The following is a 53,547-nucleotide window of genomic DNA, read 5'->3' as shown; positions in this document are numbered from 1 at the left end:
TCCCGACCGGCCCGAACGCCTCATGGTCCGCCCGACAGCCGAGGGCGTCGCGGCGCTGTTCGCGCGGCTCACTGGGCGCAACGTCAGTCCCGAGGACATGGCGCACTTCGCCGACTGGCTGGCGTCGCTATCGAATTGACTTTTGGTCCGTGCGCCTGCGCAACTCGGCTAGCAGCGCCGTCATCTTCTGAGGCAGCGGCTGTCCGACAACGCCGGCAAGCTTAACCCGCAGATGCTCGCCAATCGATTCCGACGCTACAGCAAAACGATCTTCGGCTTCGCGGGGGATCACGGTCCGCCGCGCATCGTCCGGCATGACGTTTCCTTCCCTGAAGGATAGGCAACCGCGTCACTGTCGGATTGTTCCGAAGGAAAACGTCGAAAAATGAAAGCGTTAGCAGGGGTTTAGAGCTTCGGCGTTTTCTTTGATTTCTTTTGCTTATTTTTCTTGAGCACGACGGTCAGCTTATCGCCGTCCTTCGATACCTCGACGAATTTTAACGTGCTTCTCCAAGGGAAATGTTGCCCCCGACGGCGTCAACCCACCGATGCAAAAGCTCTATCTCACTCATCTCTTCAGGCTTCATGTCCGCCATATCCTCCTCCTAAAACTTCGCTTGCCGAACGGGAAATCATCGTCGCAAGCGTGCCTCCCGTTGCAAGGGTCAAGTCTCATTGTTGTGAGCCTTGCGAAGCAGAAGCGCAACGTCATAAATGATTGGAACCGTCGCTTGGTCGGCGTCGCGTCGAGTGACCGCCAGAAATGCGGCGCACATCAGGTCTTGCCATGTCGCGTCAGAGCGTTCGTCCCTCACGTGCGCGATCAATCCCGCACCGCGAAGCCCTTGGCCTGCATACTTCGCAAAAAGCGTTGCGATTGCGCGACGCTCGGCGCTGAACATTATTCAAACCTTCATGGCGCTCCGCTATTGGAGAGATTTGTCGTTTTTTCTCGCGCGGACAAGGGCGTTTTTTTTGGGCAGGCTTATCCTCGCTGCGCCGCGAGGATTCGAGCCTAATCTCGCGATGGATGAGGCGAATTAAGGAAAAAGGCGAACTTAGAGGCGCTGTCGATCGGGTCGAACGTTACGGACAAAAAGGTAAACTATGCGCTTGGATGAGCTAACTCGGGAGCAGAAACGCGCAACTCTCAACGAGCTTCGACAGGCGCTATTTCAGCACGACCTTTGGTATGAAAACTTCAACCGAACTATGATTTGCAACCAAGCTCCAGACGATCGCGACCTCGCAGAAGATGCTCATCGCAGATGGCCTTTTGGAAAGTGGCTTTATACGATCGGCGCTGATCGCCTTGGCGCGCATCCGAGTTATTCCCACATCCTAACCGGTAATGAACTCATTCATCGCTATGCGGGAATGATGCTGAGAGCTTCTTCGGTGCGAGGCTCGATTTCGATTGACGACTATGAACTTTTTTTGGCCACTATGAAGCAGATGCGCGCGCATTTGGTGACGATCAAACACGAAATACAAGATGCGCTCCGTGAAGCGGACCCTTTAACGGGCGCGGGGAATCATCACCGTATGCTAAGTTGGTTGCGTGAGCGGCAGGCTTCCACGCAGCAATCCACCTGCCTTGTGATGTTGGACCTTGATCACTTTAAGGAGGTTAATGAAAGTTATGGCCACACGCTGGGCGACGAATTTTTAGTTCAGTTCGCGGAGTATGTGATGTCGCAGCTACGGCCATACGACGAGTTTTTCCGTTTTGGGGGAGGAAAATTTCTCTACTGCGCGCCTAATACCGACCTTGAACAAGGGCGAGCGATTGCCGAGGGGTTGCACGAAGGATTGGCGAGAAGGGAGTTTGCCGTCGATGGTTATTTGCCTCTAACGGTGACCGCCTCTTTCGGCCTTACGCTGCTCGACTTCGCCATCCCGGTCGAGGCATCGATCGATCGCGCCGACAAGGCCTTACGCGCCGCGAAGGTTGCCGGTCGCGACAGGATTGCGGTTTGGTCGGCGTCGATGATCTGATCTAGAAATTGAACAACTCTTGCAAGCAGATTTTGGAGGCCTTGAGCGAACTCTTCCACCACAACGGCACGAGTCCCCAGCGCATCGGCGCAAGCTCCTTGCCTGTTTGGGCAAGGCGGATAACTTCGATTTGCGTCATCGGCGCTATGTTGTAGCGCGGCGCGAGATTGCGCGGCTGGCCGATCAAATTGGCGAGCCGATGGAGTTCTTCCCATGAGAGATGCCGGGTGAAGCGTCCACACATAGGCGGAAGCATAACAGGCGCGAGCGCCGATGCGCCACGACCTTGCGCCTTCGTTGGTTCGAAACGAAAAAGCCCGGCACAAGGCCGGGCTAGTTTTTTACGGGAGGAATGTTGTCGGCACGTATGTAAATAGCGCTGCTTCCGGCGCCAATGCGACACCTTGCCCCGCGCGCCGGCGTCGACCCCTCCGGGCGGCGGCGCGCCTCGGGGCGAAGATCGGCAATCGTCGGGCGGGCCGGGGCACACTGGTTTTCTATTGAAGCCAAACCGAAGCCGCGTTAAGCGGATCGGCGCAGAGTGTCGGCATTGCGGGAGGGGAGCCGATGCTGATGGGGAGGGAACGCCACAAACCGGCCATAGAAGCTGAAAGCGGCTCATATTCCATTAAGCTCTGCCAGACGCCCGCACTCCTAACAGAGGCGGGCGTCTTTGTTTTTTGAGCGCAGCCCAAAAGCAAAAGACGGTCGCCAGTGCATCCGTGGTCGACCGACCCGACGCCGCTCGCGCCGAGATAGGAACGCGGCGGCTCTTTGAAAAGACACTTGGGGAAAGTCGCCAGCCGGCCTTGAACCTTGCGCGCCCAACACCTACGCTTCCGAATCACGAGCCCGCATTCCGCCCACAAACTCGCGGCTCGACATTCGACCCGGATCGAAGGAGTGATCCGGGTCTTTTTTCACCAAATCACTATCCGTAGGCTGCGCCCCAGATAGGCGCGGCGGCGCTGCGGCAAGGGACGAATTTCAAGCGTGAATTTTACGTTCCCACGGCCGCCACCCGACGACGTCGGCGCCAATAATCTCGTCGGTCTGTGAATTGCGCCACACGTCCGCGGCGCGATGGCAGGCGAACGGGATTGTGTAGGTCCCTCTGTGATCCCGGCACAAGAGCTCGACCGGCGCGTCGTCGTCAGGCAACCGATCGCTTGTGAATCCCGCGAGCCTGTCCTCGATCGCCGCCATGGCTGCGCCGCTCCGCTGGTTGTCGCTCCAGGAGCCGGCGCGCGAGAGCCACTTAGGGCTGGGGGGCTGGAGTCGGTCCCCGCGCGCCGACCGTCCACGGCTGGACGCCTAATCATGGCGCGGGGCGCGGGTGAGCGCAAATCCAGGGAATAGGGGTCAAGCTAATTGTCGCAGGCCGACTCTGCGGGGGGTCCGCTATGGGTCCGCTCAGCTCGGTTTGATCCGCTCCCTTTTCGTAAGTCTCTGATTTTTGGTGCCGGTTGCAGGATTCGAACCCGCGACCTACTGATTACAAATCAGTTGCTCTACCAGCTGAGCTAAACCGGCCCGTGGCGTCATCGAGGCGCATCGCGCGGCTTCTCTATGCGTCCAAGCCGGCGGAGAGGTCAATCCCGCGCCGGGCCGCTCACCCGAGCCTCATCCCCAGTCCCACGCTCACCCGAGCCGCGTCGTCACCACGCTCAACGCGGCGGCGCAGGCGTTCGACACATTCAGGCTCTTGATCGGCCCGGGAAGATCGAGCCGCGCCACGGCGTCGCAGCGTTCGCGCGTGAGGCGCCGCAATCCCTTGCCCTCGGCGCCGAGCGCGAGCACGAGCGGCTTCGACAGCGTAAGGGTCGAGAGCGATTCGGCCCCGTCCGAATCCAGTCCGACGCGCGCATAGCCGCGCTCGGCGAGCTCGTCGAGGGCGCGCGCGAGATTGACGACGGAGACGATCGTCGTGAATTCCAGCGCGCCCGAGGCCGCTTTGGCGAGGACGCCGGAAAACTCCGGACTATGCCGCTCCGTGACAATCACCGCGTCGACGTTAAAGGCGCAAGCCGTGCGCAGGATCGCGCCGACATTATGCGGATCGGTGATCTGGTCGAGCGCGAGCACGACGCCGCTGACGCTGACGATGTCGGAAATGTCCGCCTCCGGCAGCGGACGCGCTTCGAGCAACAAGCCCTGATGCACGGCCTCTGGACCGAGCCGCCGCTCGAGATCGCGTGAGTCGACGAGGCGCGGCTCGAGTCCCGCCGCTTGCGCAAGCTCGTTGATGCGCGGCAGCGCGGTTTCGGTCGCGTAAAGCGACAGTAGCTTGCGCTTGCGCGCCGTCAGTGCGGCGCGCACGGCATGAGCGCCGTAAAGCGTCACGAGGTCGGGCGAGGCGGCCCGGAACGGGCTGCGCGTCTCGGAGGTTGCGGCCGTCGCGCGGCGGCCCCGCTCATGCGCGTTGCGGTCCTTTTGCGGCGGCCGGCGAGTCATCTCAGCACCGCCGTCTTGACCCACCATCGCGGATGCTGGGCGCGAATGACGCTGGCGGCGCGCACCGCCTCGCGCCGCGTCGAAAACAGCGCGAAGCACGTCGCGCCCGAGCCGGACATGCGCGCGAGCCTGCAGCCGCGGGCGCTGCGCAACATGGCGAGCGCGTCGACGATCACGGACGCCTGCAGACAGGCGGCGTCTTCGAGGTCGTTGCGCCCCTTCGCCAGCGCCGCAAGGAGTTCGTCCGCGCCCGGCCGCGCGGCGATGTCGGCATGCCCGGCGCCTTCCCGCGACGCGCCCGGTCGCAGTCCCAGCGCGGCGAAGACCGGTCCCGTTGCGACCGGCGCCCCGGGGTTGATCAGCACGGCCGGCAGGAGCGGCAGGCGAATCGGTTCGCCGAGCGTTTCGCCGGCGCCGCGCATCATCCGCGCGCGCGGGTCGAGGCAGACCGGCACGTCCGAGCCAATAGCGCGCGCGACCGCGATGATGCGCGGGTCGTCCGGCGCGAGATGATTCGCCTTGGCCAGAAGGCGCAGCGCCGCAGCCGCATCGGACGAGCCGCCGCCAATGCCGGCCGCGACGGGCAGGCGCTTCTTAAGTCGAAATCGGCCGAGCCGCAGGCCCCTGATCTCTTCGGCGAGCCGTCTTGCGGCGCGCAGCACGAGATTGTCGTCGCCGGCGCCGGCGGCAGAGGAGGTGGGGCCCGAAATATCGAGCGACAGCGCGTCGCCCGGCGTGAGGGACAATGTGTCTCCCGCGCCTGAAAACGCCACGAGGCTTTCGAGCGCGTGGTAGCCGTCTTCCCGACGGCCGAGCACGTGAAGCGTAAGATTGATTTTCGCGGGGGCGCGCGTCGTCAGCATCTAACCCCGGTCTCCGCAAGTGGGGGCGAATTCGCGGAGCGTTGAATTGGAGCGGGCGAAGGGATTCGAACCCTCGACCCCAACCTTGGCAAGGTTGTGCTCTACCCCTGAGCTACACCCGCATCCGTCGCGCCGGTCATGCGTAACGCCGAACCGTCGCGGGCGTCGTTATGCCGGAAACAAATTTGCTTTGCAACTGGCGTGACGCGCCTGCGTCGACGCTCCGGAAGGGACGGCTCCCGGAGCGTCGCGACGTCACTCGATCATGCGCGCCGTGTTGCCGGTGTTTCCGGTGATGTTGGCGCTGTCAGGCGAGATCCAGTGCGGAACCCAGGTAAGAGCGACGATGACGAAAGCGGTGAAGCCGATCAGATACACGAGGATCTTGCCGACCTCGCCGTCGTGAACATTAACGGCCATTTGCCTCTCCCATTTTAGGTTGTTCGGCTTTCGCCGGAAGGACAGGGACGGCGACGGATGATGCAGCGATGAAAACCGCCGCCGTCCGCCAGGACAGCTACAGGGGGACTGCCATGGCTGGGCGTAGTCTGCGGAAACGGTCCACCGAAACAAGGACCACAGACAGTATTTCCGTTGGTCAAATACTTGGTATCATGAAATTTATACTTGGTGGACCCAGGCGTTCGATGGGCCGGAGGGCCTGCCGTCCGGCTTGTCCACGTGTTATCGAATCCTCCGCCGTCGTTGGCTTAAACTGAAGGGTCCGCCATGACCGAAGCTCTGAGCTATGAGGACATCGTCGATCTGCTCGCGCTCGAGCCCAACGCGACATGCGGCTTCGTCCGCATCACCTATACAAGCAAGCTGTCTTTCGGCGCGGACTCCTTGCCGGCGCCCTTCGCGCGCAGCGGGCCAGTGGGTTCAGCGCTCTACTTTCTGGTGACGCCGCAGGCGCCGGTTCGGCTGCACCGAATCCGCAACGATCAGCTCTATCATTATTATCTGGGCGATCCGCTGGAGCTGTTCATGCTGCATGGCGACGGCTCAACCGAGCGCGTGGTGGTCGGACCGGATCTGCGCGCCGGCCAGCGCGTTCAGCTGCTTATTCCCGGCGACACTTTTCACACGGCGCGGCTTTTGGGCGGCGGACGCTGGTTTCTTGGCGCCAGCACCGAATGGCCGGGCGTCACGCCGCAGGACGTTGAAATCGGCGATCTCGATCAACTGGCGTCGAAATATCCTGGCGTAGCGACGGAGATCCGCTCAATCGCGGCGGCGGTCAAGAACGTTCCGATGACGGCAGTCCGGCCGCGGTAGTATCTACTTGCATTCCTGCACGGCGCGGGCCAGCGCGTCCGACAATCCCTTGAGCGAATAGCTGTCGGTGGTGGTTGTCCCTTTAGACGAAGCGGCCTTGACGATGAGCTTGGCGCCGCCGCGCATCGCGCCGACGAATTCCTTCTCCCGCGACTGATCCTTCACCCAGGCGTTCGTGCCCTTCGTGATCAGTTCGTAGCTGTCGCCGTCGATGTCGGCGACCGCGGCGGAGCCGTCCTTGGTCGGATAGCCCAGATTGATCGCGACCTCGTTGTGGATATTTTCCGCCGGCCGCGTCGAGATAAAAATATAGGCGGAGGCGTCTTTGAGCTTCGCTTTTGGCGTCCGCTCCTTGGGCTGCCCGAGCGCATAGCAGGTCCTGCTGCGCCCGTTCTGGGCGGCGTAGGCGCCCCATTCCCCATAGCTGCCCAGCTGCTCCGGCTTGTCGGAGCCTTTGTCGGCCGGTTTCTCGGCCTTCTCGTTTTTGGCCGGCTTTCGCTTGTTGGCTTTGCCGCCTGCGTCCTCGGCCGGGGCGTCTTCGGCGCTCGGCTTTGGCTTCGCTTCGGCAGCGTTAAGAGCGAAGGCGATCGCCAGTCCGATGGCGGCGAGCGCGACGAGAAGACGGGAGCGCGTGCGAGAATCTCTAAGCATAGGCTCAGATTTTACCGAGGACAGCGGGCGCGAACAAGAGCTTCAGCGCATTCTCGCTACCCGGCCGACCGGAACCTAACCTTCCTTTCGAGCCGCCATCAAATAATTGACGTCCGTATCGTGGCTTTTTCGCCAGCTTCTGGTCAGTGGCTGGAAGCTCATCCCGACGCGATCGATTTCCCGCATGCCGCCCTGGCGCACCCATGACGAGAGTTCGTCCGGGCGGATGAATTTGTCATGGTTATGGGTGCCCTTCGGCACCCAGCCGAGCACATATTCGGCGGCGACGATGGCCAGCAGATAGCTTTTCGTCGTCCGGTCGATCGTCGCCAGAAAGAGCAGCCCGCCGGGCTTCAGCAGCCGCCCCAGCATGGCGACGAACTCCCGTGGCCCCTCCACATGCTCGATGACTTCGAGCGCCGCCACCGCGTCGAATTGCTCGCCAGCCGCGGCGAGGTCCTCGGCGGTGATATTGCGATAATCGATGTCCAGCCCGGACGTTTCGGCATGTCGTTTCGCGATGGCGATGTTGTTGGGCGCCGGATCGACGCCCGTCACGTGAGCGCCGAGCTGAGCTAGCGACTCGCTCAATATGCCGCCGCCGCAGCCGATATCGGCGATGCGCACGCCCTCCAGCGGTCGGTGTCCGGGCGCGTTTAATGCGCTGGCGTCATGTCGGATGAACCGGCGCACGTGATCGCGGATATAGGCGACACGAATGGGATTGATCTCGTGGAGAATCCCCATCTTGCCGTTCTTGTCCCACCACAGCTCGGCCAGGCGGTTGAAACGCGCGACGTCTTCGGGGTCGACGCTGGCGGAATGGGGAGCGGACTGGTGGGGCAAGAGGAACCTCGCGAAGATGCGGAGAATCATGCGCAAGATCCTCATCCTGAGGAGCGCGCAAAGCGCGCGCCTCGAAGGACAAGGAACTTGCGCATGATTCCCTTGGCGGCGACCGCCGTTGACAGGCCCGCCGAGGCGGACACATATAGCGCCGCTTCCCGCGGGACGCGAGCGCCTCGCCCATTTTCGGTCTCCATGTCACGCCTGGTTATGAAATTCGGCGGCACCTCGGTCGCCACTGTCGAACGCATCCACAATGTCGCGCGCCATGTGAAGCGCGAGGTGGATGCTGGGCGTGAGGTCGCTGTGGTGGTCTCGGCGATGGCCGGCAAGACCAATGAGCTTGTCGCCTGGTGCAAAGAGGCGGCGCCGCTTTGTGACCAGCGCGAATATGACGCCGTCGTCGCCTCGGGAGAACAGGTGACGGCCGGGCTTCTCGCAATGGCGCTGCAGAAGGCTGGGGTGCCCGCGCGCTCCTGGCTCGGCTGGCAGGCGCCGATCTACACCAATTCCACGCATGGCGCGGCGCGCATCGAATCGATCGACGGCTCGGGCATCATCGAAGGCTTCAGCCGTGGTGAAGTCGCCGTCATCGCGGGCTTTCAGGGCGTGCACCGTGAAACCGGGAGGATCACAACCCTCGGACGTGGCGGCTCGGACACGAGCGCCGTCGCCATCGCGGCGGCGATCAAGGCCAAGCGCTGCGATATCTATACGGACGTTGACGGCGTTTACACCACCGATCCGCGCGTCGTGCCGAAGGCGCGGCGCATGGACAAGATCGCTTTTGAAGAGATGCTGGAAATGGCGTCGCTTGGCGCCAAGGTCCTACAGGTGCGCTCGGTCGAGGTCGCGATGGTGCACGGCGTGCAGACCTATGTGCGCTCGTCCTTCGACGATCCGGAAAATCCGGGGCAGGGGACGCTGATCTGCAACGAGGAGGACATTGTGGAAGCCCAAGTCGTCACAGGCATCGCCTTCTCGCGCGACGAAGCGCAGATCACGCTTCGCGGCGTCGCCGACAAGCCGGGCGTCGCGGCGGCGGTGTTCATGCCCTTGGCCGAGGCGGGAATCAACGTCGACATGATTGTGCAGGTCGTCTCCGAGGAGGGCATGACCGACATGACCTTCACCGTAGGAACCGCTGATTACGAGCGCGCCTTTGCACTCATCGAAAAGGTCAAGGACGCGATCGGCTTCGCAAGCATAACCGGCGAAAAGGACGTCGCTAAGATTTCCGCGATCGGAATCGGCATGCGCAGCCACGCCGGCGTGGCCGCACAAGCGTTTCGCGCCCTGTCACAGAAGGGCGTCAATATCCGCGCCATCACCACGTCGGAGATCAAATTTTCGGTGCTGATCGATGAGGCGTATACCGAACTCGCCGTTCGCACGCTGCACTCGCTCTACGGCCTCGACGCCGCTTAGTTGGGCGGTATAGCCTCGCTTGAAGGCCAGCGTCGCCGCGACATCTACCGCAACCACAATGGTTCGCGTGGAGGATGTCCCATGGAAGAGCTTACCAGCAACGTCGTCTCCGAGACGAAACTTGATCCGACGGTCGCCAAGGCGGCGCTCGGCCTTGTCCTCGGTTTTCTTCGCGACAAGGACACGACCGGCAATATGCAGATCATGCTCGCCAAGATGCCGCGCGCGCAGCAAGACATCGAGGCGGCGCAGTCGGTTGGCGACGGCGGCGTCACACAAGTCATTGAAGGCATGACGAGCTTTATCGGACACGGCCGCGCCGATGTGAACATTCTTGCCGGACAGCTTGAAAAGCTCGGAATCAGCGAAGCTCAGACCGATGCTTTGGTGCGCGAAGTCGTGAAGCGCGCCGAAAATATCCTTGGCGCCGAGGGGGCCGAGAAGATCAGGAACATTCTGCCGGCCCTGCGTGAGCGCACCGACTCGCCGACGGATCTGCGCAAACGGGCGTAACGGTTGGGCTGACGCGCGTCGCGCGCGTCAGCCATCCGGCGGGCGCATAAGCGCAATCGGAACGCGCTTGATTTTCCTTCCTGTCGCGGCGACAGTCCGGCGTCTTTCGGTTTGCGAAGGGGGAGGCCTGCAATGGATGAACTGGTGGCGCGCGTCTCGGCGGCTCTTGGCGTTGACGCAGAGGTCGCCAGGACCGCGGTGGGTCTTGTTCTGGGCTTCCTTCAAAAGGAATCGCGTGACGGCGCCGTATCGGAGTTGCTCGAAAAGCTTCCCGGCGCCCCTGAGGCGATCCAGTCTGCAGAATCGGCGGGCGGCGGCGGCGGGCTTGGGGGCTTGATGGGGGGCATGGGCGGGCTGATGGGCCTTGCCGCCAAGCTCAACGGCGCCGGCGTCGATATGAGCCAGATTCCAAAACTGGGTCACGAGATTTTCGGCTATGCCGAAGAGAAAGTCGGGCCGGAAAAGCTGCGGGAAATCGTCGATTCGATCCCAGGCATTGCGCAGTTCGTTTGAACCCTATCGTCTGAGGCTTGCGATCGTCACGCCGCTCGCGCGCAGCGCGGCGAGAAGGACGCCCGCGTAGACGAGCGCGCCGACGACGGCGAGCGCGGTGAGCGCCACGAGATTGGCGAGAACGCCGAAATGCACGCCGAGCGCCAAGGCGGATGAACGCCCGAAAATGGCGACGGCGGCGAGAAAGGCGCAGGCGACAAATGTCGCGCCGAGCGTCTTCACGAAAATGGCGTCGAATCGCATTCCTTCCTGGGCGAGCGCGAGTCCGACGAGCGCGGCGAGGTTGATCCACAATCCGACGGACGTCGCCGTCGCGAGCCCGACCGCGCCGAGCGGTTGAAACAGCACGATCTTCAACGCGACATTCGCGGCGAGCGCCGCCAGCGCGATGAGCATCGGCGTTCGTGTGTCGCCTCGCGCCTGAAAACTCGCGCGCGCTGAGGCGATCAGCACAAGCGCCATCAGACCGGCGCCATAGGCGGCGAGCACATCGCCCGCAGCATAGGCGTCGGCCGCCGAGAATTTGCCGCGCTGGAAGAGCCCCGCGACGATGAGTTCGGGGATCGTGTCGAAGGCGATAAAAAAGGGCGCCGCCAGCGCGACGGTGAGCGCCATGGTTCGACTCTGCGCGTGAAGCGCGCCCGCCTCATCGCCGGCGGCGAGCCGGCGGCTCATCTCCGGCAGCAGCACCGTGCCGGCGGCGATGCCGATGACTCCGACGGGAAGCTGGTACAACCGCTCCGCGTAAGAAATCGACGACACGCCGCCATCGGGAAGCATCGATGAAAGAATTGTGTCGGCGAGCACGGCGATCTGCGGACTGGCCGAACCGATGATCGCCGGCCCCAGGCGAATGAAGAAATCGCGCACGCGCGCCCAATGCGGCCTGCGCAAGCGCTGAAGGACGCCGATGCGCCGCGCCTGCCACATCAATAGTCCGAGTTCCAGCACGCCCGAGACGGTGACGCCCCAACTCGCCGCATAGCCGGCGTTTGGAAAAAGGAACGCGACGGCGAGCGCCGCCATCACAGAAAAATTCATCAGATTTGGCGCGAAGGCCGGAAGCGCGAAGCGGCCGCGCGCGTTCAGCGCCCCCATGTGCAAGACGAAGAGGGTGATGAAGAGCAGATAGGGAAAGGTGATACGCGTCAGATTGACGGCCAGCGCGAATTTTTCGGGCCGGTTGTCGAGTCCCGGCGCGAGCAGGGAGACGAATTGCGGCGTGAGCGTCCAAACGATGGCGAGCAATATGATCTGCGAGGCGAGGAGCAGCGTGTAGACTTCGCCGGCGAATTGCTCGGCCGCTGCGTCGCCCTTCTGCTCGATCGCCATCGAATAAGATGGGACGAAAGCCGCATTGAACGCCCCTTCGCCAAAAATCGTGCGAAAGCTGTTGGGCAGGCGCTGGGCGATAAAGAAGGCGTCCGACACGGCCCCCGCGCCCATGATCGCCGACTGCACGGCGAGCGACAGAAATCCCGTCACGCGCGAGAGCAGGGTGAAGCCGCCGACCGAGAGCAGATTGCGAATCATCGCAATCGTCCTAGCAAGATTTGGTCAAGTCTGCGCTCCCGTCAGTGCTGCGGGCAGTGCAGGTAGTATCCGCCAGTGATTGTGGCGAGCTCGTCGCCTTCTCCCCGAGACCAGCGAATATTGGCGCTGCGTCGGCATTTGTCGGAAATGTCGGCTCGGCGTTCGTATGTGGCGACATCCTGATCCGCATCCACCGTGAATCCGTCGTCGCGCAGTTCATCGATGAGATCGTCGACTTCCGTGGAGCCGGGATGGAAGCGTTGCGTGAGCCGCGACTGGAAGAGCCGCTGGTCGGCCTCGGTTTTCGATTCGGGGAGGCCGTCGAGCAGGGTTGGCAGCGCGGGGGGCGCCACGAAGCGCCACATGCGGACGCCGAAGGCGGCGAACAGCGCGATCACCGCGGCGGCGATCAAGAGGTTTCTGCCGCTCAATGGCGAACGGCGGGCATCGGTGTTCATGAATTTGCGCCTCGTCCCCTATGTGCAGTCGCAGCGCGTGACGCATCTGCGAAAGCCCGCCCGCTTTCAGTTTGTCGACGCCCTAGCCGCCCGCTTCGCCGTTGGTTGCGTCGTTCTCGCCCAGTCTCTCGGCGACGAGATAGAGCGGCCTTCCCTTTACCTCATTAAAGATGCGCGCGACATACTCGCCGAGCACGCCGAGCGAAATCAGCTGAACGCCGGAGAAGAAGGCGATCGAGACCACCAGAGTGGGAAAGCCCGGCGTATCCACGCCAAAAACCATGGTGCGGGCCCAGTAGTAGCCGGCCATGGCGATCGCGAAGGCGGAGATCGCCAAACCGACATAGGTCCACACCTTGAGCGGAATCGACGAGAACGACATCAGCCCGTCGAGCGCAAATCGCGCAAGCCGAAAGAAATTGAATTTTGACGTGCCGCCGGCGCGGCCTTCCACGTCGAAGGGCACGCCGATCGATTTGAAGCCGATCCAGGCGAAGAGGCCCTTATTGAAGCGCGCGCGCTCGCGCATCGTCAGCAGCGCGTCGACCGCCTGCCGGTCGAGAAGGCGGAAGTCGCCGGCGCCCGGCGGCAGGCGCACGTCGCCAAAGTTCTCCAGCAAACGGTAAAAAACATGCGTGAACGCCGCGCGCAGCTTGGGATCGGTCGCTCGGTCGATGCGCTGGCCATAGACGTTCTTATAGCCTTCTCGCCACTTCTCGATGAATTGCGGGATGACTTCCGGCGGGTGCTGCAGATCGGCGTCCATGATGACGACCGCGCGCCCCTGCGTGTCGTCGAGGCCGGCGACGATCGCCACCTCCTTGCCGAAGTTGCGGGAAAGCGACAGGGCGCGAAAGCGCGGCTCCTCGGCGCAGAGGTCGCGTAATATCTCCAGACTCTCGTCGCTGGAGCCGTCGTCGACGAAGATCGCTTCATAGGAGACGTCGCATGCGTCAACAGCCGAGGCGAGTCTGGCCGCTAGAGCGCGAAGATTTTGCGCCTCGTTGAAGATGGGGATCACGAGCGATATATCGGGCCTGTTCATGGCGGCATTTAAACCAATATTTATAGGCGGAGCATAGGATTAACGGGCGCAGCATAGGCGAAGTCGCCTGGGCGGCGCAGAGGAGCGGGCGATGGTTGAAAACCAGATTGTTGCGGTATGCGCGGACGATTACAGCCTGTCTTATGGGGTTAGCGCCGGCATTTTGGAAGCGCTCGACGCGGGGAGGCTCACTGCGGTTTCGGCTTTGGTGAATGGTCCCCGCTGGCCCGCCATGGGGCTAGAGCTGTCTCGCCGCGGGCAAAAGGCGGACGTCGGCCTGCATTTCAATCTCACCCTGGGGCGGCCTCTCACGTCGATGCCGAAGTTCGCGCCCAATGGCGAGTTTCCGCCGCTTGCCAAAGTTGTCCAGATGGCTTTCGGCCGGCGTTTGCCAATGGACGAGATCCGCGCCGAGATCGATCGGCAATTCGACCGGTTCGAAGCGGTGATGGACCGTCCGCCGGACCATGTCGACGGCCATCAGCATGTTCATGTCCTTCCTGGGATCAGGACGGCGCTGCTCGACGCGATGGAGGCGCGAAAGCTCAGCGGCCGGGTCTGGGTTCGCGACGCCGGGGATGGCTTGCATCGCATTCTTTTGCGCGGCGTCAACGCCCGCAAGGCGCTCTCTGCGCTCTCGCTGGCCGGCGGCTTTCGCCGGGAGGTGCGCCAGCGCGGCTTCGGCGTCAACGACGGCTTCGCGGGATTCTCGGATTTTCACCCGAGCTTTGACTATGCGAGAATCTTTCAAAGCTATCTTCGAGCGCCTGGCCGCAGACACCTCATCATGTGCCATCCAGGCCATGTGGACGAAGAGCTGCGAAGGCTCGATCCGGTGACGATCACGCGCGAGCAGGAGCTTGCTTTCCTGCTGTCGACTCGACTGCCGGAGATGCTGGAGAAGCGCGGCCTGCGTTTGGGTCGTCTGTCGCAGGCGGAACGGAGCCTAAGCGCCGAGCAGACGGCGGCTCAGTAGATCCCTTCAAATGAGATCGGCGCCCGTTTCTTGCCGTCCTCCAAATAGATGTCTTTCAAGAACGATGCGCGTCGGCGGTTGAAGGCCTGCAGCCACCATCCGTCGCCCAGCGGATCGAAGACCGGCGCGTCGGTTCGGCGGAAGATCGCGGTCGAGCCCACAAACTCCACCTTTTCGAACATCTGATCTTCGCTCAGGAAGTCCGCGAGCCGGCTGATGGTCGGAATATGGATGTCGTCGACGACGAGCAGCCCGTCCGTCTTCAGGTGCGGGTAAAAGTAGTAATATTCGAGCTCGGGGAATGGAAAGCCGTGCGGACCGTCGATCAGGACGAGGTCGTAGCGATAATGGTCTTCGTGTCGCGGCAGCGTGAGCTGAGTTGGCCCAAAGACAAGGTCGAGGCGGTCCGGACGGGTCGCGGGACAGTTCATGAAATAGTCGACGCTAGACGCTTTCTGTCCGCGATCGTCAAAGCAGAAAACCTTGTGCCGTTCGGCGATGCGCGAAAGAAAGATCGTCGATTTTCCGCAGCCCGTTTCGGCCGAGAAGATCTCGGATCCGGTCAGCAACCGCTCGATGCGCAGCAAGGTGCGCAGGGGCATCGAGCCCGCGCTGTGGGCGAATCCGAAGGCGCGCTCATAGTCGCCGATTTCGGCGGCGATGCTTTTGTCGCGCGTCGCCTGGGCGCGCAGGGGCGACGGCATTGACGAGAGCGGAGAGCTCCACAGCCTTCGCCGCACTCGATTGATCAGCTTGCGGGCGAAGAGTGAGGGCATGGCTCCGGATGTTTCTCGAGAGTCCGCGAAACGCTTGACGGCTTATAGCAGCGCGAGCCTCGACAAGGAAGCGATCGGCCGTAGCCAGCTCGTTTAGTCCCGGCGCCGAATATTTTCAAATAAATTCAATATCTAAACCGAAGTCGAAGACCGGTGCGGAGTGCGTCAGCGCGCCAACTGAAATAAAGTCGACGCCGGTTTTCGCGATTTCCGTCACGCTCGCGAGCGTGACGCCGCCCGAGGCTTCACAGATCATCCGGCCGTCGATGAGCGCCACGGCGCTGCGCAGATCATCAAGCGTCATATTGTCGAGCAGCACGGCGTCCGCCCCCTCGTGGAGGACCTCGCGCAGCTGATCGAGCGTATCGACTTCGACCTCGATTTTGACGAGATGGCCAATATTCCGCTTGGCGGCTCTGAGCGCCGGGATGACGCCGCCAGCGACGGCGACGTGGTTATCCTTGATAAGCACGGCGTCGTCGAGGCCGAAGCGGTGATTGACGCCGCCGCCGCATCGCACGGCGTATTTCTCCAAGGCGCGCAGTAAGGGCGTCGTTTTGCGCGTATCGCAGATTCGCGCGGATGTGCCGGCGACGGCGCTGACGTAGCGCGCCGTGAGCGTGGCGACGCCGGACAGCCGGCCAAGAAAATTGAGCGCAACCCGTTCGGCCGAGAGAATGGGCCGGGCGGGGCCGGAAATGATGGCTACGAGCGTTCCCGGCTCGACGCGGTCGCCGTCGGCCGCCTGAGCTTCGAAGGTGATCTCACGATCCATCAGCGCGAAGGCGGCGCGCGCCGCCTGAAGTCCGGCGACCACGCCCGAATCGCGCGCGACAATCCCCGCCCGAGCCTGCGCGCGCTGGGGGATGGTCGCCTGCGTCGTGACGTCGCCGGCATGGCCCAAATCTTCGGCGAGCGCGGCGCGAACCGTCTCCTCGATCAGCATCGGGGGCAAGTCGGGGATCATGACTCAACCTCGTCGGCGACGCGCAGGACGGCGTCAAGCGTCGTGAGCGAGCGGCGCGCGAGCGCGGGATCCGGCTGCGGAAAGTCGGAGCGGAAATGCGCGCCGCGGCTCTCGCGTCGTTGGAGCGCGGCTGCCGCTATGAACAGACCCGTCGTCAACATATTGCGCGCCTCAATATCGCTCGTTCGCGAGATCATGCGCCGGATCGACCGCACCGCGACGGCGAGCCCGGCGCCGTTGCGGATGACGCCCACATTCGCCGACATCAGATCGCGCAGTTCTTCGATGACCGCGAAATCACGATCGCGCGGCGCTGGCTCCAGGCGCTCCGCCTGCGGGCGCCATTCGACCGGCGAAAGCGGCGTCGCAAGCACGTCCGCGGCGACGCGGGCGCCGAAGACGATCGCCTCGAGAAGAGAATTGGAGGCGAGCCGGTTTGCGCCGTGAACGCCGGTCGAAGCGACTTCGCCGACCGCCCAGAGGCCATCGAGCTTCGTGCGCCCGCGGTCGTCGGTCCAGATTCCGCCCATATGATAATGCGCCGCTGGCGCGATCGGGATAAGTTCGCGTGAAGGATCGATCCCGGCGCTCATGCAACTTGCGTAAACGGTCGGAAAGCGCGCTGGGAATTCGGCGCCGATGGCCGAACGGGCGTCGAGAAACGCGCCCTTTCCAGCCTTGACGCTGGCGAAAACGCCGCGGGCGACAATGTCGCGCGGCGCAAGCTCCCCATTGGGATCGATGTCGAGCATGAAGCGGCGGCCATCCCGATCCACGATCGTCGCGCCCTCGCCGCGCAGAGCCTCGGTCGCCAGCGGCGCCGGATCGGCGTCAATGTCGATCGCCGTCGGGTGAAACTGAACAAACTCCGCGTCAGCGATCAGCGCGCCCGCCCGCGCCGCCATAGCGACGCCGATGCCGCGCGCCTCCAACGGGTTGGTCGTGACCCGATACAGATGGCCAACTCCGCCCGTCGCGAGGATGAGCGCCGCACAGGGCGTCTCGTGTATCATGCCGGCGTTGTCGCGCGCGCGCACGCCAACCACGCGACCCCCGCGCACCACGATCTCCTGCGCGGAATAGCCTTCAATGATGTGGATCGATGGGGTTCTGGCGACTTCCTTGGCCAGAATGTCCATGATCGCCCGCCCGGCGACATCGCCCTGGACACGCACGATACGCCGACGCGAATGCGCCGCCTCCTGTGACGGGAGAAAGCCGCCGAGCGCGGACCGATCGAAGGGCGTTCCCATCGTCGCGAGGTCTTCGACGCGCGCGCGCGCTTCTTGCGCCATGCCGAGCGCGATGTCGCGTTCGACGAGGCCGCCGCCCGCCGCCACCGTGTCGTCGGCGTGGCTTTCCGGCGTGTCGCCTTCTTCGACAGCCGCGGCGATGCCGCCCTGCGCCCAAAAGGAGGAGCCGCTGTATCCGACGGGCGTCGGCGCGAAGATCGCCACGGGCGTTGGCGCAAGTTTCAGCGCGCAGAACACGCCTGCGAGCCCGCCGCCGACGATGAGGATGGGAGGTAAATTCTCGCGCATCGACCGCCTAGTCGACCGCGACTGCGGCGAGCCGCGCGAGCGCGGCGGCCTCACGGGCGATCGCGGCTTCGACCAGGCTGCGCGCGCGCGGCGGCAAGGGCAGGGCGAGGGCCGCCGCATGACCCTTGGGCGACATTTTGCACAATGTCTTGCCGAGAATGTCGACGAGCTTGTCGTCGGCATAATCCCGATGCTTTTCGAGAAATTCGTCGAAGTAATGCTCGAGAAAGACAATCGCGGCGATGTTTTCGAGCGCCTGCGACTCCCGGTCTTTCTTGAGCTGTTCCTTACGGATCAGCGCGCCGACATGCGCGACGGCCGCTTCGTCGTAGCCATGCGCCCGCATGATATCGGCAGCAAGATCGGCGTGGTGGATGCGGCAGGCGCGCCGCCAATCATTGTAGCCGCGACGGCCTTCCTCATAATCGCCGCGCGCGATCTCCCAGCGCCGCAGATGTTGCGCGCGCGTCGCGATCTTGAGGAGATCGGAGGCGTCGGGGTAGAGCGCGGCAAGCCGCGCGCTCATGCGCTCGGCGTAAACCAGCTCAAAGGCTCGGCCCTCGACGCGGCGCGGATCGTCGGCATTGGCGGCGTCGATGGCCGCAATCGTCGCATCGAGCGCCAGCATTGTCCGCCCTGTTCAAGTCAGGCCAAGCGGCCCACAGTCTAGCCTAGATCGATCATGCGTTGCACGCTGCGGCGCGCGCGCTCGGCCACTGCGGGATCAACGGTCACTTCTTCGCGGACGTAAAGCAGGCTGTCGAGGATTTTCGGCAGCGTGATGCGCTTCATATGCGGGCAGAAGTTGCACGGCCGCACGAATTCGACGTCCGGCGTTTCGGCGGCGACATTGTCGGCCATCGAGCATTCGGTGACGAGCAGCACCCGGGCCGGCTTCCTGTTGCGCACAAAATCGATCATCGCCGCCGTCGAGCCGGCGAAATCTGATACCTCGATCACCTCGCGCGGACATTCCGGATGCGCGAGCACCTGCACGCCGGGATGATCGGCGCGATAATTCTCGATCTCTTCGGCGGTGAAGCGCTCATGCACCTCGCAAGCGCCGCTCCAGGCGATGATTTCCACCTTCGTCTGCGCGGCGACGTTCTGCGCCAGATAGCGGTCGGGGACCATGATCACGCGCTCGGCGCCGAGGCTCTCGACGACCTTGACCGCGTTCGACGACGTGCAGCAGATGTCGACCTCGGCTTTCACGTCGGCTGAGGTATTCACATAGGCGACGATGGGAACGCCGGGATATTGTTTGCGCAGGGCGCGCACGTCGGCGCCGGTAATGGATTCGGCGAGCGAGCAGCCCGCCTTCAAGTCCGGGGTGAGCACCACCTTGTTCGGATTGAGCAGCTTCGAGGTTTCGGCCATGAAATGCACGCCGCCCTGAACGATGATGTCGGCGTCGGATTTCGCGGCAAGCTTGGCGAGCTGCAGGCTGTCGCCGATGTGATCGGCGACGCAGTGGTAGATCTCCGGGGTCATGTAGTTATGCGCAAGGATGGTGGCGTTGCGCACATGTTTAAGATCGTTGATCGCCTTTACGTAAGGGGCGTGGAATGGCCACTCGACGGGCGGAATGACTCTCGCCACGCGTTCGTAAAGATGCGCGGTAGCGGCCTGGACCTCCGGCGTCCAATCCAGAGCAGGGCGGGGAAGGGCCGGAAAGCGGCCGCGAGGGCCAACGCCAAGGGCGCTCGCCGGAGGCTCGCGCCTCGCGCTCGGCGCGCTTCGAACGTCGCTGGTCAGGAGTGTCATTGTTTGGCGTCTCTCGATTATACTCAAATTGAGTATAAGTAGCCCCCATAAAATCTCCGAGACGGAGACCGCTCGGAGCGCTCAAGCTTCCAAGACTAAGCCGCGGATGAGGATCTCGCAACCTCGTCACGCAAGACATGTGCTCGGCCCGAGTATATGTCAAGGCAAGATGAGCGAGGGGACCGTTCGGGCTTGCACGGATGGCGCTTTCGGTGCTGGTCAAAGCTGCTATAGACGGCGCATGCAATCAGGGGCGACGCCAGCTTATTTCCCGCACCGCCACCTTCTCGGCATTGAAGGTTTGAGCCGTCCTGACATCGTCACCCTCCTCGACATGGCCGAGGAGGCGATCGAAGTGTCGCGACGGGTCGACAAGAAGCGTTCGAGTTTGCGCGGGCGGACGCAAATCAATCTGTTTTACGAATCGTCAACGCGCACGCAGGCGTCCTTCGAGATCGCCGGCAAGCGTCTGGGCGCGGATGTGATGAACATGTCGGTCGCCCGCTCCTCGGAGTCGAAAGGCGAGACGCTGATCGACACGGCGGTGACGCTCAACGCAATGCGGCCGGATATCATCGTGGTTCGCCACGCGCATGCAGGCGCGGCGCATCTTCTGGCGCGCAAGGTCGACTGTTCCGTCGTCAACGCCGGCGACGGCGCGCATGAACATCCGACCCAGGCGCTGCTCGACGCGCTGACGATCAGGCGGAACAAGGGCCGCATCGAAGGGCTGACGATCGCGATTTGCGGCGACATTCTCCATTCGCGCGTCGCGCGCTCAAACATCCTGCTGCTTGGCGCGCTTGGCGCCCGGGTGCGCGTCGTCGGGCCTTCGACGCTTGCGCCGGACAGCCTTTCGCGGCTGGGCGTCGAGGTGTTTCACGACATGAGGCGCGGCCTTGACGGCGCTGACATCGTCATGATGCTGCGCCTTCAGCGTGAGCGCATGACCGGCGCGATGACGCCGAGCGCCCGCGAATATTTCCACTTCTTCGGGCTCGACGAAGAGAAGCTGGCCTATGCGGCGCCCGATGCGCTCGTCATGCATCCCGGGCCGATGAATCGCGGCGTGGAAATCGACACCGCCGTCGCCGACAGCGCGCGCTCGCTTATTCGCGAACAGGTCGAGATGGGCGTCGCGGTGCGTATGGCGGTGCTCGAAGCGCTCGCGCAGCATCTGCCAAATGTGTAAGCTTCTCCAAAAGCAATGATCGTAGGGGAGTAGAAATGATCAAGCTCATCCGCTTTGTTGGGCTCATCATCCAGTCAATCTTGATCGAGTTTATACACGTCTTCGGTCTCGTGGCGTTTCTTCTCGCCGCGGCGCTCGGATATTTCCGGCTGCCGTCCTGGCTCGTGCCAATCGTCGGCATTATTTGCGGAATCATCGCCGACAAATTTATTGACCAGACTGAAGTTGTCAGCCTCTTGGAAAAGGCGGCGTCCGCCAATCAGCGTGGCGGCTTCCTGGTGATCGTCTACATCATCATTGTCGCGGTCGGCTATGTCACAGGCGCTTATGCGCGTCATGCGCTGCACCGCCGCAAGATCGCGCAGGCGACGCCTCGTCAGGCCGCTCAGCAGCCGCAAGCGGCGAACCCGGCGGCCAAGCAGCCGCAAAAGCGCAAGCGCAGCTGATCGCCCAAGGCTTAAGGAACGCGCGCCGATTTTCGGCGCGTTTCCGTTACAGCCCTTCGAACAGCGCCGTGGAAAGATAGCGTTCGGCGAAGGACGGGATGATCAGGACGATATTCTTGCCCTCGGCCTCGGGGCGGCCGGCGATCTCCAATGCGGCGGCGACGGCGGCGCCTGACGAGATGCCCACCGGAATCCCCTCTGTCCGAGCGAGCAGACGCGCCGTCTCGAACGCCGTCTGATTGCCGATGGTGATGATCTCGTCGATGACGCTGCGATCGAGAATGGGCGGCACGAAGCCTGCGCCGATGCCCTGAATCTTGTGCGGACCGGGCGGTCGTCCCGAAAGCACGGCTGAATCTTCGGGCTCCACGGCCACGACGCGCAAGCCGGGCCGGCGCGCCTTCAGCGCCTGGCCGACGCCGGTGATCGTGCCGCCAGTGCCCACGCCCGAAACGAAATAGTCGACCTCGCCGTTCGTGTCGTTCCAGATTTCCTCGGCCGTCGTTGCGCGGTGAATCTCGGGGTTGGCTGGATTTTCGAACTGCTGGGGAATGACGGCCCCGGGATTCTCGGCGGCAAGTTCCGTGGCCTTGGCGAGCGCGCCCTTCATGCCCTGCGACGCGGGGGTGAGCACCAACTCGGCGCCGAGCAGGGCCAGCATCTTGCGTCGCTCGATCGACATGGATTCCGGCATGACGAGAATAAGTCGATAGCCGCGCGCGGCGGCGACGAAGGCGAGAGCAATGCCGGTATTGCCGGAGGTCGGCTCGATCAGAACCGATTTCCCAGGCGTTATCGTGCCGCTCTTTTCGAGCGACTCGATCATGCTCACGCCGATGCGGTCTTTGACGCTCGCGATCGGGTTGAAGAATTCGAGTTTGGCGAGGAGATTCGCCTTTACGCCGCGCTCCCGCGCAAACCGATCGAGCCGGACGAGCGGCGTATCGCCGATCGTCTGTGTGATGGAATCATAGATTCGGCCTCGGCCAGGTTTGGCCGGCGGCGTGAAACTCGGTGCTGCCTGCGACATGTTTCGCCCCCAGGAAAAAAGGATGAGGTCTAGATTGAGAGTTTGATTCCGACCACAGCCATGACGCTCGCAAGAGCCGGCCGCAGGTAGCGGTCGGGAACCCGAGAAGCGAAATGGGCGCCAATGGCGATGCCTGGAAGAGACCCGATGAGGAGCGAAAGAAGCATCAACCAGTCGACTCCGCCCATCAACCAGTGCCCGAAGCCGGCAATCAGAGTCAGCGGCACGGCGTGGGCGATATCGGAGCCGACAAGACGCGCCGTCGGCGTATGCGAATACAGCGCCAGCAGCACGGTCATGCCGATCGCCCCGGCGCCGACCGAGGAGATTGAGACCAGCACGCCGAGAAGAACGCCGAGAATCGCCGTCAGCCACAGCAAGCGCCGATCGCTCATGTCGTTCGTGTGTTTCGCAATGTGATCGAGAATCCACCGCCGGAAAAGAATCGAGAAGGCGGTCAGCAGCAGCGCGAATCCAAGCGCCGAGGTGATGAGCCCATTGGCCGCATGGCTGCCGGACTTGCCGAGCCAGGAGAGGACGAGAAGACTCGCGACGCTCGCGGGCACGCTGCCGTAGGCCAGCCGGCGGGTGATGCGCCAGTCGACGGCGCCGTGCAGGGCGTGAACGAGCGTGCCATTCGTCTTGGTTATGGCGGCGTAAAGGAGGTCGGTGCCAACGGCGGTCGTCGGGGGCACGCCGAAAACCAGCATCAGGATCGGCGTCATCAGCGAGCCGCCGCCGACGCCCGTGAATCCGACAAGCGCGCCTACGAAGAAGCCGGAAGCGGAGTAGAGAAGATTGATCGCGCTGAGCGCGTCCAACAAGGCGGGCATTTCTTTCTTTCGTCAGCGGTGCTAATTTTACTCTATAAATCTAGTCAACTTTGTCAATTCCGCCCCGCGCCAGATTTTTGGGAAAAGATGAACATGCCGGTCGACTGCAGTAGTATGCCGGCGCAAAGGGCGTCCGGTTCGGACCTAGGCCCTAAAGGTCGTCACGGGAATGCTGACAAAAAAAGCTAAGTATGGCCTCAAGGCCATGGTTCATCTGGCGGGGGTGCGGCCGGGAGAAACCGCATTGGTCGCGGATATCGCCGCATCGAACCAAATTCCGAAGAAATTCCTCGACGCAATTTTGGGCGAACTGCGCAACGCTGGCTTTGTCCATTCGAAAAAAGGCAAGGGTGGCGGCTATATGTTGGCGCGGCCGCCTTCAGACATAGGCGTCGGCAATATTGTGCGCGCGCTCGACGGACCGCTGGCGCCGATCCAATGCGCAAGCAAAACGGTCTACCGTCGTTGCGACGACTGCACGGACGAGACGCGATGCGCGGTTCGCCTTGTCATGCTGCGCGCGAGAGAGGCGATCGCCGAAGTGCTCGACAAGACGTCGCTTGAGCAGATGCGCGAATTGGGCGAGAGCGGCGACGGCGTCCGTTCGCTCGTCGGTGGGAAAGCTGCGCGCCAAGCGATGGACATGGCGTGAGCCGGCGCCTATAAAACGCCGGCGCGGTTCCGCGCCGCAGCATGACCTCCAAGGGGCCGGCCAAGGCCGGAAAGCGAATGTTGGACAAGGTGGCGCAAGTGACGAAGACGGGCGAGGCGACAGCGACTTTGCGCCACACCATGGTCGAGCGCCAGCTTCGTCCGTTCGATGTGACCGATGTGCCGCTGCTTGAGCGCTTCCTCGAGACGCCGCGCGAGATTTTCCTGCCGGATTCGCTCGCCTCGCTCGCCTATTCGGATATGGCGATCTCCGTGAAGGGCGCCAGCGGACGCAAACGCACCCTGCTGCCGCCGCTCGTGCTGGCCCGGATGCTTCAAAGCGCCGACGTCAAAGCGAAGGATAGAGTGCTCGATATTGGCGGCGTGGGATACTCGTCCGCACTGCTCTCCGGCCTCGCCGACGAGGTTGTCGCGCTGGAATGCGATTCCGGTCTTGCCGCCTGCGCAAAGGCTGGCCTCGCAGCATTGGGCTGCGACAACGTGCGATTCGAGCTGGGGCCTTTGGAAAAGGGCTTTGCAGGCGGCGCCCCTTACGATGTCATCATCGTTCACGGCCGCGTTCAGGCAGGACTCGAGGCGTTGTTCGAACAGCTGACGCCCGATGGTCGGCTGCTGGCGATCGTCACGCCGGAGCCGCGCGCCGGCCAGCAAGTCGTGCGCTTCGAGCGCCAGGAAGGCCGTTCGGCGGGCGAACTGCCGTTGTTCTCGGCGACGGCGCCGGTGCTCGATGGCTTCGAGCACGCGCCCGCCTTCAGCCTCTAGCGCCGCCATTTCGCCTTAATCGCGTTCCTAGCGTTGCATTCGGCGTGTCACCGTTGAGACTCATCGCGGCCGGAGAGTGGCGCGCGCAAGTCGACGCGCGAGGATAGGTTGAGCACAATGAGAATTGACGGGTTTGGCCTCGGGTGGCGGCGGTCGGCCAACGTCCTGTCGTGCGCGTTTGCCGCACTGGCGCCCGCACTGGTCGCTCTTTCGCCGGGTCACGCCTCTGCGGAGAGCCTTCGGTCGGCTCTGGCGCGGGCCTATTACGGCAATCCGGATCTCAACCAGAGCCGCGCCAATGTGCGGGTGCGCGACGAGGAGGCGCCGAAAGCGAAGGCGGGACTCCGGCCGAAGGCCAGCATCACGGCTCAGTACGGCGCGCAATACGCCGCGATCAAGATTCCCTTTGGCGGCAGCAGCAGCCAACAGTCCGGCGCCGCGTCGGGCGCCAGCGGCGATTTTCAAGACACCTACGTGGGCTATCCACGCGGCGCGACTCTGAACATGTCGCAGACGCTGTTCGACGGTTTCCGCACGGAAAATTCCGTGCGCCAGGCCGAGTCGGGCGTCTTCGCGGCGCGCTCGACGATGCGCCTGACCGAACAGGCGATTCTTCAGAACGGCGCAACCGCCTACATGAACGTGCTGCGCGACACGGCGGTGGTGTCGCTGCGCAAAAACAACATTTCGGTGCTTGAGGAACAGCTCAAGCAGAGCCGCGACCGCTTCCAGGTCGGCGAAGTGACTCGAACCGACGTCGCCCAGGCCGAAGCCTCGGTCGCCCTGGCGCGTTCGGAATTCTACGCCGCGCAGGCGCAGCTTAAGAATAGCATGGCGAACTACCGCCAGATCATCGGCGCTGAGCCAAAACACCTCGAGCCGGGGCGCAGCCTTGAGCCGCTGCTGCCCAAGTCGCTGGAGCAGGCGATCGCCATCGCTTTGGTGGAGCATCCCGGCGTGACCGCGGCCTTTCACCAGGTGGATGCGGCGGCGCTCGCGGTCAAGGTCGCGGAAGGCGCGCTTGCGCCGAATCTCTCCGTCAACGGCCAGGTTTCGAATCAATATGACTCTTTTCTCGGATTGCCGGGATCGAAGCAGTTCACTGCATCAGCGATAGCGCAGTTGAATGTCCCGCTCTATCAGGGCGGCGCCGAATATGCCTCAATTCGTCAAGCCAAGGAGCAACTCGGACAGGCCCGACTCAACGCCGATCTACAGCGCGACAGCGTGCGAGCCAGCGTCGTCTCGAGCTACGGACTCCTGGACACCGCGAAGGCGTCAATCATCTCGGGACAGGCGGCGGTGAAGGCGGCGGAGACCGCGCTCGCCGGGGTGCGCGAAGAGGCCAAAGTCGGGCAACGCACGACTCTTGATGTGCTGAATGCGCAGCAGTCTCTGCTCAACGCCAGGGTCAACCTCGTGACGTCGCAGCGCGATCGCGTCGTGGCCTCCTATGCGGCGCTGGGGTCGATCGGACGCTTGTCGGCGCAAGAACTCAACCTCGCGGTCGCGCTCTACGATCCGAGCGTCCATCTCAATCAGGTGCACGACCTGTGGTTCGGTATCGACACGCCCGACGGCCAATAAGAATTTCACGAATGCGGGTGACATCATAGCGCGAAAAGTGTGGAATTCATTCGGACCGAGTTGATTCGCGGGCCTAGCGCGGTCAGAGATCCGGTCCACCCTCATGCGCGTCCTTTGCGCGCAAAGCGGCAGAACTCCATGAGCGCAGCGAACGCATCCGCCCCGTCGCACTCGTTGCAGGACGAAGCGCGCGCGAACGAGCCGTCTATGGAGGAAATTCTCGCTTCCATCCGACGTATCATCGCCGATGACGACAGCCTGCCGGGCGCGCGTCGCGATGATCGCCGGCGTGCGCGCGACGTCGATACGGCGCGCAGCGCCTATCCGGCGCCGGTGCTTGGGCGACGCGAGGACGAACCGCCGTTGTCGCTCATTGACGACCTGCACGACGCGGAATCAGGGGACGTTCGGCTGGTGTATGTCGCCGATGCTCCTCAGGAGACGGAACCCGAACTGACGGAAGCCGGAGAGTCATCGGAGATTGAACGCGTGGTTGAGCGCCAGGAGCCGGGCATAGAGATCCGCGATATCGCGCCGGTCAGGGATAGGGCGTTGCTTTCGGACGAGTCCGCTGCGACGGTCGCGTCGAAATTTCAAGCGCTCGCCGCTGGCGTAGCGTTCAGCGAGAGCGACATTCTCGACAGATGCGCAAAAGAGATGCTGCAGCCGATACTGCAGCAATGGCTCGAGGCGAATCTGCCTGCGCTCGTGGAGCAGCTGGTGCGCGCCGAAATCGAGCGGATCGCGCGGCCTGCAAACCGCCTGGCGGCCTCGGCGCCCAAATCGAGTCAGCCTTAACGACGCTTTAAACGGGTCGAAGCTATCCTCGCGGTCATGCATCGGCTCCGAGTCCTGATTCATACGCTCGTGTTCCCGCTTAGCCTCTACACAGTGGCTGGCGTCATGGCCGCCTATTTCATCTGGCACGGCGTTAACGGCCAGCGCGGGCTCAAGATCGGTGAAGAATACGAGCAGAAGCTCGAGCAATTGCGTCTGGAGCGCAATCTGCTCAAGCTTCAACGCATGCACTGGGAAGGCCGCCTGGCGCTCATCAAGGGTGAAACCGTGGACGCCGACATCCTCGAGGAGGAGGCGCGCAAGCGCCTGGGGCGGGCGCACAAGAACGACGTTGTGATCTTTCTGCAGGCGCCGGGCGCGCCCTAACCTCGGCGCAGCGAGAAACGCGCCTGCAAGACCGGCTGTCCGGCGCAGTCGACAAGGCCGCGCGAGATCAGATCTTCGAGATGGGCGAGGGCGGTCATCGCCGCCGCGAGATGGAGACGTTTGTCGACGCTCTCGTAAATATGCGCGACGATCTCAGCGATCGTTTCGTCCCCCAATTCGAGACGCTGAAGAATGGCGGCCTCGCGCGCGCGCCGGTGATGAAGCAAGGCGCGCAGAAATCGCTGGGGATCAGGCACCGGTTCGCCGTGCCCTGGCCAGTAGATGCGGTCGTCGCGCCCGCGCAGCTGTTCGACCGACGCCATATAGGCGCCCATGGAGCCGTCCGGCGGCGCGATCACAGTGGTCGACCAGGCCATCACATGGTCGCCGGTGAAGAGCGCCTGCTCCTTGCCGAGCCCGAAGCAGAGATGATTCGCCGTATGACCCGGCGTCGCCAGGGCCACAAGAGAAGCGTCGCCGATTTCGAGCGCGTCGCCGTGCCTCAGCACGATATCCGGCGCGTAGATCGGATCATGGGCTGCGTCGAGGTTGGGGGCGCCGATGGCTTGCGACTCGCTTGGCAGGTAGGGCGCGCAGCCGGCGATGATTGCGCCCGTCGCCTCCTTCAAGGCGCGCGCCGCCGGCGAGTGATCGCGATGCGTATGGGTCACCAGCACGTAGCGCAGTCTCTCGCCGCTAATGCTTGCAAGCAGCGCCTCGACATGGCGCGGGTCGTCAGGGCCGGGGTCGATGATCGCCACATCGCCATTTCCGACGACATAGCTGCATGTTCCCGTGTAGGTGAACGGACCCGGATTTGGCGCGACCATGCGTCGCGTCAGTGGTGAGACGCGCACCGAAACGGCTGGGTGTGCTTCGGCTTGAATTACGGCGCCCTCACAGCGACCGAGGGGCCGCGCGTCATCATAAGGCGTCGGAGGCGCGCTCGAAAGAGCGGCGCGGCGGCGGGACATTCCAGCGCCACGCCGCGCAGATTACATCGGGAAAAGGGAGTTCTGACGCTGCAGCTCGGATTGCAGCGCGTAGCCCTTTTTGCCGCCGAAATTGACCTTGCACCACGTCGTCTCGCCCCAGCCATAAACGCAGGAGCCGATGTTGACCGTGGTGTTCTCGGGGATGCTGCCGATGATCTTGTAGTTGACCCCCGGGCCTTTGTAGATGGCGACGTCGTTGTTGGTGGTCACCGGCGCGACGATGACATTGTTGCCTTGCGTGCCGAGCACGCCCGCGGCCACGAAACCTTTCACGTTGCCTGACTGAATCTGGCACCAGTCGCGTTTCCAGCCACCGCCACAATCGAGCACTGTGACGTCGACGCCGGCGGGCAGCTGGCCGATGACGGGCCACTTCGGGCTGGGGCCGGACCGGACGTTCGCGGCGCTGGTCAGCGGGCTGGCGAAAGCGGAAGCGCCGAACAGGACGGCAGCCGCTGCAGCGAATCCAATAATTTTCTTCATCTCTATCCTCCCCAGATAAAACTGGGCCGACAGCAAGGCCCGGTTCCCAGGACTAACTAAACCGGAGCGAAACGGTTCCGCCCAAGGCCGTAGTCCTCAAAACCACTCATATTCTTACGCCTGGCTTTAGCAAAGCGAAAGGCCGCGCCGCCGCCGATCAACTTCCATTAGAGTTATCAAGAACGCTCGTGGCGGAGGAAAAAGCCGGCGAGCGAAAAAGAAGCGGCTTCGCCTGCCGGTTAAGGAAGGCTCAGCCGCCAAGTTTCTCACGCGCGAACTCGAAACGCACGCTTCCGTGCCGGTCGCGCGAGAGCGCAACGCCCGGCACGAAATTCTGCTCAGTCGAACACCGCGCCCAGCGCGACGCCAAGCAGGCCGATGACGACCGCCGCCGGCAGGATGGCGTAACCGCCCATCAGCAGCGCGCCGATCGTGCCGCCTATTGCCGCGGCGATGGCGCCGCCGACGATCTTGCCGGTGTTGCTCTCAGGTTTTTCCGTCGCCGAACCGCCGGCGTTCTGCATCGCCTCTTTCGACATGGCATCCTCGCGAGACATCACTGATCGCCGCATCGATGCGTCGGTAGCAAAATCATGTGAGAGCGTGATGAGAGTTTCGTGAAGGCCGCGTCACCGAGACGCCATTTTAGGTTCACATCGCGCGAGGCGTCGCCGCGGTCGCCGATGGCGACTCCGAACCAGTGCTGCGGAAGCTATAGAGGAGTTACGGCGTCGTGCCGCGCACCACCAGCACCGAGCATGGCGCGTGATTGACGATGGTCGTTGCGTTGGAGCCGATGAGAAATCGGTCCATGCCTGGCCGATGCGAGCACAGCACGATCAGATCGGCGCCCCATTCCTCGGCCTCGGCCAAGACTTTCTGATAGACCGGACCAAACAGCAGCGTCGTGGACACGCGTTCCGGCGCGCGGTCGATCTTGGCGGCGACCGCCGCTATTTCCTTCTCCAAGCCGCAACGAACCTGAACAGTGAAATTTTCAGGCACGTAGTCGAGAAAAGAGATGGGCAGGAGCGATTGCACGTTGACGACGCGCATATCGCTATCGAAGGCCTTCGCCAATTCTTGTGCGACCGAGATCGCCCGCTGGGTCATCTCAGGTTCGGTGATATCGATCGGCAGGAGAATTTTGCGATACATCGGCGCGCTCCGGGAGATTTTCTCACCGGATATGGCGCGGGACCCGCTCGAAACAATGAGGCGGCCGAGCACCGCGCGTCTCGCGGATTACGGCGGCCTTGCGCGGCAAGAGCGAGCCCTTTGCAGGGCTTTGAGCGGCTGGTGGAGCTGCGGGGAATCGAACCCCGGACCTCTGCAGTGCGATTGCAGCGCTCTCCCATCTGAGCTACAGCCCCGCTCCGGCGCGTGGGGTACACGGGGGGCGATATCCTGTCAATTGGCTTGGCGCGCGGGCGCGCCGCCAAGCGCTTGCCATCGCGGTTTCTTGTTGCATAATGTTTACATTGACTACTGAAGCTGCGTGCTCGGCAAAGGCTAAGCCTGCCTGCATCGGCGAAGTAGAAGATCGACGTCGGCTCACGATTTTTTAGAGCGTTACAGATTGCCGTAGCGCTTTTTAGACGCTTGAAGGAATTTTTGCTTGCGGAAGATTCCCGGCCGATGCGCCGGGCCAAGCGAGACCTGTTTTTTATATTGGCGCCGCACGGCGCAAAAGTGATTTCGGAGTAAGCTTATGTCTGAAGACGAGAAAAAGAGCCCTGCGGGGTTAGGCTCGAATGGCGCTATTGTCGTCGCCCTTTTCGCTACTGGCGCTTACTTTTATGCGCAGCAAGCGCCCCTCACAGTGTTACGCCCGCCGCCGATGGAATCGCGCATCGAGGAAAAGTTTCATTCGGAGGACGTTGAGGCGCGGCTGTGGCAGGATCCGTTTGACGCCGTCGCCCGGCAAATCAAGAAGGTAGATCCCGATGAAAGGAGGGAATGCGAGGACGCGTGGACAAAGAAGGCGTCGATAATTCCGCTGCATTGCCGGTCGCCGCTCGCCGATGACAGCGGAAATTTTCGTTCCGAACTCGAGAGCGCGCGCATCATCGCAGTGACCGCGCCAGGCGCCTCCTATTTCGAGGACAGCGAAACGCGTCGCCGATTGCGATATGCCGTACTTAGCGGCTTTCATCTTGAAGGTTACGAACCCCGCAACGAGCAGCATATTGGATATTTTCGGCCTCGCGACCATGAGATGAAAGGATTTCCGGTCGCCGTTCCGTATGAATGGTTTGAGCAGGACAAACAAAAATCGAAGCGGATACTTCTGCTGTGGATCGATGAGGATGTCCTGTCCGACACTCACGATCCGCTGAAAAGAATCTCGGCATTTAAGACAATGCTGTGCGCTTCAGCGTCCGCCGCCCAATGCGCTGCAATAAGCTATCAAGTGTTAGACCCATACTCTTCCGATATTCTTCGGCAGCTCGCCTTAGCAAAGGCTCGTAAGCCCGAAGTGGTGAGAGCGCCGCCGCCGAGCCGAAGCAGAACGAGAACCGCATCTCTGTCGCCAGTACCCAACCTGTCGGAAAGCGGTGGAATGCCCGAGGACGCTCAGTTCTACGTGTTCGGGGCGACAGTGAGCGACGAGCAGCTAGGAATCAGGAGCTATTATGAGCGGCTCTTCCGCGTGAACGGCCAGGACGATGCATTGGCGCGGGCTATTACAGCTGAATTGAACCAAAGAGGCGTAAATCCCGGTTCCGCCGGCGTTCAAAATGGTCGCAAAGAACAGCAGGTCGTCTTGATCTCAGACCGTGACAGTCTCTACGGACGCTCCATGATACACGCGCTCGCTCGAGAGCTGCAGTGTCCGGGGATTTTCGGGAGAGATACTCGAAAGTGCTTAGAAGATATTGCAAGAAACGGGGCGCCAGATTGGATTTACACCAAGACTTATCATCGGGGCCTCGATGGGATGCTGCCGACGACGAGCGCCGGCGGCAATTCGAAAGGCGAGGACGCGGAAAAGAGGAGCGGAAGCGAGAGTTCAAAGGCGAAAGAGGACACCAAGGCGCTTGAGCGTCCTTTCGGGCAAGACCAATTCGATTATCTGCGCAGGCTGGCGGCGAGCCTCAAAGAGAAGGACGATGACGTCCGAGCCCAGGAAAAGGAAGGAATCGTGGCGATCGGGGTGCTCGGCAACGACGTGTTCGACAAGCTCCTCGTTCTACGCGCGCTTAGACCACTTTTCCCCGAGGCGGTGTTTTTCACGACCGACTACGATGCTGCGCTCGCCGGGCAGGAAGAGCTGCAGTGGACTCGCAATCTCATTATCGCCTCGAGCTATGGACCCACCCTGTCCGAAGAACTCCAGCAGGATATCCCGCCATTCCGATCGACTTATCAGACGGCCGCTTTTCTTGCAGCCCGTGTGGCCGCGCAAGAAAAGGACGCCAAAGAGAATAGCGAACTGCGCAAGAAAATACGCGACGGCATTTCCCACCCACGAATGTTCGAAATTGACAGGCGTGGGGGAGTTGTCGCGTTGCCTACAAAAGTCGAGGTGAGCGGCGAGGCGCAGCGGGCAAGCGATGCAATCCATCCGACGATACCATCTTTGTACACTAAACTTTCGGCCAAAAGCACTGTTGGGATCGTCGGGATACTGGCGCTCCTTACAGTGGTAATATCGGCATTCTATTGGAACAAGATGGTCTTTCCATTTCTTCGTGCGACCTGCGTCGGCCTCGCAGCGATACTGGTGCTCGGAGCCGGGGTGATCGCGAGATGGGATTACTTCGCGGAGGCGGCCACAGAGCATGGCTTGGGGGAGCCGCTAGCCTGGACTCAGGGGATCAGCGTTTGGCCTTCGATCGCGTTACGGGTTATGGCCGCAATACTCGCATTTTGTTTGATCTTCGATGCTTGGCGGGAGCTTCAGGCCAATCTTACGCAGGTCAACGCGAGATTCTTCGGAGAAAGGGCCGCAGATGAAGCACACAAAAAGTCCGCTTCTAGCCGGCGGGGGCCGTTCTCGGTCACCTGGGATATGCTCTCCTATCATCTGCCAGAAATCGAGGATGGGAATGGGAGAGTTCACATCAGCCAAATCTGGAACGCCTACCTGGCGAAAAGCGGCCTCTGGCCAAGCGTTTATCGCATAGCCGTGTATGTAATTTTGATGCTGATGCTGTTCACGTTTCTGTCGTTCATCTTCGGCACGCCAAACGTGCCATGGCGCGGCGAACTGCGGAAAGTATATTACGACGTCACGACGCCTGTCGTGTTTCTCATGTTGATCCTGATTTTCTTGGTTGTCGATTCCACGCTGCTTTGCCTGCATTTCGTGAACGCTCTACGAAAACATAAGACTCTTTGGCCTCCGGAGACGCATCAGACTTTCGAGAGGAAGCTCGAACTCAAAGATCCCTTGCTCGACGAATGGATCGACCTTAATTTCATTGCGAGTCGCACGAATTGCATTAGCAAGCTGATCTATTTCCCCTTCGCGATTTTTGCGTTGATGATCATGTCCCGGAGCACCGCTTTCGCCGAATTCGCATTGAGCGTGCCAATTCTTGCAACGCAAATCGTCGGGTTCATCATCATTTTTGGGTGCGCCATGGCGCTTTGCTTCAGCGCCGAAAAGGCGCGAGAGACGGCAAAGTCGCGGCTGACAAAGCGGCTTGTCGCGATTAAGGCCGCGGACGATTCCGAAAAGAAGGTCTCCCAGCTCGAAACTCTCCTCAAACTCGTCGATGGATTACGCCAAGGCTCATTCGTGCCGCTTTCGCAGCAGCCGCCCATTCGCGCGCTGCTTCTGCCGATCGGCGGACTCGGCTGGACGGCGCTGCTCGATTACCGGCTGCTGCCGGGCCTGTAGCGGGGCCGGCGGAGGAAGGGCCGGCTAAGGATTGCCGCGACGGGGCAGGGAGGCTAGACAGGGCGGAACCTCATCCGCTGGAAGCCGGTCATGTCCTACGCTATGGTCAAACTTCTTCTCACGATCATCGATATTTACTGGTGGATTCTGCTTGCCACGGTGGTCGTGTCCTGGCTCACGGCCTTCGACGTCATCAATATGCGCTCGAATGTCGCCTATTCGATCTGGAAATGGCTGAACGCGATGACCGAGCCGCTGCTTGGTCCGATCCGCTCGGTGCTGCCCAGCGTCGGCGGCCTCGACATCTCTCCCCTCATTCTGCTGCTGCTCATGCAGTTCCTGCGCGATCTCATCGCCAACAGCGCCGGCGCGTACGCGCTTGGGTGAAGGAGGCGCGGAGAAAGCATCCTCCGCCTGGGCGATCGAATCGGGGGGCGTCGCGCTTTACGTGCGGCTGACGCCGAAGGGCGGACGCGACGCCGTCGAAGGCGTGGAGACTCTCGCCGACGGCCGCAGCGTCCTGAAGGCGCGGGTGCGCGCCGCGCCGGAGAACGGCCGGGCGAATGCGGCGCTGATCGCGCTGATCGCCGCGACGCTAAGAACTCCTAAAAGCGCGGTTTCGATCCGCGCCGGCGCGACAAGCCGCGTCAAGACAGTTTTCGTTGCGGGCGCGCCCGCGCTTTATCTCGACGCGCTGGGCAAGCTGGCGCCAACAAACGGTTAGGACATGAGCAAGTCGAAGATCAACGTCGGCAATTTCTTCGAGGACTTCAAAATCGGCCAGGTCATTCGCCACGCGGCGCCGCGGACGGTCACGGTCGGCGAGGTCGCACTTTATACGGCGCTGTATTTGCCGCGCTTCGCCGTGCAGTCCTCGACCGCCTTCGCGCAGGCGATCGGCTATGAGCGCGCGCCGATCGACGATCTGCTCGTATTTCATCTCGTGCTCGGCAAGACCGTGCCCGACGTCTCGCTCAACGCCATCGCCAATCTCGGCTACGCCGATTTCAAATTTCTGATCCCCGTCTATCCGGGCGACACGCTGTCGGCGACCTCAGAGGTGATCGGCCTTAAGGAGAATTCCAACAAGGAAACCGGCGTCGTCTATGTGCGCACGACAGGGGCCAATCAGCGCGGCGAGACCGTGCTGAGCTATGCGCGCTGGGTGATGGTGAAAAAGCGCGACAAGGACGCCCCTGTGGGACCCGAGGTCGTGCCCGATCTGCCGAAGTCCGTCGCCCCTTCCGAACTTGGCAAGGCGGCGCCGGCGATCAATGTCGGGGCCTATGACAAGGCGCTCGCCGGCTCCCGCTATTTTTGGGGGGATTACGAACAGGGCGAGAAAATCGACCATATCGACGGCATGACGGTCGAGGAGGCGGAGCACCAGCTCGCGACCCGGCTCTACCAGAACAACTCGAAAGTCCATTTTAATCAATATTATGAGGCGCAGGGCCGTTTCGGCAAGCGCATCATCTACGGCGGCCATGTGATTTCCCTCGCTAGGGCGCTGTCCTTCAACGGCCTGGAGAACGTCTTCCATATCTCGGCGGTGAACGGCGGACGCCACGTCAACCCGCTGTTCGCCGGGGGCACGGTCTTCGCCTGGTCGGAGGTTCTGGAGAAGGCGGAGATTCCGGGGCGCCAGGATATCGGCGCTTTGCGCCTGCGGCTCGTCGCGACCAAGGACAAGCCCTGCGCCGATTTTCCGCTCCACGGCGCCGACGGCAAGCCGGACCCGGCGGTGCTGCTTGATCTTGATTATTGGGGCGTGCTGCCGCGATGAATCAGCTATGATCGCAGTCGTATCAAGGATGTTGGGGAGATTGGTCGAATGAACAGAACCTTGCTTATTGCGCTCTCATTCTGCATGGCCATCGCGGTCGCCCATCCTGTCCGCGCGGAAACCGCCGCGCCGGACAGCAAGGTCGTCGTGCCTATGGAAGCGTTGCCGCGTTATGGCTCGCTGGTTTCCGCCTGGTACAAAAAGCCGGTCTACGACTTGAACGATAAAAAAGTCGGCGTGATCACCGACATGCTGTTTTCAGGCGGCGAGATCAACGCCGTCATGCTCGACGTCGGCGGCTTCCTTGGCATCGGCGCGAAGCACGTCGCCATTCCAGCCAACGACATCTCGGTCACAGAAAAGAACAACAAGACGTGGCTGACCATCAATACGACAAAGGACATCGTGAAGAAGGCGACCGGCTACAAATATGATGCGGCCGAACACGCCTGGAAGGTGAAGTAGCACGGGCGCTGCGTCGTGAGAGTTTCGCGCGGCGGCGCGCAGTCCGGCTGCCGCTCATTCCAAAAAGGATTTTTCTCATGCTGAAACGCGTCATCGTCGCAGCCTCGCTCGCTCTTGCCGTTTTCGCGCCGCTACCGGCCGGCGCGCAGGGGGCTCAAAACGAAACCGTTGTGGTCGTGCCGCTCGAGCGGCTGCCGGTCTATGGTTCGGTGGTCTCCGCCTGGTACAAGCAGCCGGTCTATGATCCCAATGAAAAGAAGCTCGGCTCGATTGCGGACATGCTGTTTTCCGCCGACGGCTCCATAAACGCCGTGATGCTGAACGTCGGCGGCTTCCTCGGCATCGGCGTGAAGCATATTGCGATTCCTGTATCCGCGATCACCATCACTCAGAAGAACAACAAGACCTGGCTCACGCTCAATACGACGAAGGACCTACTGAAGAAGGCCCTCGCGTATAAGTTCGACAAGGCCACCGGTCTGTGGGATCCGATTTGATCAGCTGAACCGTTCCAGACGCGCGCGGCCGGTCATCACTCGGATATCTGCCGCGAAGCTTGGAACATCGGTCTTCGATGCTTGTTCTAGGCGCACACGAACGGCCGTTCGTTGTGGCGCTAAAAACTTGTACGGAGACAGTCATGTTCAAGTCCTACATCTTCGCCGGCGCGCTTATCGCGACGCTGTCAGGCGCGGCTTTGGCCGAACAGATGATGAATCGCACGACGGATCGCCCGTCTGGCGCCATGGACCGCTCGACCACGGGAACGACTGGCGCGCAGCCGCAATTTCTGACGACGCTTCCGCAGAACGCGCTGCTCGTTTCGAACATCCACGAGCAGAACATTTACGATCCCAAGGAGAACAAGATCGGCGAAGTCAAGGATCTGGTGGTGGATCGCAGCGGTAAGATCAGCGCCGCCATCATTTCGGTGGGTGGTTTCCTTGGCATTGGCCAAAAGGACATTGCGGTCGCTTTCAGCGACATCAAGGCCACTGAGCGCAACAACAAATGGTGGCTGACCATAAACGCCACCAAGGACGAGCTGAAGAACGCGACAGGCTTCCGCTTCGATAAGAATAAGGGCCTTTGGACCCTCGGCAGCAAGTAAACGCTGTCTGACGCTAAAGCAGGTTCCGAAAAAGTTGACAGACTCTTTCGATGGGAACCTGCTGCGCCGGTAGGCCTCGTCGCATGGCGGCGAGGCCTTACATACGCGCCGGCAGCTTGTCCTCGTCTGCTAGATTGGAGAAGCGCGTGACCTCAGCCTCGAAGGCGAGCTGCACCGTTCCCGTCGGTCCGTGACGCTGCTTGCCGATGATCGCTTCGGCGCGGCCATGCGCGCGCTCCATCTCCGCCATCCATTGGATGTGTTCTTCGGTGCCTTCGCGCGGCTCGCGATTGCGCAGATAATATTCTTCGCGGTACACGAAGATGACGACGTCGGCGTCCTGCTCGATCGAGCCTGACTCGCGCAGATCGGAAAGCTGTGGCCGCTTGTCGTCGCGGTTCTCTACTTGGCGCGAGAGCTGCGACAGCGCGATGATCGGCACATTGAGTTCTTTGGAGAGCGCCTTGAGGCCGGTCGTAATCTCGGTGAGCTCCTGCACGCGATTGTCATTGCGAGAACGCGATCCGGCGAGCAATTGCAGATAATCCACGACAAGCAGGTCCAGGCCTCTCTGCCGTTTGAGGCGCCGCGCCCGCGCGGTGAGCTGCGCGATCGAGATGCCGCCGCTCTGATCGATGTAGAAGGGAATGCTTTGCATTTCCCGCGCAGCGTCGGCGATGCGGCGAAAATCATCCTCATTGATGTCGCCGCGGCGAATCTTATAGCTCGGCACGCCAGACTGCTCGGCGATGACGCGCGTCGCCAATTGTTCGGCCGACATTTCCAAAGAGAAGAAGCCGACGATGCCGCCGTTGATCGTCTTATGCGTTCCGTCGGGCTCAGCTTCGAACTGATAGGCGCGCGCGACATTGAAGGCGATGTTCGTGGCGAGAGCGGTCTTGCCCATGCCCGGTCGCCCGGCGACGATGATGAGGTCGGATTTTTGCAGACCGCCCATCTTTTCGTCGAGATCGAGTAGGCCCGTGGCGACGCCGGACAGATGCCCGTCGCGCATGTAGGCGCTGCTCGCCATGTCGAGCGCAGTGGTGAGCGCTTCGGCAAATCGCTGAAAGCCGCCGTCGTAGCGACCCGTCTCGGCGATCGAATAGAGCTGCCGTTCGGCTTCTTCGATCTGCGCGCGCGGCGGCGAATCGATCGGCGAATCATATGCCGTGTTGACGATATCCTGGCCGATAACGATGAGATCGCGTCGGACAGCGAGATCATGAACGGTGCGGCCATAGTCTTCGGCGTTGATGATCGTCGTCGCCTCGGCGGCGAGTCTGGCCAGATAGGCCTGGATCGTCACGCCCGCCGGAAGCTCGATATCGGCAAGAAACGTCTTCAGCGTCACGACGGTCGCGAGCTTGCCGGCGCGAATGAGCTGCGCCGCAATTTCATAGATGCGCCGGTGCAAATCCTCGGAAAAATGCTCGGGCTTCAGGAAGTCCGAGACTCTGTCGAAAGCGTCATTGTTGACGAGAATCGCGCCGAGCAGCGCTTGCTCGGCCTCGATATTGTGCGGCGGCGCGCGATAGGCAGGCGCGTCCGGCTGCGCGACCTGAAATGCGCGCCGGCCCGCCAATTGTTCAATTGGTGGCATCGGTCTTTGTTGACTTTGCGAGACAGCCCTTGGTCGCGAACGCGACGCGCGACTCGTCGGGGGGAAGTTAACGATACATTAACGCGCTGGCGTCGCCACATCCTTTTGCGCGCGACTCTCCAAAGCGCGGCGTTACGAGTCATATCCACACGAGAAAAATAATCTTCGACTATGCGAAGCATCGCGCTTGCGCTGACGCGCGAATCGGGAGTGAGGCCAGCTGAAAGAAAAGCGGCGGCCGAAAGGGCCGCCGATTGACAGTTGCAATTTGCGAAAGCTTACATCTCGACGTCGCCGGCTTCCGCTAGAGCTGCGCCGACCTCCAGGCCAAGATCGTCCATCGACGTCTCTTCCCGGATCGTAGCGCTTTCGCCGCGCGCCTGCCGCTCGGCCTCTTCTTCCGAACGGGCGACGTTTATCGTGATCGTCACATCGACTTCCGGGTGCAAATGCACGGGCGTCTGATGAAGGCCGAGCGTTTTGATGGGGTGCACCAGGACGATCTGATCGCGATTGACCGAGAAGCCGCCCGCGGTCGCCGCCTCGGCGATATCTCGCGCCGAAACCGAGCCATAGAGTTGGCCGCTCTCGCCCGCCTGGCGAATGATGTTGAAGCTTTGTCCGTTGAGCTTTTCGGCGACGGCTTCGGCTTCTTTCTTGGCCTCGAGATTGCGCGCCTCGATCTGCGCCCGCTGCGTCTCGAAATGCTTCTTGTTGTTTTCGGTCGCGCGCAGCGCCTTGCCGCGCGCCAGCAGGAAATTGCGGGCGTAGCCGTCGCGCACGCGCACGGTCTCGCCCATCTGGCCGAGCTTGGCCACGCGTTCAAGCAGAATGACGTCCATTTTTGCTACTTCTCCGAGATTGCGGGCTATGTCGAGAAAAACCGGGCGAAAGTCAATCCGGTTTTTGCATCGCGGTGGGCCCGGCGTCCGTCTTTCGGGCGCGATAGTTGAAGATCAGGTCGGCGACGCCGAGGGCGGCGAAAAACAAGAGGGGCCACCCCAAAAGTCCGAGCGTGAAATAGATGATCGACAGCACCAGGGCGCTCGAGCGCGAACCGCGCAGGTAGATATGCGCCACGGCGAGTCCTTGAAACGCAAGCAGCAGCCCCATGGTCGTCGCCAGCACCAGTCCAATCGCGCCGGCGAGTCCCTGGAAGAAGGCCAGCGCGATTCCGCTGAGGAACAGGCCGCCCACCGGCTTTGGCAGGCGGAATTCATTGGCGATGTCCGGCCAGGGCCGGCCGAGCAGCTTGGACGCTTCCGCGATTCTGGCGGCGAGCCACAAATTGATGACGTGGATCAGCAGGCCATAGCCGGCGAGAAAGGCGGGGACCGCGCGCGCGACGGACCCGGAAAGCGTCGTCGGATCGATCTTATCGCCAAGCTCGCGCTCTTTGACCATAAGGTCGAGCAGGATGAAGGCGCGCGCCCGGATCGGATTCAGCGCTTCGTCGAGCGATCCGAAGGCGAGGGTGGCGATGATCAGCCAGAGAATGATCGCCGCCGCCAGAAAGGTCGCAGGCGCGAGCGCCGCCCAGCCCGGCAGATTACGCGTCAGCCTGTTCCGGCCGCCGCGGGGGGCGCCGAGCGCCGCATAGACAGCGGACCAGGCCGGGGCTGCGATCAGCAGAGCATAGCCCATGCCGATCACCGGATGCGGCCAGAAGGTCAGGATGATCGATGCCAGTATCGCCGACGTCGCCCCGTGGATCAGGCCAAAGGCGAAGGCGACGATCATGATCGGCAGCGGCGCAAGATGCGCGATGAGGAGCCCGCCGAAGCCGCCGCGCGCGACGACGGCGAAGATCACGGCCGCCGCGACCCCGCCGAGAATCGACACGGCGAAATTCGGCCAGGAGAGCGCGTTCTTGTCGGACAAGGTTGGGTTCCGCTGACGGCGCGTCGCGCATTTTGGCGCATGACGCAAAAGGCGCCGCCCGGCGGGCCCGTCGACGCTCAAGGGTTTTAGGAGGTCGCAGCCCAAAGGGCAAGGCAGCGCAGCCCAAACGGCAAACCGGCGTAGCCGTTGGCGAATTTCGCGCAAATTTCCCGTCGCCGCGCCGCGCGCCTTTTGCGTGCGCTCACGCTCGAACAAATCGCGTGAGGGAAAGTTATTTCTCCAGACATCTGGGCGGGCGTCGGTTCGCCGGCCAGGAGAAAGACACATGAAGCTTATCAGTTACGCTTGGGCTGCGGCGCTCGCTGCGGCGCTGGTCCTTGGCGCTGAGACGGCGGCGCTGGCTCATCATCAGTTCCTGGTCGAGTCATTCCCTGCGTCGAAACAGCGGGTCGTCAAGCCTGTGCGTCAGATTAGGCTGGTTTTTGAGGGGAAGGCTGACGCCGTCATCTCAACGATAACGCTCAAGAGCAGAAACGGCCAGGTGATCGCCACAGCGACGCAGAAACAAGCGTCCAAAGAGATGATCCTCGACACGCCGGTTCTGCAGCCCGGACTTTATGAGGTCGACTACCGTGTGCTCGCGACGGATGGCGCGATCGTCGAGGGCGCGTTTCCCTTTATCGTCGAGCCTTCCCTCTCCGCCTGAGAAGCGCCCTATGGCTGGCGCAACTCCGGTCCTGGACGTCTGGAGAGCGCTCGCCAGGCGCCGGCGAGGCCGAGGGCGATAGTGACGGCGAGAGTGGCGAGCGAGACCAGCGCCGTGCTCCAGGGCAGGAAGGCGAAATCGATCTTCATGAGGATCGTGGTCATGGCGTAGGCGGCGCCGGATCCGGCCGCGACCGCGATCAGGGAGGCGGCGAGGCCGACCAGCCCAAATTCCAGGGCATAGGCTGTGGCCAGCCACGGGCGGGTCGCGCCGAGAGTCTTCAACACCACCGAATCATGCAGCCTTGCGCGCTGGCCGCTCGCAAGCGCGCTCGCAAGCGCCAGCACCGCCGTGACAATGGCGAGACCCGCCGCGGCGCGCGCGGCCAGCGCCAACTGTCCGGCGATCTTGTCAATCGCCGCCAGGGCGTCCTTGACCCGCACGGAAACGATGCTCGGAAAGCGCTTCGCCGTCTCGCGCGCGAGCCGTGCGTCCTTGGCGTCGCGCGCCGCGACCGATGGCGCGCCATAAGCCACGGTGAAGAGCTCGGTGTAGGGCGCGCCGGCAAAAACATTGGGCGAAAACACCATGATGAAGTTGATGGCGTAACTGCGCCAATCCACCCGGCGCAGATTGGCGACCTTCGCCGTCACCTCCCTGCCGAGCACATTGACTAGGATCGAGTCGCCGATGGTCACGCCCAGTCCTTCGGCGACCTTCTGCTCCAGCGATACGAGCGGCGGACCGACGTAATCCGCCGGCCACCATTCGCCTTCAGCGAGCATGGAGTTCGCCGGAATTGTCGGGGAAAACGTCACGCCGCGGTCGCCCTCGAGCGCCCATTTGGCGTCGTCGGCCACGGCGGTCTTTTCGACCGGCGCGTCTTTCAGGGCGACGATGCGCCCCCGCATCATCGGCACGTGTTCGACGCGCGCGCCGGGCGCCTCGGCAGAGAGAAAACCGACAAACGCCTCAGTTTGCGCCTTCGGCACGTCGATGAAGAAGAAGTTGGGAATTTCGCCGGCGTCCGCCCGCGCCAACTCGTTGTGAATCGCGCCTTCAACCAGCACGAGCGCAATGAGCAGAGTTTGCGTCAGGCCTATGGAGATCATCAGCGCCGGCGTCAGGCTTTTCGGCCGCCAGATATTGGCGAGCGCGAACCGCAGCCGCGCGTTGCGCAAACGCGGAAGGCCGCGGGCCAGCCGCATGGCGACCCATGCCGCGCCGCGCAGCAGGGCAAAGGCCGCGACAGCGGCGCCGACATAGGCCGCGCCGAGCTTCACGTCGAAAGACGTGGCCATGACGAGGGCGGCGAGCGCAATCGCCGCGGCTGATGCGCCTGCGCGGTAGCGGGCGAGAGTGGCGCCCCGCGGGTCGTCGCGCAGCAGCGCCGCTACGGGAACTTCATGCGCGCGGCCCAAAGGAACGAGTGCAAAGATCAGGACGACGAGCAGGCCGTACAGAGCGCCATAGAGCGCGCCTTGCGCGTCGAGCGACGCCGATACGGGAAGATCGGCGAGATCGCGCAGCGCTTGCGCCGCGCCCCAGGGAATCGCCGCGCCGGCGACGAGCCCCAGCAGGATGGCGAAAGACGCCGCCGCCAGAACCTGGGCAAGGGCGATCCTGAAGACCCGAGAGCCCTCGGCGCCGAGCGCCTTGAGAATGGCGAATTGCGCGCGCTTGCGCTCGACAAAGCCCTGTACGGCGTTCGCGACGCCGGCGCCGCCGGCGACAAGGGCGGTGAGCGCAACGAGGGTGAGCAGCTGGGCGAACCGGTCGAGATTGCGCGAGAACTGCGGCGAGACGGCGTCCCGCGTGCGCGACTCCCATCCGGCTTGCGGAAAGGCGTTCGCGGCGTCGGCGGCGAACGCCTTGAGGTCGGCGTCCGCGCCCTCGCGCAGCGTGACGCGGACGACATGCCGCACGATCGAGCCTGGCGTCGCCAGTTCCGCGCCTGAGAGCGCGGCGCGCGTCATCATGACGCGCGGCCCGAAGCCGATTCCGCCCGCGAGCTTGTCAGGTTCGCTGCGCAGCACTGCGCGCAGCGTGAAGCGCGAAACGCCGATCATGACGGCGTCCCCGAGCTTGGCGTCGAGGCGCGCGAGCAGCATCGGATCGACTGCGACGCCCGGCAGCCCGTTTCGTTCCTCCAGCGCCTCGGCCAAGGGCATGTCGGGATCGAGCGCGACCGCGCCGAAAGTGGGATAAGTCGCCGGATCGACGGCTTTGATCTCCACCAGCGCGGCCTCGCCGTCGTCGCGCCGGGCCATCGCCCGCATCAGCGAAATTTCGGAAAGCCGGCCGCGCGCCTCGAAGAAGGCGCGTTGCTCCGGCGAAAACTCCCGCGAGACGAGGCTGAAGGAGGCGTCGCCGCCCAATATTGTTCGGCCCTCCCGCGCGAGTCCTTGCGCCAGCGAGCGTGAAAGGCCGGAGACGCCGGAGATTGCGGCGACGCCGATGACGATGCAGGCGATGAAGACGCCAAAGCCGCGCGGGTCGCCGAGCAGGTCGCGCAGGGCGAAGCGCAATGCGAAGGGCAGGGCGACGTAGCGCATTGGCTTCATGACGCCGCCCGCTCGCTCGCCTCGATGCGGCCCGAGCGCAGCAGAACGCGTCGGTTGCAGCGTGCGGCGAGCGCGGGATCATGGGTGACGAGAACAAGCGTCGCCCCGCGGCGCCGTTGTTGCGCAAAAATGAGTTCGATTACGGCGGCTCCCGTTTCCGAATCGAGATTGCCCGTGGGCTCGTCCGCGGCGAGGATCAGCGGGTCGGGCGCGAGCGCCCGGGCGAGCGCCACCCTCTGCTGCTCGCCTCCCGAAAGCTGAGCTGGATAGTGGGCCAGGCGCTCAGCGAGCCCGACAGCCGCAAGCTCGGCCTCGGCTCGTGCCAAAGCGTCTGATTTACCGGCGAGTTCCAGTGGAATGGCGACGTTCTCCAGCGCCGTCATGGTCGGGATCAGCTGGAAAGACTGGAAGACGATCCCTATGTTTTCTCCGCGGAAACGCGCGAGCGCGTCTTCCGAAAGGGCGCCAAGGTCGCGCCCGTCAATCCTGACGCTTCCGGCGTCAGGTCGCTCCAATCCGGCGAGGGTCATGAGCAAAGTCGATTTGCCCGAGCCGGAGGGTCCCAGAAGAGCGACAGTCTCGCCCCGCGCTACGCTCAGGCTGACAGTCTTGAGCACATGCACGCGGGCGGCGCCTTCGCCGAGCGTGAGATCAACGCCTTCCACTTCGATGACTTGTCGCCGCACGGAGCAAAACCTTGATTGATGCGCCGCATTCGACGCCCGCAGTCCTGTCGCCTTATTGCGCTTTCCGCCGCCCTCTCCAAGCCGCGGCTCTCGCGTCCCTAGCCCTGTTGACCATCGCGCTGACCTCCGCGCACGCCGAACCAGTGCGAATCCTGGCGTTTGGCGACAGCCTGACGGCGGGGCCCGGCATCGACGCCGGAGATTCGCTTCCGGCGCAGCTCAAAAGACGCCTGAGCGAGGACGGATATAATGTCGAGGTCGTCCAAGGGGGAGTTTCCGGCGACACGACGACGACCGGGCTCGCACGCCTCGACTATACCCTTGGCGCCGGGCCATTCGACATCGCCGTCGTCGAGCTCGGCGCGAATGACATGCTGAACGGGCATGATCCGAAGATAACGCGCGCCAATCTCGATCGGATTCTTGCGGCGCTAAAGCAGAAAGGCGTCCGCCCGGTGCTGACGGCGATGGTCTCGAGCGCGAATCACGGGCAAGCTTACAAGAAGGAATTCGATTCGATTTATCCGGATCTTGCCGCCAAACATGAGGCGCCGCTTGTGCCCTTTATCTTGGAAGGCGTTTGGGGCTCGCCCGCGCTCCTCATTTCGGACGGCGTTCATCCCAACGCCGCCGGCGTGGCGAAGATCGTCAAAAAAATCACGCCCTTTGTTGAAAGAACGCTCGTTTCCATGGGGGCGAGTAGGAACTCGCGCGCGCAATGAGGCTGCGCGATCCCGCTTGGGGAGGATGTCATGCCCAGACTGTTTACGGCCCTGGAGATTCCCCGCTCAATCGCCGAAAGCCTCGCGCGCCTGCGCGGCGGAATCCCCGGCGCCCGCTGGATCGACGTTGAGAATTATCATGTCACCTTGCGCTTCATCGGCGACGTCGACGACGCTTTCGCGCGCGACGCGGCGAATGCGCTCTCATTCATCCGCCGTCCGGAAGTCACCGTCACCTTCGACCAGCTGACGTCGTTTGGCGGTGACAAGCCCCGCGCCATCGTGGCGCGCGCGCGGCCGGAGCCGACCCTCATGGACATGCAGGCGGAACAGGAGCGGCTGTTGCGCCGGCTCGGCGCGCCGCCCGAGCCGCGCAAATTCATCCCGCATGTGACGCTCGCGCGTCTGCGCGGCGCCAGCGCCGGCGCTGTCGCCGCCTATCTCGGCGCGCGCGGCTATTTCCCGCCGTTGCGCTTCACCGCCGAGCGCTTCGTGCTCTATTCGTCGCGCGATTCCGTGGGGGGCGGCCCCTACATCGTCGAGGCGGAATATCCGCTGCTGGTGGCGCCGCAAGCGCTGACGGGAACGGCGGCAGGTTAGGCGCACGCAAAAACGGGTAAACAATTGCAGGGAGATTAAGAGCGCGTCTTCGGCGGGTCGAGCAGCGGCTCAACCTTGAACAGGACACTCTTTAGATTCGGCCGGAGGATGCGGCATCCTTCAGTCCTGCGCCGGCGCCATACGTTGGGCGTTTGCGCGGCCCTTCTCGACGATTTGCGCCAAGGAAGGGTCTTTCGCCAACGCTTCGGCGATCAATCGGTCGGACGCGGCTTCGATCTCCGTCGAGAGCTTGTCGAAAAAAGCGCGCGACTCCATCCCCGGGGGAATCAGCGGCAGGAACTCGATCACGACGGTTCCCGGCCGGACGAGGAACGAGCGGCGCGGCCAAAACAGCCCGGAATTCACGGCGACGGGAAGCACCGGCGTTTCGGTCGCCGCGTAAAGATGCGCGATGCCGGGTTTATATTGCGGCGGGGCGCCGGCCGGGCGGCGCGTGCCTTCGGGAAATATGAAGAGCTGCCGTCCCTGGGCGAAAATCTTCTTCGATTTGGCGATCAGCTGCGGCAGCAGCTTGCCGCCCTTGGCGCGATCGATGGCGATCTGCTCGGCGGCCAGTAGGTACCAGCCGAAAAAAGGCAGCCAGATCAGTTCGTGCTTCAGAATATAGCTGAAGTCGGGAAACCTGATCGGCAGAACGAAGGTCTCCCAAATGGACTGATGTTTGCAGGCGACGATCACTGCGCCTTTGGGAATATTCTCGAGACCTCGCCAGTCGATCTTCGTCCCGCAGATTTTGTCGAGCAGCCAGAGCGTCGTGCGCCCCCATGTGCGTCCAAGCTCCTGGTTGATCTGGCGCCGCATCATCAGGCCCGGCAGCCAGATGATCATGAGCGTGAACATGTTCAGGAAGAACACGATCTGGAAAATAAAGGAGCGCAGGAGGAGCATTGGCGAGATCTGGGCGAAGGGGCGTGGCGCGCTTTTACGACGCCAAGAGGCGTCGAAACAAGATTTCACTCAGATGCGACGCTGTGGCGGAGCTGCGGGGGAGGCTCCGACTCCTCATATTCCTTGAAAAGCTTGGTGCGCAGCAGAGATCCCAGGTATTTCACATATTCCTTTCCGACAAAGCGGGCGACGCGCAGATCACTGATCCAGTCGGAGACATCTATATGCTCGCTGACCACTGGAAAGGGATAGAGCTCGACCTTCGGCAAGGCGGCTGAGATTTCGACCAGCGCACGCGGCATGTGGTAGTTCGACGTGACGATAATCAGCGTGCGGGTGATATTGTGCTCGCGCGCCCAATCGCGCGTCTCTTTGGCGTTGCCGGCGGTGTCAAGCGCTTGGTAGCCGAGGTCGACGCAGCATTCGAAGAGTTCGCGGGACACGGGCAGTATTTTCGCGAGCAAGGAGCTGCGGGTAGAGGGATTGACGCCGGTGATCAGCATGCGGCGCGCCTGCCCGCCCGCGAGAAGGGTCGCCGCGTCGAGCACGCGATCCGAGCCGCCGGTCAGCGCGACGACGCCTTCCGCCTGCACCGGAATGGAGAACTCCTCTCGCGGCAGCGACAGCGCGAAGCCGACAAAACCCAACAGGAGCGCCGCGGCGAGAAAAGCGCCGCCAGCGAGGATCGCGCAGGCGGCCTTGCGGACGGCGCTACCCATTCTTCACTCCCTGGCGGCGTGCGGGGGTCGTCAATCGAGGAGTCCTTCGCCCATGCTTCCTGACCAGAACGCGCGAGGCGCGATTCTGACACGACTATAGGGGTATTTCTGCGCCGATGTTATCGGCGCGGCCGATCTGGGTGAATGACTTAACCGAGCCGCTGCAGGTGGCGTAGCACAATGAACTGCGAGAGATAGCCGGTCAGCGTGGCGACTCCGCCAGCGAGCAGAAAGATGACGACGAAGCCGCTCGGGCCAATTGTGAAATCGCCGAACATGGCCTCCATCTGATCGCCGCCGCCGGTCGCGCGCCACCGCTGCGCGAAGAACTGCGCCAGGGCGAAAAAGCCGATGGCGCCGCCGCCGCCGATCAGCGCGCCGCGAAATCCCAACGCCATGAAGCGACGCTGAAATTCGCGCGCGATGAACGAGTCGGCCGCGCCGACGATATGGAGCACTTCCACGATTTCGCGGTTTGTCGCGACGGCGGCGCGGGTGGCCGAGGCCACGGCGACGGCCATGGCCGCGAGGATAAGAACGAAGATGAGGGCGGCTATGGCCACGGCTGTGCGCGCCATATCGCCGAGACGCTCGATGAAGACGTGATGATCGTCGAGCACGGCGTTGGGAACCGCGCGCTCGAGCTCCATGCGCAGCTTGTCGAGATCCGCCCGATTTTCGGCGTCGAGCTTCAGCACGATCATCCGGGGGGTGGGCAGTTCAGAGAGATTCAGGCCCTCGCCGAGCCATGGCGCCAGCAGCGCCTCGGATTCCGACTTGGCGTAGACTCGCGCTTCCCGCACGCCTGGCGTTCGCCGCATCGCTTCCGCCGCGTCCTTAACATCGGCCTCGATGTTGCGGCCGGGGACCGGACGCACTTGCACGGTCGCTTCGCGCGCGACGTCGCTGCGCCATTCGACGCTGGCGTCGGCGACGAGAATGGCGACGTTAGCGGCGAGCGCGGCGAGAAACGTCATGATCGCGATGACGATGACCAGCGAGCGGCCGGCGACGGAATCGGCGGGCACGAGCGCGCTTTGCGACGGAATCTCTTCGGCGTCTTCATCGACGTCAGACGCGGCCGGGCGACTCGAGGACCAAAATCTCAGGGCCATCGTCTGCTCATTCGAAGATGTGAAGCCGGCCGTCGGCAAGCACAAGACGCCGCGCATCTTCATACTGGTCCATGAGGCTCAAGTCATGGGTGGCGATAATGACGGCGGTTCCGGATCGGTGGAGCTCGATGAAGAGGCGCAGGATCCGGCGCGCGAGAGTCGGGTCGACATTGCCCGTCGGTTCGTCGGCCAGCAGCAGTTTGGGTTGCGAAATCAGCGCGCGGGCGATCGCTGCGCGCTGCTTCTCGCCGCCAGAAAGGATGGTTGGGACCGCATGCGCGCGCTCGCCGAGGCCCACCCAGCGCAACAGTTCGATCACCTCGGCGCGATAGGTCGATTCTTCGCGCCCAAGCACGCGCAAGGGCAGGGCGACGTTTTCGTAGAGCGTCAGATGATCCAGAAGCCGGAAGTCCTGAAAGACGACGCCAATTTTGCGGCGCGTCGCGGCGACGTCTTCATTGCTGAGCGCGGCCGTGTCCTTGCCGAAGATGTTGATCAACCCGCGCGTCGGCCGCAGCGCCATGATGATCAATCGCATCAAGGTGGTCTTGCCCGCGCCTGACGGGCCGGTCAGGAACTGGAACGAACGCGGCTCGATCTGGAAATTTACGTCTCGGAGCGTTTCGGCGCCGACGCCATAGCGCAAGCCGACATTCTCAAAGGTCAACACGACGCCGTCTCTCCCCGAAGCTGGCCCCCACGGCTGGGTTCGAATGACGCTCTGGACGGATGCGCGACTCGCGACAATAGCAGTTCATCCCTGCTTAACCATAATGACTCCTAACGATCTCTTGTTTTTTTGAGAACGGCTCTGGAGCTTTTTCGCGCGGCTCGGCTGGCGCAAGCGCGCGATTGCCTCAGCGCTGGCTCCGCCTGACCGACCGGTCAGCGATTTTCCAGAGGCAATACGAAGCTGAAGATGGTCCCGCCCCCGGGGTTGGGCTCCGCCCAGATCCTCCCGTTATGGGCTTCGACGATCGAGCGCGAAATGGAGAGACCGACGCCCAAACCGTGGGGCTTCGTCGTCGTGAACTGCTCGAAGAGCCTGTCTTTGATCTCCTCGGGCAATCCAGGACCGGTGTCCGCGACATCGGTGCGAATGAGGTTGCCTCCAACGAGGCGAGTCGACACCCTCATCTCGCGTCGCTCGGAGTTCTGCATGGCCTCGACGGCGTTACGCTTAAGATTGACGACGACCTGCTGAATCTGAACTTTGTTGATCACCACCGTGTCCGGCGACGCTTCGAGGTCGATTGAGGTTTTGACATGATGTTCCTTGGCGAGCGCATCGGTGAACTCGCAGGCGGTTCGGATGACGGCGTTCAGATTATGGGGAGCCTTCGACGTCTCTCCACGCGCGATGAACTGGCGAAGATTGTCCATGATTTCCGCGACGCGGAAGACTTGCGCATCGGCGTTGTCCAACATCTCCTCGACTTTCTCGATCGAGAGGACTTTTTCGTTTAGACGCCGACGCGCGAAATTGAGATAGGCGCCGATCGCCGCCAAAGGCTGCTTGAGCTCATGCGCCAATCCGGTCGCCATATTCTCGATCAACTCAAGGCGATTGGTCTGAAGTTCCTGAACCCCCTGCTCAAAGCGGCGCCTGGAGCTGAGATCGCGGATCAAAGCGATAAAAAGCCGTCCTCCGTCGCAGGCGACTTCGCTGACGACAAGCTCCACGGGAAAGACGGAGCCGTCCTCGCGCAGGCCTTCGATCCGTCGGCGAATGCTTGGCGTTCCCCGCCGCAGATAGTCGCGGTGGCGTTGGTTCGCCTCCGCCGTCAGCATGCCAAAATCCCGTCCGATGACATCCCTCGGCGCATAGCCGAAGAGCGACGCCGCCTCCGCGTTGATCGACCGCACCACGCCGTGCTCGTCGAGCGCAATGATTCCGTCGAAGGCGGCGTTCATCATCGCCGGCAGATCAGGGCGTCCTTTGCCCTCCGCCAGGCTTGGCGCGAGTGGAGATTCTGAAAGGTTGAGGGAACGCATACGTTTTCCCCCGGGGCGCCCGGCGCGCGCCGCTCGCAGCCCCAACTCGCGGTAGCTAGGCGCTTGCGAGACGAGTTCAACCCCAATATCCCCGACCCACGCGCATTTTCAACGCCTCAGAAATGGCCTAAGCAGACGCCATGTCGCCGCCACAAGCTCCAGCGCCGCTGTTCCTTCTCAACGCACGGCTGATCGATCCGGGCTCTGGTCGCGAAATGCGCGGCGGTCTGGCGACGATGGACGGCGTCATCGCTGAGCTCGGCGACTCCGTTCGAGGGGGCGACGCTCCCGAAGGCGCGCGCGTCATCGATTGCGCTGGCGACGTCGTCGCGCCGGGCCTCATCGACATGCAGGCTTTCGTCGGCGAGCCGGGGGCGGAACATCGCGAAACCATCGCCAGCGCGACTTTCGCGGCCGCGGCGGGCGGCGTGACGACAATCGTATCGACCGCGGCGACGGCGCCGCCCGTCGATGATCCTGCGGTCGTCGATTTCGTTCTGCGCCGTGCGCGCGACACCGGGCGCGTCCGCGTCGCCCCGATGGCGGCGCTCACCAGAGGCCGCGAGGGCAGGGAGATCGCCGAGCTGGGGCTTCTGCAGCAGGCCGGCGCGGTGGCGTTCTGCGACGGCGCGCGCTCCGTGCGAAGCGCGCTCGTTATGCGACGCGCGCTCACCTATGCGCGCGATTTCGATGCGCTTGTCATTCATTTCGCCGAAGACCCCGATCTTTCCGTCGGCGTCATGAATGAAGGCGAATTTGCGCATCGGCTCGGCCTATCCGGCGCGCCGCGTGAAGCAGAGGCGATCATGCTCGATCGCGACTTGCGGCTCGTTGCATTGACCGGCGCGCGCTACCACTCGGCGATCGTGACGACGACGCTCGCATTGGACGCGCTGCGCAGAGCCAAGGACGAGGGCTTGGCCGTCACCTGCGGGACCTCGATCAATCATCTGACGCTGAATGAGAACGACATCGGCGACTATCGCACCTTTCTCAAGCTGAGACCGCCGTTGCGACATGAGGATGAACGTCGGGCGCTTGTTGGCGCGCTCAGCGAAGGACTGATCGACGTCATCGTCTCCGACCATGATCCTCAGGACGTCGAAACCAAACGGCTGCCCTTCGCCGAAGCCGAATATGGGGCGATCGGCGTCGAGACGATGCTCGCGGCGGGGCTTCGGCTCGTGCATTCGGGCGACGTTACGCTGACGCGCCTGCTCGCGGCGATGACGTCGCGTCCGGCTGAAATTCTGGGACTGCCGCAGGGCAGGCTGCAAAAAGGCGCCCCGGCGGACGTCATCCGCTTCGATCCTGACGCGCCTTTCGTCGTCGATCCCGCCGCGCTTCACTCGCGCTCCAAGAACACCCCCTTCGATGGGGCGCTGCTGCAGGGCGTGGTCAAGACGACCATCGTCGGCGGAGCGGTCGTCTACGAAGAATAGGGCTCTGGGCGGGGCGAAGCGGCCGCAGCTCTTCGGACACTCTCCTTCGTCTAACGCCAATGAAATTAGTGAGAAACGAGTTAAAGTTCGTCATTAAGATGAAGACGTCGATGGCGCGCGATCGACGGCTCCCAGTGCCGCAATCCCCACGCGGCGAGGGTGAGCAAGGCGAAGAGGACGCCGAAAGCCCAATCGCGGATCATCGACTCTTGAGGAATGCGTGAGCCGCCTTATGAACATAAGACTGCTTTTAAGAATGAGGCTTCTATGAATTGGGAGGGAATTTATGAAAGCGCTTTTCGCCACAGTCGCCGTTTTCATCGCAATCTCTCTTAGTTCGAGCGCCTTCGCGCATGTCCCGAGCTTTCCTAAGGACGAGCCTTATGCGAAGGCGCGCAAGGCGCTCCTCAAAAAAGGTTGGAAGCCTGTCCACGCGCCCGAGGCGGGATTCGTCTGTCAAAAGGGCGATCCGCGCTGCAAGGGACGACCCGAGACGGTCTCTTGCGCCGGAACAGGGAACGCCAATTGCATTTTTCGCTGGAAGCGCAAGGACGTCGTGATCGACGTCAATACGGTAGGCGAAACGAAGCCGGTGATTACGGAAGTGACCTGTCATTCCGGATGTCGCTGATCTCTCGGCCGCAAACCGACACTTCGCGATATGAACAACGCGAGGAAAATCGCGACGCCGCTGTTTCGATTAGGCCTGCAAGGGCGCCTTGAGGCGCGGCATCCGGCGTCGTGCCAGTTATCCACGGAACGAATTCACGCGTTCGCACGTTAGCCTAAGCGAACGATTGTTCGATGAGCGGTCTATTTTGGGCGCCCGATAATCTCGGCGCCAAAGGCTTTGGGGCTGGGCAGAGATATTTCGCAAACCCATTTTCGTGGAGTGCGGATTATGAAACGCGCAGATGCCTTCAACGGCGCCTTCCTCGCACTAAGCCTCGCTCTTGCTGGAATTCCCGCGAGTTCACGCGCGCAGGCGGTGAAATCCAACGAAACGATAAAGACCGAATATCAATATGCGGCCAAGGTCGTCTGTTCGCTGCTGGTTTCACATCAGGACGGGACTTTGGCGAAGGGCGTCTACCGGACCATCGTCAACATCCATAATCCGACCAGGAAGCGCTTCGCCATCGCCGCGAAAGTGGCGCTCGCGACGGAATTCGGGTCGGACCCCGGTCCGTTCAGCGTGACGCCGTTCAAAAAAGCCGAACTTCAGGCCGATGGCGCGACGGAACTGAATTGTTTCGACATCGCCGGCTATTTCTGCCCCATCAACGGCGTCTGCGTCGATTTCGCATTTCTTGAGGGGTTCGTCGTGATCAAAAGTCCCGAGCCTTTGGATGTCGTCGGCGTTTACACCGCTAGGCATTCCGACGGTGAAGTGGAAACCATGGACGTCGATGCGGTTCGCGAGCGGCAGATCAGCGAAGCGGTCGAATTGACCGCGCCGGAGCCCAAATCCGAGATCAAGAGACACATGGAATTCCCGGCCAAGGGAAGCCCCGCATTCCGAGGCAAGGAACCGCCGAAATAGAGGCGGGCTGGGTCGGCCCGGATAGCCCAGGCGAGGCGCGCCCCTTGAAGAATTCCGCCAATAGCCGTAAAGGCTCGCCGCGCGCGAGCGACGGGCTCGTGACCACTCGGAACGAGGAT

58 protein-coding genes and 3 tRNA genes are annotated in these 53,547 nt (G+C 62.6%); 26 read left to right on the top strand and 35 right to left on the bottom strand.

Features of this window, described 5'->3' with window-relative positions; genetic code table 11:
* Positions 1 to 127: 127 nt before the first annotated feature.
* Positions 128 to 316 carry a hypothetical protein gene (locus tag NEI07_RS03015; RefSeq protein ID WP_256032601.1) on the bottom strand — a complete coding sequence of 63 codons (189 nt, stop codon included), beginning with the start codon at positions 314 to 316 and terminating at the stop codon, positions 128 to 130.
* 791 nt (positions 317 to 1,107) lie between these two features.
* Between NEI07_RS03015 and NEI07_RS03010 the strand changes: the two genes are divergently transcribed.
* Positions 1,108 to 1,998 (top strand): diguanylate cyclase, encoded by an 891-nt coding sequence (locus tag NEI07_RS03010; RefSeq protein ID WP_256032599.1) that lies wholly within the window; start codon positions 1,108 to 1,110, stop codon positions 1,996 to 1,998.
* A 1-nt stretch (position 1,999) separates the two neighbouring features.
* Here NEI07_RS03010 and NEI07_RS03005 read toward each other — a convergent pair whose 3' ends face one another.
* From NEI07_RS03005 to NEI07_RS02975, 7 genes are all read right to left on the bottom strand, one after another.
* On the bottom strand, positions 2,000 to 2,254 hold the full coding sequence (locus tag NEI07_RS03005; protein WP_256032597.1) for an SOS response-associated peptidase family protein: 255 nt from the start codon (positions 2,252 to 2,254) through the stop codon (positions 2,000 to 2,002).
* A 731-nt stretch (positions 2,255 to 2,985) separates the two neighbouring features.
* Positions 2,986 to 3,204, bottom strand: a complete 219-nt coding sequence (locus NEI07_RS03000) for a hypothetical protein (RefSeq protein WP_256032594.1) — start codon at positions 3,202 to 3,204, stop codon at positions 2,986 to 2,988.
* Positions 3,205 to 3,455: 251 nt separating this feature from the next.
* Positions 3,456 to 3,531, bottom strand: a tRNA-Thr gene (locus tag NEI07_RS02995).
* Between the two features lie 108 nt (positions 3,532 to 3,639).
* Positions 3,640 to 4,452: a TrmH family RNA methyltransferase gene (locus NEI07_RS02990; protein WP_256032593.1), complete on the bottom strand. Its 813-nt coding sequence runs from the start codon at positions 4,450 to 4,452 to the stop codon at positions 3,640 to 3,642.
* Positions 4,449 to 5,315 carry a 4-(cytidine 5'-diphospho)-2-C-methyl-D-erythritol kinase gene (locus NEI07_RS02985; protein ID WP_256032592.1) on the bottom strand — a complete coding sequence of 289 codons (867 nt, stop codon included), beginning with the start codon at positions 5,313 to 5,315 and terminating at the stop codon, positions 4,449 to 4,451. Before NEI07_RS02985 ends, NEI07_RS02990 begins: the two co-directional genes overlap by 4 nt.
* Before the next feature lie 47 nt (positions 5,316 to 5,362).
* A tRNA-Gly gene (locus NEI07_RS02980) sits at positions 5,363 to 5,437 on the bottom strand.
* A 133-nt stretch (positions 5,438 to 5,570) separates the two neighbouring features.
* Positions 5,571 to 5,735 carry a hypothetical protein gene (locus tag NEI07_RS02975; RefSeq protein ID WP_170162507.1) on the bottom strand — a complete coding sequence of 55 codons (165 nt, stop codon included), beginning with the start codon at positions 5,733 to 5,735 and terminating at the stop codon, positions 5,571 to 5,573.
* 309 nt (positions 5,736 to 6,044) lie between these two features.
* Here NEI07_RS02975 and NEI07_RS02970 point away from each other — a divergent pair, with 309 nt between their 5' ends.
* Positions 6,045 to 6,593, top strand: coding sequence for a cupin domain-containing protein (locus NEI07_RS02970; protein WP_256032589.1), 549 nt, complete (start codon positions 6,045 to 6,047; stop codon positions 6,591 to 6,593).
* Between the two features lie 3 nt (positions 6,594 to 6,596).
* On the opposite strand, the gene NEI07_RS02965 is transcribed toward NEI07_RS02970, so the two are convergent.
* On the bottom strand, positions 6,597 to 7,244 hold the full coding sequence (locus NEI07_RS02965; RefSeq protein ID WP_256032588.1) for an invasion associated locus B family protein: 648 nt from the start codon (positions 7,242 to 7,244) through the stop codon (positions 6,597 to 6,599).
* Between the two features lie 75 nt (positions 7,245 to 7,319).
* Positions 7,320 to 8,120: a bifunctional 2-polyprenyl-6-hydroxyphenol methylase/3-demethylubiquinol 3-O-methyltransferase UbiG gene (gene ubiG / locus NEI07_RS02960; protein ID WP_256032587.1), complete on the bottom strand. Its 801-nt coding sequence runs from the start codon at positions 8,118 to 8,120 to the stop codon at positions 7,320 to 7,322.
* Between the two features lie 165 nt (positions 8,121 to 8,285).
* On the opposite strand from ubiG, the gene NEI07_RS02955 reads away from it, so the two are divergent.
* The 3 genes from NEI07_RS02955 (at position 8,286) to NEI07_RS02945 (ending at position 10,544) form a co-directional block, all read left to right on the top strand.
* Complete coding sequence (locus NEI07_RS02955) at positions 8,286 to 9,518, top strand: aspartate kinase (RefSeq protein WP_256032585.1); 1,233 nt, start codon at positions 8,286 to 8,288, stop codon at positions 9,516 to 9,518.
* Positions 9,519 to 9,599: 81 nt separating this feature from the next.
* Positions 9,600 to 10,031: a hypothetical protein gene (locus tag NEI07_RS02950; protein WP_256032583.1), complete on the top strand. Its 432-nt coding sequence runs from the start codon at positions 9,600 to 9,602 to the stop codon at positions 10,029 to 10,031.
* A gap of 132 nt (positions 10,032 to 10,163) precedes the next feature.
* Positions 10,164 to 10,544 (top strand): DUF2267 domain-containing protein, encoded by a 381-nt coding sequence (locus NEI07_RS02945; RefSeq protein WP_256032582.1) that lies wholly within the window; start codon positions 10,164 to 10,166, stop codon positions 10,542 to 10,544.
* Positions 10,545 to 10,547: 3 nt separating this feature from the next.
* Here NEI07_RS02945 and murJ read toward each other — a convergent pair whose 3' ends face one another.
* The 3 genes from murJ to NEI07_RS02930 form a co-directional block, all read right to left on the bottom strand.
* Entirely contained in the window at positions 10,548 to 12,077 is a 1,530-nt protein-coding gene (murJ, locus tag NEI07_RS02940; protein WP_256032579.1) for a murein biosynthesis integral membrane protein MurJ, read from the bottom strand.
* Between the two features lie 41 nt (positions 12,078 to 12,118).
* Positions 12,119 to 12,535, bottom strand: coding sequence for a hypothetical protein (locus tag NEI07_RS02935; protein WP_256032578.1), 417 nt, complete (start codon positions 12,533 to 12,535; stop codon positions 12,119 to 12,121).
* A gap of 82 nt (positions 12,536 to 12,617) precedes the next feature.
* Positions 12,618 to 13,580: a glycosyltransferase family 2 protein gene (locus NEI07_RS02930; RefSeq protein ID WP_256032576.1), complete on the bottom strand. Its 963-nt coding sequence runs from the start codon at positions 13,578 to 13,580 to the stop codon at positions 12,618 to 12,620.
* Between the two features lie 91 nt (positions 13,581 to 13,671).
* Between NEI07_RS02930 and NEI07_RS02925 the strand changes: the two genes are divergently transcribed.
* Complete coding sequence (locus NEI07_RS02925) at positions 13,672 to 14,556, top strand: ChbG/HpnK family deacetylase (RefSeq protein ID WP_256032574.1); 885 nt, start codon at positions 13,672 to 13,674, stop codon at positions 14,554 to 14,556.
* Here the strand turns inward: NEI07_RS02925 and NEI07_RS02920 are convergent.
* The 5 genes from NEI07_RS02920 to nadA all read right to left on the bottom strand — a co-directional run bounded on the left by NEI07_RS02920 (position 14,550) and on the right by nadA (position 19,607).
* Complete coding sequence (locus NEI07_RS02920; protein ID WP_256032572.1) at positions 14,550 to 15,332, bottom strand: class I SAM-dependent methyltransferase; 783 nt, start codon at positions 15,330 to 15,332, stop codon at positions 14,550 to 14,552. The genes NEI07_RS02925 and NEI07_RS02920 overlap by 7 nt on opposite strands.
* A 115-nt stretch (positions 15,333 to 15,447) precedes the next feature.
* Positions 15,448 to 16,299, bottom strand: a complete 852-nt coding sequence (nadC, locus tag NEI07_RS02915; protein ID WP_256032567.1) for a carboxylating nicotinate-nucleotide diphosphorylase — start codon at positions 16,297 to 16,299, stop codon at positions 15,448 to 15,450.
* Positions 16,296 to 17,840: an L-aspartate oxidase gene (locus NEI07_RS02910; RefSeq protein ID WP_256032565.1), complete on the bottom strand. Its 1,545-nt coding sequence runs from the start codon at positions 17,838 to 17,840 to the stop codon at positions 16,296 to 16,298. Before NEI07_RS02910 ends, nadC begins: the two co-directional genes overlap by 4 nt.
* A gap of 7 nt (positions 17,841 to 17,847) precedes the next feature.
* Positions 17,848 to 18,468 (bottom strand): DUF4202 domain-containing protein, encoded by a 621-nt coding sequence (locus tag NEI07_RS02905; RefSeq protein ID WP_256032564.1) that lies wholly within the window; start codon positions 18,466 to 18,468, stop codon positions 17,848 to 17,850.
* Between the two features lie 38 nt (positions 18,469 to 18,506).
* Positions 18,507 to 19,607: a quinolinate synthase NadA gene (gene nadA / locus NEI07_RS02900; RefSeq protein ID WP_256032562.1), complete on the bottom strand. Its 1,101-nt coding sequence runs from the start codon at positions 19,605 to 19,607 to the stop codon at positions 18,507 to 18,509.
* A 241-nt stretch (positions 19,608 to 19,848) separates the two neighbouring features.
* Between nadA and NEI07_RS02895 the strand changes: the two genes are divergently transcribed.
* On the top strand, positions 19,849 to 20,799 hold the full coding sequence (locus tag NEI07_RS02895; RefSeq protein WP_256032561.1) for an aspartate carbamoyltransferase catalytic subunit: 951 nt from the start codon (positions 19,849 to 19,851) through the stop codon (positions 20,797 to 20,799).
* Between the two features lie 35 nt (positions 20,800 to 20,834).
* Positions 20,835 to 21,245, top strand: coding sequence for a hypothetical protein (locus NEI07_RS02890; protein ID WP_256032560.1), 411 nt, complete (start codon positions 20,835 to 20,837; stop codon positions 21,243 to 21,245).
* Between the two features lie 46 nt (positions 21,246 to 21,291).
* On the opposite strand, the gene cysK is transcribed toward NEI07_RS02890, so the two are convergent.
* Complete coding sequence (cysK, locus tag NEI07_RS02885) at positions 21,292 to 22,275, bottom strand: cysteine synthase A (protein ID WP_256032559.1); 984 nt, start codon at positions 22,273 to 22,275, stop codon at positions 21,292 to 21,294.
* A 29-nt stretch (positions 22,276 to 22,304) separates the two neighbouring features.
* Positions 22,305 to 23,108: a sulfite exporter TauE/SafE family protein gene (locus NEI07_RS02880; protein WP_256032557.1), complete on the bottom strand. Its 804-nt coding sequence runs from the start codon at positions 23,106 to 23,108 to the stop codon at positions 22,305 to 22,307.
* Positions 23,109 to 23,277: 169 nt separating this feature from the next.
* Between NEI07_RS02880 and NEI07_RS02875 the strand changes: the two genes are divergently transcribed.
* From NEI07_RS02875 to NEI07_RS02855, 5 genes are all read left to right on the top strand, one after another.
* On the top strand, positions 23,278 to 23,760 hold the full coding sequence (locus tag NEI07_RS02875) for an RrF2 family transcriptional regulator (RefSeq protein WP_256032556.1): 483 nt from the start codon (positions 23,278 to 23,280) through the stop codon (positions 23,758 to 23,760).
* A 77-nt stretch (positions 23,761 to 23,837) separates the two neighbouring features.
* Complete coding sequence (locus NEI07_RS02870) at positions 23,838 to 24,542, top strand: protein-L-isoaspartate O-methyltransferase family protein (protein ID WP_256032554.1); 705 nt, start codon at positions 23,838 to 23,840, stop codon at positions 24,540 to 24,542.
* Positions 24,543 to 24,659: 117 nt separating this feature from the next.
* Entirely contained in the window at positions 24,660 to 26,129 is a 1,470-nt protein-coding gene (locus NEI07_RS02865) for a TolC family outer membrane protein (RefSeq protein WP_256032553.1), read from the top strand.
* A gap of 207 nt (positions 26,130 to 26,336) precedes the next feature.
* Positions 26,337 to 26,927: a PopZ family protein gene (locus tag NEI07_RS02860; protein ID WP_256032552.1), complete on the top strand. Its 591-nt coding sequence runs from the start codon at positions 26,337 to 26,339 to the stop codon at positions 26,925 to 26,927.
* Positions 26,928 to 27,032: 105 nt separating this feature from the next.
* Positions 27,033 to 27,293, top strand: a complete 261-nt coding sequence (locus NEI07_RS02855) for an FtsB family cell division protein (protein ID WP_256032551.1) — start codon at positions 27,033 to 27,035, stop codon at positions 27,291 to 27,293.
* Here the strand turns inward: NEI07_RS02855 and NEI07_RS02850 are convergent.
* The 5 genes from NEI07_RS02850 to NEI07_RS02830 form a co-directional block, all read right to left on the bottom strand.
* Complete coding sequence (locus tag NEI07_RS02850) at positions 27,290 to 28,123, bottom strand: MBL fold metallo-hydrolase (protein ID WP_256032550.1); 834 nt, start codon at positions 28,121 to 28,123, stop codon at positions 27,290 to 27,292. The two genes, NEI07_RS02855 and NEI07_RS02850, sit on opposite strands and share 4 nt — an antisense overlap.
* Positions 28,124 to 28,288: 165 nt before the next feature.
* Positions 28,289 to 28,771, bottom strand: a complete 483-nt coding sequence (locus NEI07_RS02845) for an SH3 domain-containing protein (RefSeq protein WP_256032549.1) — start codon at positions 28,769 to 28,771, stop codon at positions 28,289 to 28,291.
* A gap of 338 nt (positions 28,772 to 29,109) precedes the next feature.
* Positions 29,110 to 29,328 carry a hypothetical protein gene (locus tag NEI07_RS02840; protein ID WP_256032548.1) on the bottom strand — a complete coding sequence of 73 codons (219 nt, stop codon included), beginning with the start codon at positions 29,326 to 29,328 and terminating at the stop codon, positions 29,110 to 29,112.
* A 166-nt stretch (positions 29,329 to 29,494) separates the two neighbouring features.
* Positions 29,495 to 29,929, bottom strand: coding sequence for a universal stress protein (locus NEI07_RS02835; protein ID WP_256032547.1), 435 nt, complete (start codon positions 29,927 to 29,929; stop codon positions 29,495 to 29,497).
* A 139-nt stretch (positions 29,930 to 30,068) separates the two neighbouring features.
* Positions 30,069 to 30,144 (bottom strand) — tRNA-Ala (locus NEI07_RS02830).
* Between the two features lie 701 nt (positions 30,145 to 30,845).
* Here NEI07_RS02830 and NEI07_RS02825 point away from each other — a divergent pair.
* From NEI07_RS02825 to NEI07_RS02795, 7 genes are all read left to right on the top strand, one after another.
* The gene (locus NEI07_RS02825; RefSeq protein WP_256032545.1) at positions 30,846 to 33,620 is read left to right on the top strand and encodes a hypothetical protein; all 2,775 of its coding nucleotides are present in this window, start codon (positions 30,846 to 30,848) and stop codon (positions 33,618 to 33,620) included.
* A 90-nt stretch (positions 33,621 to 33,710) separates the two neighbouring features.
* Positions 33,711 to 34,007, top strand: a complete 297-nt coding sequence (locus NEI07_RS02820) for a YggT family protein (RefSeq protein ID WP_026222972.1) — start codon at positions 33,711 to 33,713, stop codon at positions 34,005 to 34,007.
* On the top strand, positions 34,000 to 34,344 hold the full coding sequence (locus tag NEI07_RS02815) for a DUF167 family protein (protein WP_256032541.1): 345 nt from the start codon (positions 34,000 to 34,002) through the stop codon (positions 34,342 to 34,344). Before NEI07_RS02820 ends, NEI07_RS02815 begins: the two co-directional genes overlap by 8 nt.
* Before the next feature lie 3 nt (positions 34,345 to 34,347).
* On the top strand, positions 34,348 to 35,406 hold the full coding sequence (locus NEI07_RS02810; RefSeq protein ID WP_256032539.1) for a MaoC family dehydratase: 1,059 nt from the start codon (positions 34,348 to 34,350) through the stop codon (positions 35,404 to 35,406).
* Positions 35,407 to 35,454: 48 nt separating this feature from the next.
* Positions 35,455 to 35,871 (top strand): PRC-barrel domain-containing protein, encoded by a 417-nt coding sequence (locus NEI07_RS02805; protein WP_256032537.1) that lies wholly within the window; start codon positions 35,455 to 35,457, stop codon positions 35,869 to 35,871.
* A 77-nt stretch (positions 35,872 to 35,948) separates the two neighbouring features.
* Entirely contained in the window at positions 35,949 to 36,368 is a 420-nt protein-coding gene (locus NEI07_RS02800; RefSeq protein ID WP_256032536.1) for a PRC-barrel domain-containing protein, read from the top strand.
* 143 nt (positions 36,369 to 36,511) lie between these two features.
* On the top strand, positions 36,512 to 36,982 hold the full coding sequence (locus tag NEI07_RS02795; RefSeq protein ID WP_256032535.1) for a PRC-barrel domain-containing protein: 471 nt from the start codon (positions 36,512 to 36,514) through the stop codon (positions 36,980 to 36,982).
* A gap of 97 nt (positions 36,983 to 37,079) precedes the next feature.
* Here the strand turns inward: NEI07_RS02795 and NEI07_RS02790 are convergent, their stop codons facing one another.
* From NEI07_RS02790 to NEI07_RS02780, 3 genes are all read right to left on the bottom strand, one after another.
* Complete coding sequence (locus NEI07_RS02790; RefSeq protein WP_256032534.1) at positions 37,080 to 38,585, bottom strand: replicative DNA helicase; 1,506 nt, start codon at positions 38,583 to 38,585, stop codon at positions 37,080 to 37,082.
* A 278-nt stretch (positions 38,586 to 38,863) separates the two neighbouring features.
* Positions 38,864 to 39,427, bottom strand: coding sequence for a 50S ribosomal protein L9 (gene rplI, locus NEI07_RS02785; RefSeq protein WP_256032533.1), 564 nt, complete (start codon positions 39,425 to 39,427; stop codon positions 38,864 to 38,866).
* 52 nt (positions 39,428 to 39,479) lie between these two features.
* The gene (locus tag NEI07_RS02780; protein ID WP_256032532.1) at positions 39,480 to 40,466 is read right to left on the bottom strand and encodes a DUF2232 domain-containing protein; all 987 of its coding nucleotides are present in this window, start codon (positions 40,464 to 40,466) and stop codon (positions 39,480 to 39,482) included.
* Between the two features lie 286 nt (positions 40,467 to 40,752).
* Between NEI07_RS02780 and NEI07_RS02775 the strand changes: the two genes are divergently transcribed.
* Positions 40,753 to 41,133: a copper resistance CopC family protein gene (locus NEI07_RS02775; RefSeq protein ID WP_256032531.1), complete on the top strand. Its 381-nt coding sequence runs from the start codon at positions 40,753 to 40,755 to the stop codon at positions 41,131 to 41,133.
* An 8-nt stretch (positions 41,134 to 41,141) separates the two neighbouring features.
* Here NEI07_RS02775 and NEI07_RS02770 read toward each other — a convergent pair whose 3' ends face one another.
* Positions 41,142 to 43,697, bottom strand: a complete 2,556-nt coding sequence (locus tag NEI07_RS02770; RefSeq protein ID WP_256032529.1) for an ABC transporter permease — start codon at positions 43,695 to 43,697, stop codon at positions 41,142 to 41,144.
* Positions 43,694 to 44,383: an ABC transporter ATP-binding protein gene (locus NEI07_RS02765; RefSeq protein ID WP_256032528.1), complete on the bottom strand. Its 690-nt coding sequence runs from the start codon at positions 44,381 to 44,383 to the stop codon at positions 43,694 to 43,696. The genes NEI07_RS02770 and NEI07_RS02765 overlap by 4 nt, the downstream gene beginning before the upstream one ends.
* 107 nt (positions 44,384 to 44,490) lie before the next feature.
* Here NEI07_RS02765 and NEI07_RS02760 point away from each other — a divergent pair, with 107 nt between their 5' ends.
* Positions 44,491 to 45,105, top strand: coding sequence for an arylesterase (locus tag NEI07_RS02760; RefSeq protein WP_256032527.1), 615 nt, complete (start codon positions 44,491 to 44,493; stop codon positions 45,103 to 45,105).
* 30 nt (positions 45,106 to 45,135) lie between these two features.
* On the top strand, positions 45,136 to 45,705 hold the full coding sequence (gene thpR / locus NEI07_RS02755; RefSeq protein ID WP_256032526.1) for an RNA 2',3'-cyclic phosphodiesterase: 570 nt from the start codon (positions 45,136 to 45,138) through the stop codon (positions 45,703 to 45,705).
* Positions 45,706 to 45,825: 120 nt separating this feature from the next.
* On the opposite strand, the gene NEI07_RS02750 is transcribed toward thpR, so the two are convergent.
* The 5 genes from NEI07_RS02750 to NEI07_RS02730 form a co-directional block, all read right to left on the bottom strand.
* Positions 45,826 to 46,614: a lysophospholipid acyltransferase family protein gene (locus tag NEI07_RS02750; protein ID WP_256032525.1), complete on the bottom strand. Its 789-nt coding sequence runs from the start codon at positions 46,612 to 46,614 to the stop codon at positions 45,826 to 45,828.
* Between the two features lie 65 nt (positions 46,615 to 46,679).
* Complete coding sequence (locus NEI07_RS02745; RefSeq protein WP_256032524.1) at positions 46,680 to 47,333, bottom strand: YdcF family protein; 654 nt, start codon at positions 47,331 to 47,333, stop codon at positions 46,680 to 46,682.
* Positions 47,334 to 47,482: 149 nt separating this feature from the next.
* Entirely contained in the window at positions 47,483 to 48,448 is a 966-nt protein-coding gene (locus NEI07_RS02740; RefSeq protein WP_256032523.1) for a cell division protein FtsX, read from the bottom strand.
* A 7-nt stretch (positions 48,449 to 48,455) separates the two neighbouring features.
* Positions 48,456 to 49,118 (bottom strand): cell division ATP-binding protein FtsE, encoded by a 663-nt coding sequence (gene ftsE, locus NEI07_RS02735; RefSeq protein ID WP_256032522.1) that lies wholly within the window; start codon positions 49,116 to 49,118, stop codon positions 48,456 to 48,458.
* A 215-nt stretch (positions 49,119 to 49,333) separates the two neighbouring features.
* On the bottom strand, positions 49,334 to 50,443 hold the full coding sequence (locus tag NEI07_RS02730; protein WP_256032521.1) for a two-component system sensor histidine kinase NtrB: 1,110 nt from the start codon (positions 50,441 to 50,443) through the stop codon (positions 49,334 to 49,336).
* A 140-nt stretch (positions 50,444 to 50,583) separates the two neighbouring features.
* Here NEI07_RS02730 and pyrC point away from each other — a divergent pair, with 140 nt between their 5' ends.
* From pyrC to NEI07_RS02715, 3 genes are all read left to right on the top strand, one after another.
* On the top strand, positions 50,584 to 51,885 hold the full coding sequence (pyrC, locus tag NEI07_RS02725; protein WP_256032519.1) for a dihydroorotase: 1,302 nt from the start codon (positions 50,584 to 50,586) through the stop codon (positions 51,883 to 51,885).
* Between the two features lie 286 nt (positions 51,886 to 52,171).
* Positions 52,172 to 52,516 (top strand): hypothetical protein, encoded by a 345-nt coding sequence (locus NEI07_RS02720; protein ID WP_256032518.1) that lies wholly within the window; start codon positions 52,172 to 52,174, stop codon positions 52,514 to 52,516.
* A 270-nt stretch (positions 52,517 to 52,786) separates the two neighbouring features.
* Positions 52,787 to 53,428: a hypothetical protein gene (locus tag NEI07_RS02715; RefSeq protein WP_256032517.1), complete on the top strand. Its 642-nt coding sequence runs from the start codon at positions 52,787 to 52,789 to the stop codon at positions 53,426 to 53,428.
* The last annotated feature ends 119 nt before the right edge of the window (positions 53,429 to 53,547 follow it).

The sequence above is a fragment of the Methylocystis suflitae genome (genome assembly GCF_024448135.1).
Lineage (GTDB): Bacteria > Pseudomonadota > Alphaproteobacteria > Rhizobiales > Beijerinckiaceae > Methylocystis > Methylocystis suflitae.
The sequence above is the reverse complement of the archived record's forward strand: the minus strand, read 5'-3'. Positions and strand labels throughout refer to the sequence as shown.

What these genes read in the sequence shown, in the direction of transcription:
- NEI07_RS02895 (WP_256032561.1), top strand. Translation starts at nt 19,849, where the DNA reads ATGCAATCAGGGGCGACGCCAGCTTATTTCCCGCACCGCCACCTTCTC.
- NEI07_RS02800 (WP_256032536.1), top strand. Translation starts at nt 35,949, where the DNA reads ATGCTGAAACGCGTCATCGTCGCAGCCTCGCTCGCTCTTGCCGTTTTC.
- NEI07_RS02850 (WP_256032550.1), bottom strand. Translation starts at nt 28,123, where the DNA reads ATGGTCGCGCCAAATCCGGGTCCGTTCACCTACACGGGAACATGCAGC.
- NEI07_RS02865 (WP_256032553.1), top strand. Translation starts at nt 24,660, where the DNA reads ATGAGAATTGACGGGTTTGGCCTCGGGTGGCGGCGGTCGGCCAACGTC.
- NEI07_RS02985 (WP_256032592.1), bottom strand. Translation starts at nt 5,315, where the DNA reads ATGCTGACGACGCGCGCCCCCGCGAAAATCAATCTTACGCTTCACGTG.
- NEI07_RS02845 (WP_256032549.1), bottom strand. Translation starts at nt 28,771, where the DNA reads ATGAAGAAAATTATTGGATTCGCTGCAGCGGCTGCCGTCCTGTTCGGC.
- NEI07_RS02790 (WP_256032534.1), bottom strand. Translation starts at nt 38,585, where the DNA reads ATGCCACCAATTGAACAATTGGCGGGCCGGCGCGCATTTCAGGTCGCG.
- ubiG (WP_256032587.1), bottom strand. Translation starts at nt 8,120, where the DNA reads ATGATTCTCCGCATCTTCGCGAGGTTCCTCTTGCCCCACCAGTCCGCT.
- NEI07_RS02990 (WP_256032593.1), bottom strand. Translation starts at nt 4,452, where the DNA reads ATGACTCGCCGGCCGCCGCAAAAGGACCGCAACGCGCATGAGCGGGGC.
- NEI07_RS02770 (WP_256032529.1), bottom strand. Translation starts at nt 43,697, where the DNA reads ATGAAGCCAATGCGCTACGTCGCCCTGCCCTTCGCATTGCGCTTCGCC.
- nadC (WP_256032567.1), bottom strand. Translation starts at nt 16,299, where the DNA reads ATGATCCCCGACTTGCCCCCGATGCTGATCGAGGAGACGGTTCGCGCC.
- NEI07_RS03015 (WP_256032601.1), bottom strand. Translation starts at nt 316, where the DNA reads ATGCCGGACGATGCGCGGCGGACCGTGATCCCCCGCGAAGCCGAAGAT.
- rplI (WP_256032533.1), bottom strand. Translation starts at nt 39,427, where the DNA reads ATGGACGTCATTCTGCTTGAACGCGTGGCCAAGCTCGGCCAGATGGGC.
- NEI07_RS02880 (WP_256032557.1), bottom strand. Translation starts at nt 23,108, where the DNA reads ATGCCCGCCTTGTTGGACGCGCTCAGCGCGATCAATCTTCTCTACTCC.
- NEI07_RS02970 (WP_256032589.1), top strand. Translation starts at nt 6,045, where the DNA reads ATGACCGAAGCTCTGAGCTATGAGGACATCGTCGATCTGCTCGCGCTC.
- pyrC (WP_256032519.1), top strand. Translation starts at nt 50,584, where the DNA reads ATGTCGCCGCCACAAGCTCCAGCGCCGCTGTTCCTTCTCAACGCACGG.
- NEI07_RS02810 (WP_256032539.1), top strand. Translation starts at nt 34,348, where the DNA reads ATGAGCAAGTCGAAGATCAACGTCGGCAATTTCTTCGAGGACTTCAAA.
- NEI07_RS02840 (WP_256032548.1), bottom strand. Translation starts at nt 29,328, where the DNA reads ATGTCTCGCGAGGATGCCATGTCGAAAGAGGCGATGCAGAACGCCGGC.
- NEI07_RS02775 (WP_256032531.1), top strand. Translation starts at nt 40,753, where the DNA reads ATGAAGCTTATCAGTTACGCTTGGGCTGCGGCGCTCGCTGCGGCGCTG.
- NEI07_RS02720 (WP_256032518.1), top strand. Translation starts at nt 52,172, where the DNA reads ATGAAAGCGCTTTTCGCCACAGTCGCCGTTTTCATCGCAATCTCTCTT.
- NEI07_RS02950 (WP_256032583.1), top strand. Translation starts at nt 9,600, where the DNA reads ATGGAAGAGCTTACCAGCAACGTCGTCTCCGAGACGAAACTTGATCCG.
- NEI07_RS02930 (WP_256032576.1), bottom strand. Translation starts at nt 13,580, where the DNA reads ATGAACAGGCCCGATATATCGCTCGTGATCCCCATCTTCAACGAGGCG.
- NEI07_RS02875 (WP_256032556.1), top strand. Translation starts at nt 23,278, where the DNA reads ATGCTGACAAAAAAAGCTAAGTATGGCCTCAAGGCCATGGTTCATCTG.
- NEI07_RS02945 (WP_256032582.1), top strand. Translation starts at nt 10,164, where the DNA reads ATGGATGAACTGGTGGCGCGCGTCTCGGCGGCTCTTGGCGTTGACGCA.
- NEI07_RS03000 (WP_256032594.1), bottom strand. Translation starts at nt 3,204, where the DNA reads ATGGCGGCGATCGAGGACAGGCTCGCGGGATTCACAAGCGATCGGTTG.
- NEI07_RS02910 (WP_256032565.1), bottom strand. Translation starts at nt 17,840, where the DNA reads ATGCGCGAGAATTTACCTCCCATCCTCATCGTCGGCGGCGGGCTCGCA.
- NEI07_RS02750 (WP_256032525.1), bottom strand. Translation starts at nt 46,614, where the DNA reads ATGCTCCTCCTGCGCTCCTTTATTTTCCAGATCGTGTTCTTCCTGAAC.
- NEI07_RS02920 (WP_256032572.1), bottom strand. Translation starts at nt 15,332, where the DNA reads ATGCCCTCACTCTTCGCCCGCAAGCTGATCAATCGAGTGCGGCGAAGG.
- NEI07_RS03010 (WP_256032599.1), top strand. Translation starts at nt 1,108, where the DNA reads ATGCGCTTGGATGAGCTAACTCGGGAGCAGAAACGCGCAACTCTCAAC.
- NEI07_RS02805 (WP_256032537.1), top strand. Translation starts at nt 35,455, where the DNA reads ATGAACAGAACCTTGCTTATTGCGCTCTCATTCTGCATGGCCATCGCG.
- NEI07_RS02745 (WP_256032524.1), bottom strand. Translation starts at nt 47,333, where the DNA reads ATGGGTAGCGCCGTCCGCAAGGCCGCCTGCGCGATCCTCGCTGGCGGC.
- NEI07_RS02715 (WP_256032517.1), top strand. Translation starts at nt 52,787, where the DNA reads ATGAAACGCGCAGATGCCTTCAACGGCGCCTTCCTCGCACTAAGCCTC.
- NEI07_RS02925 (WP_256032574.1), top strand. Translation starts at nt 13,672, where the DNA reads ATGGTTGAAAACCAGATTGTTGCGGTATGCGCGGACGATTACAGCCTG.
- NEI07_RS02975 (WP_170162507.1), bottom strand. Translation starts at nt 5,735, where the DNA reads ATGGCCGTTAATGTTCACGACGGCGAGGTCGGCAAGATCCTCGTGTAT.
- NEI07_RS02855 (WP_256032551.1), top strand. Translation starts at nt 27,033, where the DNA reads ATGGCCGCCTATTTCATCTGGCACGGCGTTAACGGCCAGCGCGGGCTC.
- cysK (WP_256032559.1), bottom strand. Translation starts at nt 22,275, where the DNA reads ATGTCGCAGGCAGCACCGAGTTTCACGCCGCCGGCCAAACCTGGCCGA.
- NEI07_RS02890 (WP_256032560.1), top strand. Translation starts at nt 20,835, where the DNA reads ATGATCAAGCTCATCCGCTTTGTTGGGCTCATCATCCAGTCAATCTTG.
- NEI07_RS02870 (WP_256032554.1), top strand. Translation starts at nt 23,838, where the DNA reads ATGTTGGACAAGGTGGCGCAAGTGACGAAGACGGGCGAGGCGACAGCG.
- NEI07_RS02820 (WP_026222972.1), top strand. Translation starts at nt 33,711, where the DNA reads ATGTCCTACGCTATGGTCAAACTTCTTCTCACGATCATCGATATTTAC.
- NEI07_RS02965 (WP_256032588.1), bottom strand. Translation starts at nt 7,244, where the DNA reads ATGCTTAGAGATTCTCGCACGCGCTCCCGTCTTCTCGTCGCGCTCGCC.
- NEI07_RS02935 (WP_256032578.1), bottom strand. Translation starts at nt 12,535, where the DNA reads ATGAACACCGATGCCCGCCGTTCGCCATTGAGCGGCAGAAACCTCTTG.
- NEI07_RS02835 (WP_256032547.1), bottom strand. Translation starts at nt 29,929, where the DNA reads ATGTATCGCAAAATTCTCCTGCCGATCGATATCACCGAACCTGAGATG.
- murJ (WP_256032579.1), bottom strand. Translation starts at nt 12,077, where the DNA reads ATGATTCGCAATCTGCTCTCGGTCGGCGGCTTCACCCTGCTCTCGCGC.
- NEI07_RS03005 (WP_256032597.1), bottom strand. Translation starts at nt 2,254, where the DNA reads ATGCTTCCGCCTATGTGTGGACGCTTCACCCGGCATCTCTCATGGGAA.
- NEI07_RS02740 (WP_256032523.1), bottom strand. Translation starts at nt 48,448, where the DNA reads ATGGCCCTGAGATTTTGGTCCTCGAGTCGCCCGGCCGCGTCTGACGTC.
- NEI07_RS02730 (WP_256032521.1), bottom strand. Translation starts at nt 50,443, where the DNA reads ATGCGTTCCCTCAACCTTTCAGAATCTCCACTCGCGCCAAGCCTGGCG.
- NEI07_RS02905 (WP_256032564.1), bottom strand. Translation starts at nt 18,468, where the DNA reads ATGCTGGCGCTCGATGCGACGATTGCGGCCATCGACGCCGCCAATGCC.
- NEI07_RS02860 (WP_256032552.1), top strand. Translation starts at nt 26,337, where the DNA reads ATGGAGGAAATTCTCGCTTCCATCCGACGTATCATCGCCGATGACGAC.
- NEI07_RS02955 (WP_256032585.1), top strand. Translation starts at nt 8,286, where the DNA reads ATGTCACGCCTGGTTATGAAATTCGGCGGCACCTCGGTCGCCACTGTC.
- nadA (WP_256032562.1), bottom strand. Translation starts at nt 19,607, where the DNA reads ATGACACTCCTGACCAGCGACGTTCGAAGCGCGCCGAGCGCGAGGCGC.
- thpR (WP_256032526.1), top strand. Translation starts at nt 45,136, where the DNA reads ATGCCCAGACTGTTTACGGCCCTGGAGATTCCCCGCTCAATCGCCGAA.
- NEI07_RS02795 (WP_256032535.1), top strand. Translation starts at nt 36,512, where the DNA reads ATGTTCAAGTCCTACATCTTCGCCGGCGCGCTTATCGCGACGCTGTCA.